This is a genomic window from Pseudomonas sp. IT-93MI4, from assembly GCF_949767635.1.
GTDB lineage: Bacteria > Pseudomonadota > Gammaproteobacteria > Pseudomonadales > Pseudomonadaceae > Aquipseudomonas > Aquipseudomonas putida_A.
The window spans coordinates 1-55,795 of sequence record NZ_CATKPP010000054.1; the positions used below are offsets into that span (position 1 = coordinate 1).

Consider the following 55,795-nt stretch of genomic DNA (forward strand, 5'->3'; position numbering starts at 1 on the left):
CGATTTAGCCAATCTGTTGCGTCGACCGGTTGAATCCACAGCCATAAGCGGACGTTCGCGTTCGGCTGCTGCCGGCGAAAAGCAGCCCGCCACATTAAACTGCTTTCGACTCGATGCAGTCACTCGAAGGACTTAAAGCCAAAGTCGTTCAGGCTTTTCCGGATGGTTCAACAGGGGCTTTACCCTCACCGACGTTTTCAGCAGAATCAATCCAAAGTGCACGCATCGATGCGAAGAAAATGAATGCGTAATTTGGGAATCGTTTATACCTTCTTCCCGAATGCGTTCAATGGGGTTCTGACTCAACAGCAAACACGGACTACATATGAATAAGGAAGGTCATCAGGCAGATTTAACCGAGAAAGCCGCACCGTATTTATATCGAATGTAGCGTTTTGAGTACCAGTCACCATCTGCCTCAGAACGCAGCGCACCTGAACAAATTGAGCGCCCATAATGAGCCAAGACTTCTACCTGCCTCGAACGCTTGCTTCCGATGAGAGGACATTCACAGAGCGGGAGCTGATGAGCGCTTCGGCCTATGTGGTCGTACTATCTGAGCCAGGGGGCGGAAAATCTTCCTTGCTCAAAAGCCTTGCTGATCAGCTGAACGTCGAATGTGTGACTGCCAACCTCTTCAGCTATATGGGTGCAGATTCGAAGAATGGCTCTTTGGTCATCGATGCATTTGACGAACTTGCGAAGATCGATCAGGTTGGTATTAACAGGCTTCTAGCCTATGCGAAAAAATCTGATCCAAAACATGTCATCATATCTAGTCGGTCGAGCGAGTGGGGTGCATCGTCAACGAAGGCTTTCGAAGATGCCTTAGGACGTACCCCGCTGGTGGTCAGATTAGAAGAGTTTAACGAAGCAGAACAACAAGCCATATTCTCCTATCACGTTGCAGGTGAGGACTTCGTTGCTTTTCGTGATGAAGTGTCAAGGTTTTATTTGGAGTCTCTTCTACCTAATCCACAGTTTCTTAAGCTCTTCGCTGACGCTTACATAGAAAGCGGTAGACAATTCAAAGACAAAAATTCGATATTCTCGATGGCCGTTGACCGGCTAGCAAGAGAAGTCAATACGAGTATTGCGAGCAAACACAACTCTTTTCCAATAGCAGAAAAGGTTGCTTTGGCGGAGGAGGTTTTCGCCAAATTACTTCTCTCCGGCTCAGATGGGGTTACTACTAGCGAGGCAAGCGAGACGCGAATATTTCCGATGCTTAACGCGGTACAAAGTAAAAATAACTTTAACATCGATATACTGTCGACGAGATTGTTTAGGCCAGGAGATCACCCCGATCTTCACCGCCCCGTCCATAAGGTTGTGACTGAGTATTGCGCAGCTTGCTATTTAGTAAGACGAATTGAAAACGCACAAGATACGCTGACGCTATCAAAGTGTTCGTCGATAATTGCACCAAACTCTACTGTACGAGATGAACTGCGTGGATTACTCGGATGGATGGCTGCACTGGGAGGTAGAGACGTACAGAATACTATTGTTCAGCTTGATCCGTACGCAGTACTTGCTAACGGAGATCCTTCTCAGCTTCATCCATCCACAAGGCGTGCTCTAATACATAAGCTCCGTGAAATTGAAATAAAAGATCCATATTTTCGAAGAGGCGATTATGGACGGAGTTTCAGCATGGCTGGGTTCTTCTCGAAGGATGTCGTCAATGAAATTAGACCAATTATATCAGCTGGAGCAGATGGACATCTTCGAGATCTTATAATGGAATTGCTAGTTTCTAGCAAAGAAGCATCAAATTTTGAGGCAGAACTTCGAGGCATTCTCCTATCAGCGGAAGAATCTCAAAGTTCTAGATTGCTAGCGAGCAGGTGCCTGCTTTCAATCCCATCCTTCGATCATAAAAAAAATCTTTCAGCCTTAATCTCTGAGGCTAGTCATAACTCATTGCACGTTGCCTCAGAAATCATTAAGTCCCTTTATATATCCCCATACAATCATGAGGTTGTGCTCGACTTTCTTAAGGGGTGTGCAAAACTCTATCCAGAGGGGTATGAACAGCATTATCCACAGATTGGTTCTCGCTACTTTGTCAAGCGTTTCATGGCGGATTTAAATTATAGAACAGCGGAGCGCCTTTTAGACGATCTGACGGTGGGATTAGAGTGCATCTGTGACAAAAAAAACTACCAGTGTAGTTGTAGAACTGGAATTAGCAAGATAATAGGCATGTTGTTGGACAATTATTTTAGTACTGCGCTCCCACCCTACAACCCGATTCAGATCTGGCAATGGGTGAAAAACTTAAACTATTTCTATCAGAAAAGTACTGAGCAGAGCGCTGCTGTTAAAGTGATGCGCGAGAATGTCGAATTGAGACAAGGCGTGCTCGCACTAGTATTTTCTCCCCTTACTGATCGAGAGGAGATAATTAACACAAGAATCCACAACTTTGATTTTCATTCGCACTCCGGGCTTGGCCTGTTTCAGGAAGACACACAGTACTTAGCTGATCTTGCGTTTGAAAATGATAACCCTGTTCTATGGGCTACTTGCATTCCTCTACACCACAAACATCGTATGAAGGATGAGCGAGGGCCTGATCTACTGAGGCAACGCCTGCGCAAGCAAGCCCTGACCAAACCTGCATTCATGCGCGCTTGGGCCAATTTTTCTCGTGCGGCATCTAAAATGGGAAGGCTTGATGGAATACCCAGAAATCTCAAGCGAAGAATCAAACGCAGTCAAAGGAAGCAGGCGTTAATTCATGAAAAAAATATTCTATACGTAAGGGAGAACAGAGATCTAATTGCGTCGGGCGCACATTGGGCATGTCTCGCGCGATTCGCAGAGCTCACATTGATGCAGCCAGAAAAAATAAATGAAGAGTTTGGTGATAAAGAAATAGCACATACAGCATTGAAGAACTGCCTCAGCTTTATAGGCCCATCAATCCCAGGGCTACGCGAACTGGCAGAATTAAGCTGCTCTTCCAGAATTTCCAGAAATATTCAGATATTGCACGCTGCCTGTGCTCTAATCATGGTGGAAAAAAATTCATTGGATGAGGTTGATCCGAACCTGCTTCGATCATTGAGAGCATGCGTCAATACTCATTACAGTACTATTGACGAGAACGCCAGGGCCGCTCTGACGCAAGAGATTGACAGAATTGTATTTGCAGAAGCAGGTGCATTAGAGGTTTTTTTGAGGCAATTTGTCGAGCCTCAATTGGAAATTTCATCTTGTACGAATCCGGACATTTGGTTGCTCTGTAGCGATGATGCATTCAGCGAACTGAAACCCAAGCTTTCGATCGATTGGCTCGTTAGATTCGAAAACTTGGATCTTAACACACTCGAAACTTTATTTGACATTGCCTCAGAATATGGCGAGCGCTCCCTGCTTGTCGATATCATTAGAGAGCGGACATCTGCTTTAGTGGAAAAAATCACCAAATTCCCAGATGACCCTGACATAATTTGTAAATGCAAGTTCTGGTTTGTTCGCGAATTTTACTTCATTGATTGCATAAATTATCCGCAATGGCACTGGCTGCAAGCAGATCCAAATGCAATCTTTAATCTGTGCAACCGGTCGAGTCGATTTGGCCATCGGAGCCATGGCTGGCCTAGTTTGACAGCCTTAAAAGCAAAAGCTGTGCTTGATGCATATGTCGAACGGTGGCCGAGTGTATATTTGCCAGACCAATGGGGGAGCGATAGTCCAAATAGCGAAAGAGCATACCGCTATATACAGGATTTGGTTTGGAGCTTTAATTCCTATGACCCAGATGACGCCATAGTCCCGCTAACGGAGCTAATTGCAGATGCTCGGTTCAGCGATCTGCACAGAGATCTTAACAGCATTTATAGTAGCCAACTTAGAAAACGCTCCCTTCAAGATTACGAGGCGCCCAGCCCAAAGCAGGTTTCGGACCTATTGGATTTAGATTCGATTGCAACAGTAGAAGGATTGCGTCAATGCATCATTGATGAGCTAGGTGATTTTCAAAGAGCTATCGATGGAGGCGAATTCAACTCAGGCGCTCGCTTCTTCGAAAACGGAAAGCACTTAGATGAAAACTCTTGTAGATCAATCATAGCGGAGCGGTTGAGTCTTAAGCTTTTGCCGAAAGGCATTATAATTACACCTGAGCATCATCTCAAAGATGACAAGCGAAGCGACTTCACCGCATCGAAGGTGATAGACGGAAAAAGACGACTACTGGTCACGGAGGTTAAAGGACAGTGGCATAGAGAACTATATACAGCCGCAAAATGTCAGTTGCATGAGCGCTATTCAATACATCCCGACGCCGAGTACCAAGGAGTTTTCCTGGTTCTGTGGTTTGGGCCAGACATACCTATAGCGGGTCTCAAAACCTATGATATAGGATCAGCGGAAGAACTAAAGCTAAGCATTCAGTCATCGCTGCCGTCTGAGATCTACGGACTGATTGACATATTTGTATTAGATTTATCTAACTCCAGATGACGGTCGATAATCACATGCCTAGCTATTTGAAGGTACAACATTGCTGCCAGTCAACCTAATGACATCTGCACATTTTGGCAAAAGGTTGCTAGCGCGAGAATCCAATCTAATTCTTAGCAACTCGAAAAGGTGTTCGCTCTGGGTTGAATACATCCTCTTAAAACTGGCTGCTAATTGCCGTCAGCAGTCGCGTGCCGATGTCCGCTTTTGGCCGGAAGGGGACATTCAGGAGTGCCAGACTCTGGTCGATGCAGGCCGTTCCTGGAGTGTTTTTTCCTGGATACACACGCCGCGACAACGTGAATTCTGTTCCGCAATTTTTTGAACAGCTACGAATTTATTGGCTCTCAAGGGTGCCAGAAACCTATTCCTGCGGAAAAATTAAATCCATAAGTAATTGATTTTATTATATAAAGATCCGGACTTAAAATCCCCCGCTCGTAAGGGCGTGCCGGTTCGATTCCGGCTTCGGGCACCATCTAAAATCAAGGGTTTGCGGGCGAAAGCTGAGGCAAACCCTTGTTTGTTTTCGGATTGCCATTTTTAACTGGCTCCTCGTCAATTCCTTGTGTTTCTGCGCGCAGAGACCGTTGGTCACTTCTCGATGCAACCAATCCTGCAAGCGTCTACGTTTGTGGCTTGGTCGAAGATATCAAAAGTCATTGAGTGAACATTTTAGCTTGACCCGGTGGCGTTGATATCAGGATGGATCTTGATCATGGCGCGGTGCATCGCTCAGGCGATGGGCATTCAGACGGCCTGTCTGTTACGCCAGACCCGCCATTTTTGACGTGTTAAGGAGAACACCGATGGCAATCAATCAAGTGCACGCAGCAACCGATAAAACCGCTCTCGTCGAAGCCGAGGTGTACCGTTGGTACAATCTCTTCTTTCCGTGGTCGCGCGGTATGTCTTCCCGGTCGGAGGGCGCCATCAAGCCTCTGTACGATGCGTTGGCGAATGACTTCCGTGTGGTACTCACCGATGGAGAGATCATGTGTCGGGCGGACTATTGGGAGCGACTTTGGGGCTTGTATGGCAAGCGTGCTGGAAGCCCTGAATCACACATCACCAACCTCTCGATCACAGCGCTTCCCGGGGACTGTTTCCTGGCCGTCTTCGACCTTGTCAAAGACGGCATTACCAAGAAGAAAGTCGATTCGGCGCTGATGTGCGTCGATCAGGCCTCGCCATCTGGAATTTCATGGGTTTATGTCCATGAAAGCGAGCACGAGAGGAGCCTGGCGTAAGTCACTTGAGTTCCACTCTCGCGGCTAAAAAGCCCGGATGTTTTTAACCTTGACGAAAAATCAGGCCCAGCCCCGCGCTGGGCTTTTTTGTATCTGCTGTTCGGCCAGAAAACAAAAAGCCCAGGCATACCCGGGCCAGTTGAGGGAACACATTCAGCGCGAATCAACCTCTTTTGCAGCCTGGGCGTTTGATCGTTCCTTGCGCCTGCGCAGCCAGCTGAAGAATGCATGTACCGGGTGTAAAAACGCAGCCAGTACGCACAGTAGCATGATGGTGAAAATGGCAATCAGCGGGAGGCTTTCGTGCGAGAACATGGTGGGGTACTCCTGTAGGCACTATGTTGGAACCTGCAGGCTAGACGCATTGAGCCATGCTTGCGATGAACGTATGTTCATCCTCGGGCGCTTGAACTGTGCTACGGAGGGCTCACCAAAATGATCGATTCCAGAGGTGCGCAAGTGCCGGCCTTCAGTTGAGGCCAGCGCCGTGCGTGGGGTGATTACGCAGGTGTGTTATTAGCTGCGCTTGGGCAACTTCCAGTTCGGACGGATGAAGTGGCAGGTGTAGCCATTCGGTATCCGCTCCAGGTAGTCCTGGTGCTCAGGTTCCGCTTCCCAGAACTGTCCCGCCGGTTCGATTTCGGTGACTACTCGGCCCGGCCAGAGACCGGAAGCGTCAACATCGGCGGCGGTATCCTCGGCGATGTCGCGTTGCTCTTCGCTGAGATAATAAATCGCCGAACGATAGCTGGGGCCAAGATCGTTGCCTTGACGGTTGGGCGTACTCGGATCGTGGATCTGGAAGAAGAACTCGAGGATCTGCCGGTAGCTGATCACCGCCGGGTCGAAAACGATCTCGATGGCTTCAGCGTGGTTGCCGTGGTTGCGGTAGGTGGCGTTCGGTACATCGCCGCCGCTGTAGCCGACTCGCGTCTGCAATACGCCGGGATAACGCCGCAGCAGGTCCTGCATGCCCCAGAAGCAGCCCCCGGCGAGAATCGCGGTTTCGGTTTGTCCGGTCATGATTTTTTGCCTCTCGGTGACGGTGGATACGGTTCTGGTTATGAGGGCGCGTTGGCTATTTGCAAGCTTGCCTCAGGGCTACGGGCTGCTCGAACCGGTGTTTTCAACAAAAAGCCCTGACGATAAGGCCAGGGCATTGATGGGTTCGAGCGGTGAATTCGTGGCAATTCACGTCGAGTGATGGACTAAAAAAACGACATCAATCGGTTATACGAACGCTTGCCCGAAAAAGCCCCTTGGCAGGCGCTGCGGCCCGGCCAGCGCGGTCAGGCGTTCGATCCACTCCGAACGCCAGTTCGACGCACCATGATCAGCTTTGGTGTGGCGCGCTGCGCGGCGTGCGGCATTGCGCTGGGTCTTGCGTGCTTCTTTATAGGCGTCGGTGTTGCGGCAGCTGCGGCATTTGACGCGATTGAGTTCCAGGCTTGAGGCAAGGTTGTCGCCCTTGTGACCACAAGCCAGATGTCCGTCTGTTTTGAAGTGGATAACCATGAACCGTCTCCTGGGTGACGTGTACAGGTTTTGACCGCCCACACCTCGGGGCGTTCGGTACACCGGCCAGACGGTACGCCGGTTGGCTGTCGTTTATCGCGGTGCAGTCATCTGAAACGTGGCAGTGGCCGTTCGACCGGTTGTAGCGACGACAGGGTGCTGCGGATCAGCGGTGTGTCTTTTTCGATGTCGTTCAGTCGGTCGCGGATGCGCAGGGCGGTCGGATGGCCGCCTTGATGGTCGACCCAGTCGGCGATTTCCTTGCAGGCCGCGGCAAGTCGCGCCTGACGAGAGTCGAGCAAGGTGAGGAGGGTGGTGATGGACTCTTTTTCGGACATGGAACACCTCCGTTCAGACAAACCGTTGAGAGGCAGCAAAAAGCCCGCGGGCTGCGAGCTCTGTGCCGTTGGGGCGCTGGTCCGTCAGCTGCTTTGAGTATAGACCCCGCCTGTCAATTGCATCAGCCGGCCGATTGTCGCGCCGGCAGCGGCGAGCTGGCCGCATTGAGCCGTTGGCATTCGCGTCGGGCATCTTCCTCAACATCGTAGCCATCGCCGATGAAGCCGCCGGTGCGGGTGTCGTTGATTCGAAACCAACTTCTGGCTTCAGCGTGTTCATGCTGACTTTCCCCGGCGCGGCGACCGTGAATGATGATCTTGTTGCAGCGTTTTACGACAAAGATGTCTTCCATGGCGTCACCACAGCAAATAGGTGTCAGATCAACTATAGAAGCCTTGGCCAATCGTGCAAAAAATAGCCAGTCAGTTCGTCGGTTGTAGCCGCCATTCTGTGGCATGCCAATTCAGACGATGCGTCGGTTTCAGCGCTTGTAGAAACTCAGGATCGTGGGAAACCGCGACAATTGCTCCGGGAAACGTCTGCAATGCCTGCTCGAAAGCCTGAACCGATGCCAGATCCAGATGATTGCTCGGCTCGTCGAGCAGCAGCAATTGCGCAGGGTTTTTGCCCCACAAGGCCACCGCCAGCGCGGCTTTCAAACGCTCTCCACCGCTCAGTGAAGCGCTCGCTCGAGTGACCCGCTGCGCGTCCAGTTGCAGATGCGCCAGATGGCTGCGCAATTCGCTCTCACTCAACGGACTCTGCAGCGCGAGCAGTTGCTCGATGACGCTGAGACGGTCATCCAGCAGCTTCAGATGCTGGTCCAGATAAGCCGCAGGAACATGGGTGATGCATTCGCCGCTGGCGGGATGCAGTTGACCTGCGAGCACCTTGAGCAACGTCGATTTGCCGCAGCCATTCGGACCAATGACGGCGACGCGCACGGGCCCGCTCAGCGTGACATTGAGCGGTTGCGCCGGCAACCATGGCACGCACGCATCAATCAGCGTACAGACTCTGCGCGCAGCAGGCACTGCGCTGCCGGGCAGGTTCATCAGCACCGCATCATCCGCGAGCACTTTGGCGTAGGCATCGCGCACCCGTGCATCAAGCTCCGATTTGCGCTGCTGATGACCATGACGCACCTGGCCCATGATCTGCCTCGCCGCACCTTTCAGGCCGGCGCGTTCGAAGCCCGAGACGTTGGCGGATTTCGCATTGCGCAGTGAGCGGGCGGCATGCCGCTGGATGGTGTCGTGCTCGTTTTGCAAGCGCTGCTGCTCGCGCCGGCGCTCTGTTCGGCTTTGATCCAGCGTCGCTTGCGCCGCCGCCTGATGGATCTGTCGTTGCTGCTGGTAAGCGGAAAAATTGCCGCCGTACACCGTGACACCCAGCGGCGTCAGCTCGACGATACGCTGCATGCGCTCAAGCAATTGCCGGTCGTGACTGACGACGATCAATCCGCCGCGCCAGCGTTCCAGTTCGCTCATCAACCAGTCGCGGCCGGGGCCGTCGAGATGGTTGGTCGGTTCATCCAGCACCAACAGATGCGCCGGATTCAGAAGCGCCCCGATCAACGCCAGCCGCGCTTGCTGGCCGCCGCTCAGCGGTTGGGTCAGATCGGTGGGAGCAATGTCCGGCAGACCGGCGTCATCCAGCGATTGGCGCAGACGTTCGGGCAGATCCCAGCGCTCGCCGAGGATGTCGAAATCTTCTGCTGCCGCCTCGCCAGACTGCAGCCGTTGCAATGCGCGAAGGGCGGCGGCGGTGCCGGTGGCGTCGGCCACGGTCTGCCGCGCATCGGCGGTGAATGTTTGCGCCACATAGGCCAATGGCACCGAGCAGGTGACGCTGCCGGCAGTTGGTTGCAAGTGCCCGGCGATCAGCTTGGCCAGCACGCTTTTACCGACGCCGTTGCGCCCGACGATGGCGGTGTGGGTGTGATCGAATTGCAGATTCAGGTCGTTGAAAATCGTCTCGCCATTAGCGAACTGAAAACTGGTTTGATTCAGGGAGACGAGGGCAGGCGTACGCGAGACGTGAGTCATCGGCACCTCCGAAAAATGTCGTGAAGACTGACAGGCGCTATTCAGCGCTTATCGCGATTACATTTTCAGAAGGCTTGATTGTTCACTGTCTGCGGTCGTCCTGAAGGGGAAAGGTGGCTAGCCTAGATCACCCATCCGCCGCGATCAAGACGCGTCCATCATTTGCTCGAGAAACATCGCCAGCGCCACTTCCTCGGAGCGCAAGCCCTTGCGCACCCTCGGGCGTGGCAGTTCGGCCAGCGCACCGAGCAGGAAGCGCTCGACCACGGCTGGATGGATGTAGCACTTGCGGCACACCGCCGGGGTGTTGCCCAGCTGTTTGGACACGCTCTTGACCATCTCCACCACATGCCGTTTCGCCTCGGCTTCCGACTCCCATTGCAGTTCGCGTAATACCGCCAAAGCCAGTGCGCTGCCGGCCCAGGTGCGGTAATCCTTGGCAGTGAAGTCGGCGCCGGTGAGGGTTTGCAGGTAGCTGTTGACGTCATGGGAACTGACGGTGTGCCGCTCGCCGTTTTCGTCCAGATACTGGAACAGATTCTGCCCGGGAATTTCCAGGCAGCGCTTGATGATGCGCGCCAGGCGACGATCCTTGACGGTGATCTGGTGTTCGATGCCGCTTTTGCCGCGAAACTGGAACAGGATCGCGCTGCCGTTGACCTCGACATGCCGGCTGCGCAGGGTGGTCAGGCCATAGGAGCGGTTGTCCCGCGCGTATTGGGTATTGCCGACACGAATCAATGTGGCGTCGAGCAGCGTGATGACCGTGGCCATGACTTTGTCGCGGCTGAAGCCGGGGGCGTCCAGCAGGGTTTCGAGCTGTTTGCGCAACTTCGGCAATGCCATGCCGAACTCACGCAAGCGCGAGTACTTGTCGGCATCGCGCACCTCGCGCCAGCGCGGGTGATAGCGATACTGCTTGCGGCCCCGGGCATCGCGTCCGGTGGCCTGCAAATGGCCACGCGGATCGGCGCAGATCCACACGTCGGTGTAGGCCGGCGGCACTGCCAGCGAATTAATCCGTTTGATCTCATCAGGGTCGGTGATGCGCTGCCCGGCCGGATCGAAATAGGTGAACTTGCCACGCAGCTTTTTACGGGTGAGGCCGGGTTGGGTATCGTCGACGTAATGCAGGTCGGGCGGTAAGACGTCGGCTAGTGCGGTGTCGGGCATGGCGGTGTCCTTGGCGAATCGCTCTGTTACAGCGATTGACCGCGCGCCATGGCCGTCGTGCCAACCAATTCAGGCCAGCACGGCGACGGCCTTGATCTGCGCCCACAAATGCTGGCCCGGGTGGATGCCGAGCTGATCCCGGGAAAACCGCGTGATCCGCGCCAGCAACGGTGTGCCGCCGGCATCGAGCCGAATCAGCACATGCGCGGCATTGTCCGCCGCCAGCTCGCTGACCACGATCACCGGCAAGCGATTGAGGATGCTGCTGGCCTCGCTGTTGTGCAGGGCCAGACTGATATCGCGGGCGTGCACCTTGCAGCGCAGGGCTTGACCGACCGCCATCGGCGCGTGAGTCACCCGGATGTTCATGGCAGTCGCCGGCAATTGCAGACTCAGCAACTGGTACTCGGCATCATAGGCGCTGACCTGGCCTTCGATGATCACTCCGGCGTCATCGCCCAACGCCATTGGCAGGTCAAGGCGCGCGAGGGTTTCGCCAATCGGGCCGCTGGCCAGGGCCTTGCCGTCGCTGAGCAGCACCAGATGATCGGCCAGGCGGGCCACCTCGTCCTGCGCGTGGCTGACGTAAAGCACCGGGATGTCCAGCTCGTCGTGCAGACGTTGCAGGTACGGCAGGATTTCGTTTTTGCGCTGGCTGTCGAGAGCGGCCAATGGCTCATCCATCAGCAACAGTTTCGGGCTGGTCAACAGCGCGCGGGCGATGCCGACACGTTGGCGTTCGCCGCCGGACAGATGCTGCGGATGACGCTCCAGCAAATGACCGATGCCCAGTAGTTCGGTGGCTTGCGCCATGTCGACCCGGCGCTGGGCCTTGGCAATGCGTTTAAGGCCAAATTGCAGGTTGGCCAGCACTGACAGGTGCGGAAACAAACTGGCTTCCTGGAACACGTAACCGATTGCACGTTTGTGCGGCGGGACAAAAATCCGCCGTTCGCTGTCCTGCCAGACTTCGTCGTTGATCTTGATAAAGCCCTGTTCAGCCCGCTCAAGCCCGGCGATACAGCGCAGGCAAGTGGTTTTGCCCGACCCGGAATGACCATACAGCGCAGTCACGCCACGCCCCGGCAAATGCAGATCGACATCCAGACTGAAACCCGGATAAGTGATTTTCAGACGTGCATCAATCATCGATCAGCTCCAACCCGCGCGGGTCTTGCGGCTGGAGTAGAGCGCCAGCAACACCAGAAACGAAAACACCAGCATCGCCCCGGCCAGCCAATGGGCCTGGGCATATTCCATCACCTCGACATGGTCGTAGATCTGCACCGAGACCACGCGGGTCTTGTCGGGAATGTTGCCGCCGATCATCAGCACCACGCCGAATTCACCAACGGTATGCGCGAAACCGAGGATCGCCGCCGTCACGAAACCGGGGCGGGCCAACGGCAGGATCACGCTGAAAAAAGTGTCCCAGGGATTGGCGCGCAGGGTCGCGGCCACTTCCAGTGGGCGGGTGCCGATGGCGGAGAACGCGTTCTGCAACGGTTGCACCACAAACGGCATGGAATAGATCACCGAACCCATCACCAGCCCGGTAAAACTGAAGGTCAGAGTGCCCAGACCCAGCCATTGCGTGAAGTGGCCGAGAAAGCCATTGGGCCCCATCGCCAGCAGCAGATAAAAGCCGATCACGGTCGGCGGCAGTACGAGGGGCAGGGCGACGATTGCGCCGATGGGGCCACGCAGCCAGGAACGGCTGCGCGACAACCACAGGGCAATCGGCGTGCCGACGACCAGCAGGATAGCGGTGGTCAGGGACGCCAGTTTCAGGGTCAGCCAGATCGCCGCGAAGTCGGCACTCGTCAGCGACATTTAGAGCTGGTAACCGTAGGACTTGATCACCGCAGCGGCTTTCGGCCCCTTGAGGTATTCAAACAGCGCTTTGGCGGCGGCGCTGTCCTTGCCTTTGTTGAGAATCACCGCGTCCTGTTTGATCGGGTCGTGCATGCTCGCTGGAACGATCCACGCCGAACCGCTGGTGACCTTGCCGTCCTTGTAGATCTGCGACAGTGCGACAAAACCCAGTTCGGCGTTACCGGTGGACACGAACTGGTAGGCCTGGGTGATGTTCTGGCCTTCGACGATCTTCGCCTTGGTCGCCTCAGTCAGATTGAGTTTTTCCAGCACTTGAGTAGCGGCCAGACCGTATGGCGCGGCTTTCGGATTGGCGATGGACAGGTGCTGGTATTCATTCTTCTTCAGGACTTCACCTTTGGCGTCGACATAACCATCTTTCGCCGACCACAGGGCCAGGGTGCCGATGGCGTAGGTGAAGCGCGAACCCTTGACGGTGTCGCCTTCTTTTTCCAGTTTTTCCGGCGTGGTGTCGTCCGCCGAGAGGAACACTTCGAACGGTGCGCCGTTTTTGATCTGGGTGTAGAACTGGCCGGTGGCACCGTAAGCGGCGACCAGTTTGTGCCCGGTGTCTTTTTCGAAATCGGCAGCAATTGCCTGGATCGGCGCGGTGAAGTTGGCGGCAACGGCCACCTGCACTTCATCAGCCTGAGCGGTACCGAAGGCGAATACCGCAAGCAGGGTGGCCAGGCAGGTTGGGGCAAAACGTGGGGCACGAATGGTCATGTAACAGCTCCGTTATGGGCGAGTGCAGAGGGCAGTTATTGTTGGAGGTGGACTGCACCGATGCGAAGGGTGGAACGCTATATAGCGAAATATATAGCGAAATGCCGCTAAACAGGAAGTGCTGGTGAACACAGGGTGAGGTGGTGCCATGTCTCACCCTGCGCCGGATCAGCGGCGGAGCAGTTTTGCCAGAGCGCCATCCGCCAGTTGCCGGGTCAGATCAGCGCTGTTCAGCTCTTCGCCCAATGGGAACGCCTGACCGGCCCAGAGGTTGCTGAACTGCGCTTCACTTTTGGCACGCAACGGTATCAGCGCCCCGCCGGCCAGCGGGAAGGCCGGAGCTTTCGGTGACATCGGGCCGATTTCGCGCATCACCCGATTGAGAATGCCGCGAGCCGGGCGGCCGGTGAACAGGTTGGTAATCGCGGTTTCGCTTTCCTTGGCGCTGCGCAGCGCCTGGTGATGCGAGGCGCTGACTTTCGCTTCCGGCGTGAACAGGTACGCGGTGCCAACCTGCACCGCCGATGCACCCAGCATCAACGCCGCCGCCACCCCTCGCGCATCGGCAATGGCGCCGGCAGCGATCACCGGCACCGTGACCGCATCGACAATCTGCGGCACCAGCGCAAAGGTGCCGACCTGACTGCTCAAGTCATCGCTGAGAAACATCCCGCGATGCCCGCCAGCCTCGTAACCCATGGCGATGATCGCGTCGCAACCGTTTTGCTCAAGCCACAGCGCTTCATCGACAGTGGTGGCGGACGAGAGGATTTTCGCGCCAGTGGCCTTGACCCGATCCAGCAGAGATTTTTCCGGCAGACCAAAGTGAAAGCTCACCACCTCAGGACGAAACTCTTCGAGCACGGCGCACGCTGCCGCATCGAATGGCGCGCGGTTGGAAACCGGTGTCGGTGCGTCGAAATCCACGCCCAATTCGCGGTAGTAAGGCTCCAGCAGGTTTTTCCAGTCTTGCGCGCGCTGTTCATCGGCGGCCGGTGGCTGGTGGCAGAAGAAATTGACGTTGAACGGTTTGCGGGTGTGCTCGCGAATGGTCTTCAGCTCTTCGCGCAACTGCTCGATGCTCAGCATTGCGGCAGGCATCGAACCCAAGCCGCCGGCGTTGCACACGGCGATCACCATTGCCGAAGTCGTGGCGCCGGCCATCGGGGCCTGAATGATCGGCAGCTCGATGCCGAGCAGGTCAAGAATGCGAGTGTCAGGCCATTGGCTCATGAAAGCGGTTCTCCGAACGATGAAACGGGGCAGGGACGGCAGAGCCGGTTTTTTAACAGCAAAACCGGACTCGGGGCCAGTCTGAATTTTCAATGCAGCCATCAGCGGCGATGAAAACCGCCACCCCCGCCGCCCCCAAATGAGCGGTTCATGACTTGCGAGGAATTGTGAAAGTTGTTGGTGCGCTGGTTGCCGAAGTTGCGCGCAACAGACTCGCGATTGAGGTTCTGCAGTTGCGCATTGTTGTTGACCGGCGCCGTGCGGGCCGGGCTGCCCTTGACCATCGATTGCCAGCCGTTGTCGGTTTTCTTGTAGACGTTGCCGTCGCGCCCGGCATAGACGTTGTCGCCAACCCGTGCGGCGCCGCCGTTGCGGCCTTTCACGCCGGCATACTGCGTGGTCTTGTCGGTGTTGGGGTTGTACACCGCGCCACGATTGGCGGTGACCTGGGTGCCGGTGCGAGCATTACCTGCGGTGACCCGGCCACCGGCGATGGCGCCGCCGTTCGGCCCGACCACTTCACCGCTGCGTCCAGCCGCGTAGTTGCCGGTGTAGGCGTTGTGCACCGCGCCGCGTTGGCCTGCCGCTGCAATGCCGGTGCGCGAGTTATAGGACGAACCAACCTGGCCGGCCCAGCGATGCCGGTCCAGGCGTTGTAGCCGGCGCCATAGCGGCTGACGGTCGCGCGATCCCCCCACTGCCGATAAATATTGCCGGTGGTGCCAGCCCAACCACCGGGCCCCCAGGCCACAGCTCCGCCGCGATAACCATAAGCGGCGCCACCCCAGGCCAGTGGCGCCGGATACAGGCGCGGCCCCCAGGCATAACCCCAGCCGTAATTGCCCCACCATGGATAAGCGCCCCAGCCCCAACCCATCGCCACGGTGTTGCCGCCCCAGCTCCAGCCGAAGCCGAAACCGAAGGTCCAGCCTGTCCACGGCGTATAGCGCATGGCGACGCCGAAACCGTAGGTCACCGGTGGCCCGTACCAGACGCTGCCGACCCACGGCGTGTACGGATAACCGGTGCCGTAGACCACCACGCCGGTGGCCGGATCCAGATTCGACCCTTGATAACCCGGGGTATAGCCGACCACCACGGTGTCACCGCTGGACTCATAGACTTTGACGTAGGTGAGGTAATGCATCGGCGAACTCGGCGGGATCGAATAGATCACCGCCGGCACCGAACTGGCGACGCTCCATGGTCCGTTCACCGAGGTGGCGCTGAACCAGATACCGTTTTCCACCGCATACCAGTTGTCGTTGTCGACACGAATAATCGGCGTCGCGCTGTTGACCACGTACTGCAGGGATGTGCCTTTGATTGCCTTCAACTGCGGCTCGCCGTCGAACTGCGGCGCGGTCATTTTCACAGCGCTCTTCTTGATCGCCGAGGTTTGCGGGATGGTCGCCGCGATCGCGGCTTCCTTGGCCTGCGGTGTGCCGGCGACCGAAGCCTTGACGTTCTCTTTCGGGCTGTCATCCGGGATGTTGGCGAAATCTGCCGGTAGTTTGTCCGCTGGGGTAAACGTCCATGGGCCGCGCATGTCGGCAGCGCGAAACCAGCGCCCGGAGATCAGCACGTAACTGTTCTGGTCACCGATTTCCTTGAAGATGTGCCCGGTGGTGTTGCTCACGTAGAGCAGGCTGGTGCCCTGAATCGGTAGCCACTGCGCTGCGCCGTCGGTGACGATCAGTTCAGTGGGCGTGGTGGCGATGAAAATTTTCGGCTGCGGCGGTCTGGCCAGATTTGGCACCTTGTCTTTCGGATCACTCTGCCCGGTCAGCAAATCGACCTGACGGCTCTGGATCGCCGCCTGTTTGGCCTTCTCCAGATCGGCTGGCGGCGAGGTCAGACGAGTGTATTCGCCGCTGAGGCTGTCAGCGACCATCCAGCCATCGAACACATGCAGGTAGTGCTTGCCCTCGGCGTCCTTGAGCAATAGCGGGCGGGTGTTGATCACCCGTTGCAGCGCGGTGCCATCGACCGCCCGGTACACGGCGTCGCCATCGATGTAGACGAGCAGTGCGGGAACGTCGGAACTGATGATTGTCGGCGGGGTGTTTTGCAGTGGCGCGCTGTCGGCTTTCTGCTCGGCCGACAGTACGCCGACGGAGGCTTCAAGTTGATCGAGGGAAATGGTTTTCTTGCGACTTTCGGCATCTTTCTGCAGCGCGCCGAGCCAGACGTCGGCCTGACTGGCATCGGCAGGGAAGTCGGCCTTGATGATCTTGTACTGATCCAGTGCGACCCAGCGCGTGGCTTTGTCGACCAGCGTGTGCGCGCTGAACAGGACGATGCCGAAGGTGGGTTTGCCGTCGGCGCCGGTGGCTTCGACGGCAGCCCGGGCATTGAGGGTGTAGCCATCCCAGCTGTCGAGTTGCGGCTGGTACACGGTCAGTTTGGCCTTGCCGCTGGTGATCACTTGCGGCCACGTCGGAGCGCTGGCGGCAGCGTCGGCAGCAGCAGGTTTGCTGGCGGTAGCCGGGGCCGCCCAAGTGTCGCCAACCGTCAGCAGGCACAGCATCAGTATCGCAAGCAACGAGCGCGGGTAAGACATTGTCAGCTCCATCGACAGGGCCGCTTTCAGCAGGATGGCAGCGAAAGCACGACCGTCGAAAAAGCATAGCCGCCCGCTTCACAATTACCGGGCGGATTCGCGAGTTGGCGCAAAGTCGGGTGGGGCAATGTGTTGCTTTGTGTTATTTCAGGGCACGAGGATTTGAATCCATTGATTGAGAGGCAGCCATGTTCAACGGCATTTTGATCGACAAAGACGACAGCGGTTACCGCGCCAGCCTGCAGCAGATCAGCGAAGCGCAGTTGCCTGAAGGCGACGTGACGGTGAAGGTCGCGTACAGCACGCTGAACTTCAAGGACGGACTGGCGATTACCGGCAGCAGCCCTGTGGTACGCAAGTTTCCGATGGTGCCGGGGATCGACTTGGCGGGCACGGTCGAGGTCAGTTCGCATCCCGATTACCAGGTCGGTGATCAGGTGCTGCTCAACGGCTGGGGCGTGGGCGAAAGTCACTGGGGCGGATTGGCGCAGAAGGCGCGGCTCAATGGCGACTGGCTGATTCCGTTGCCCAAAGCCTTTACCGCCGCGCAAGCCATGGCCATTGGTACCGCCGGCTACACGGCGATGCTGTGCATTCTGGCGCTGGAGCGCAACGGCGTGACCCCGGATCAGGGCGAAGTGCTGGTGACCGGCGCCAATGGCGGGGTGGGCAGTTTCGCCATCGCCTTGCTTAGCAAACTTGGTTATCGCGTTGTGGCGTCCACGGGCCGGGTGTCCGAGCATGAGTACCTGAAACAACTGGGCGCCAGTGAGATCATCGACCGCGCAACTTTGTCTGAGCCGGGCAAGCCCTTGGCTAAGGAACGCTGGGCCGCAGTGATCGATTCGGTCGGCAGTCACACCTTGGCCAACGCCTGTGCAGGCACCCGCGCCGAAGGTACGGTGGCAGCCTGCGGTCTGGCTCAGGGCATGGATTTCCCGGCATCGGTGGCACCGTTCATTCTGCGCGGAGTGACCCTGGCCGGAATTAACAGCGTGACCCAGCCCAAAGCGCGGCGGATCGAGGCCTGGGCGCGTCTGGCCAAGGATCTGGACTTCGCCCTGTTGCCAGTGATCAGTCACGAAATCGCCCTGAGCGAGGCCATCGACGCGGCGCCAAAACTGCTCGCCGGACAGCTTCGCGGCAGGGTTGTGGTCGACGTCAATCGCTGACAGAGTAGGCGTCATTGCGGCCCTGTGTGGCCGCACTTCTATACAGGGAGCCGCAATTTCGATGGATTTGAAACGACAGCAAATCGACGCCTTCACCGTTGCTGGCCTGCAGGTTCGCACCACCAACGCCGCAGAGCACCAACCCGAAACCGCGAAAATCGGCCCGATGTGGGGCCGGTTTTTCGGCGAGGAGTTGGCCGAATCCATTCCCGGCAAGTCAGCCCATTCGCCGATTTATGGCGTGTATTCGGCTTACGAGTCGGATGCTTCGGGTGCGTTTGACGTTACCGCTGGCGTTGCCGTGAATGCTTCAGTCAAAGACTTTGAGTCCGTGCGGATCGAAGCGGGCGAGTATCTGGTGTTCGAAGCGCAGGGGCCGTTGCCAGATGCGGTCATCTCGACCTGGGGAAAGATCTGGGACTTCTTTGCAGCCAATCCGCAGATTCAGCGCCGTTACGCTACCGACTTCGAGGCCTATACCGGCCCCGAGTCCGTGTCGGTCTACATCGGCGTGCGCTAAGACTGGGTTTCGCGTTCCAGCAACTGGCGCTTACGCTCTACGCCCCAGCGATACCCCGACAGATTGCCATCGCTGCGCACCACGCGATGGCAGGGGATTGCTACAGCCAGACGGTTGGCGCCGCAGGCTTGCGCCACGGCGCGCATGGAGGTCGGCGCGCCAATGCGCTGAGCGATTTCGGCGTAACTGGCGGTGCGACCCACTGGAATCTCCCGCAACGCCTGCCACACCCGTTCCTGAAACGCTGTGCCACGCACATCCAGTGGCAAGTCGAGGCCTAGCGCTGGCGCTTCGATGAAACCCACCACTTTGGCGATCAATTGCTCGAATCCGGCGTCGGCGCCAATCAGGTTTGCGTTGCGGAACTGATCCTGCAGATCGCACACCAGTTGATGCGGATCGTCGCCCAACAGAATCGCGCACACGCCGCGCTCACTCTGTGCCACCAGAATCGCCCCGAGCGAACATTGGCCAACGGCAAAATGAATGTCGTTGTTGCGACCGGCAGCGCGGTAGTCGCCGGGCTTCATGCCCAGTACCTTGTCGGCTGACTCATAAAAGCGGCTGTTGGAATTGAAACCCGCGTCGTACAGCGCATCGGTCACCGTGCCGCCATCCGCGAGCCGTTCACGCACCCGGCGCGAACGATGCGCCGCCGCGTAACCCTTTGGTGTCAGGCCGGTTGCGGCCTTGAACACCCGATGAAAATGGAAAGGACTGAGGCCGGCGGTTTCGGCGAGTTCATTGAGTGCGGGCACTGTTTCACTCGACTCGATCTGCCGACAGGCCATCGCCACGGTCGCGGCGTGCTGGCTGGCGACGTCAGTCTGATCTTTGCTTGTGCGTTTGCTTGGGCGGTAGCCCGCCGCTTCGGCAGCTTCGGCGCTGTCGAAAAATTCGACATTTTGCGGTTTGGGCAAACGTGAAAGGCTGCTGGGGCGGCAGTAGATGCCGGTGGTTTTCACCGCATAGACAAACTGCCCGTCGGCCTGTGGGTCCCGTGCAACGACGGCGGCCCAGCGTGGATCGGTTTCAACGTTGATGAGGGGTGAAAGCTTTTTCATGGCGAGTAGTCCGTTGACCTGTTTGATTCAGGTTAACCAGCGGCAATGTTGGTAACACTCCGGGCCTTGCGGTCAAACTTTTCAGATCACCCGGCGACACGCAAGGTCAGGTTGATCCGGCGTTCGCCCAACTGCGGATGCCGCCCGGGTTTGATCGGCAGCACGCCGTGAAAGCGCAAGCGATCAACCCCGCCCCAGATCACCATGTCGCCATGCAGCAGAGGAATGCGCTGGCTTTTGTCGCTACGGGCAAAACCACCGAACAGGAACATCGCCGGCAACCCCAATGACAGCGAAACGATGGGCGCCGCGTAGGCATTTTCGTCTTTGTCCTGATGCAAAGACATTTTCGCGCCGGGGACATATTGATTGATCAGGCAGGAGTCTGGATGAAAGTCGGCAAATTCAGCGCGCTGTGCTGCTTTGCGCGCCAGTTCTGACAACACTTCTGGCATCGCCGGCCAGGGCTGGCCACTCAGCGGGTCGACGGTGCTGTAGCGATAACCGCTATGGTCGGTGATCCAGCCCAGGGTTCCGCAACTGCTGGTGCCCACCGACATGCTGAAACCGCCCGGGGTCATCATGTGGCGCAACGGTGCTACGGCGAGAATGGCTTCCAGCGCTGGCAACAGTTGATCGATCACCGGCAGGGCGAAGCCGCGCAACACCCACGATTGTTCGCCGATCTGCTCGGCGCGGGGTTGTTGCTCGGGTTCGTGGTCGGCGAACAGGTCGAAGGTGGTCGGGTGCATGGTGTTCATGATGCGTCGTGGAAGATGATGCCCAGAGTATGCCGATTTCCGCTGTGCAGGCGACTGACGCCGTGACGCATGGTCACTCGATAATCGCCGCGAGTGCCGCTGACCGGACGCTGGTTGACTGCAAATATAACCGCGTCACCCTTGTGCAGAGCCACAACGTGCGGGCGCGACTGCATGCGTGGACGCTGCTCGGTCAGAACGAACTCGCCACCGGTAAAATCCTCTCCGGGCTGCGACAGAAGAATCGCCACTTGCAGTGGGAAAACCAGTTCTCCGTACAGATCCTGATGCAGGCAGTTGTAGTCCTGCGGGCCGTATTGCAACAGCAAGGGTGTCGGCCGCAGCTGGCCGGCAGCCTGACAGCGCTGCACAAACTCGGAATGGGTTGCGGGAAAGCGTACAGGCACATTCATGCGTTCGTACCAGCGGTTGGCAAGCGGCACCAGGCGCGGGTAAAACGCAGTGCGCAGACGTTCGATGGCTGTCGGCAGGGGATAGCTGAAGTACTTGTATTCCCCGCGACCGAAACCGTGGCGGGCCATGATGACCTGCGAACGAAACGGTTCGGTCTGCGAATACAGGGCGCTCAAGCGTTCACAGGTTTGCGCCGACAGCAACGAGCGGACGATGGCATAGCCATATTGATCCAGATGCTGTTCGAGGCTTGCACAATCGAGCGCATCCAGCCGAGACGGGGACATTGACATGCTGACTCCTGAACCCTTTGGTCGAGGCTGTCAGTCTGGGCAAATACCGGCGGCAGAACACTCCGCCGCTTGCGGTCGAATCCCGAGTGTTGCGTTACAGGGCTTTGCTCACGGCGATGTCGCTGATCACGTCTTCGGTGGTGCCATGGATGGCGTCCAGTGCGGCCTTGGCCTCTTCGACGGTGCCGTTTTCCAGTTGCGCGAACTCGAAACGGCGTTCACCGTTGAGCTTGTATTTGATGACGTATTTGGTCGTTTGGGCCACGGTCGTGCTTACCTTTGCGTTAGGGGCGACTCAGCTCAGTTTGGAGCTGGAGCGGCGGATGATCTTGATCGAGTGGGTCAGGGTCGGCTTGCGCGTGACGCTGATGGCGCGACGGTTGACGGTGTCGATGGTGATGTTCCAGAAACCGGTGCTCGGCGCGGTGATGCGTGCAGGAAACGTGTCGAAAGCGCCGCCGTGGTAGGTGTGGCGGCCGCCGTTCTTGAACGCGCGGAAGTTGGCGTCGTTCATCAAGCGGATGTTGCAGGTTTGCGAGCATTGGATGACGACGATGTCGTCTTCGTTGAGGTGCTCGCGCTGGTGAATGAATTTCATGGGCGCCTCCAGAAGGGCTTTTTCTACTAAATCAAAACGATAGCATGTGCGATTGGCGCAGTTTATCAGCCCGAACGGGTTATTATCCCGCCGTCGAGCGCTGCTTTGACAATTAAAAACAGTTATTCGCGATTCCATGCGGGTTTAATGGAGTAAGCCTCGGAGAAAAATGGCATTACTGCTGTCCGAGGGTCTTTATGGGAGGTATTTGTATGAAGTGGGGTGTGGTGTGTCTGCCGTTGATGTTGGTCGTGGGTGGTTGCGCGAGTGTTTCCGAAATCAACGAAACCTTGCCCACCATGAGCGTGATTTCCGGCAAGAAACCCCATGAGTATGCTCAGTGCCTGGCCGACAAGCTTGCCAACAGCCGCGGCGCGCTGCAGATGCAGCCGCACAAGGATGGCGTGCGAGTGATTGTTCCCGGGAAATTTTCCACTGGCGCGGCTGCGGTGTTTGATATCGAAGACCGTTCCGGCGGCAGCAGCATCAAGCTGCATGAGCGGATGTCCAATGTGCCGGTTCGTCCCCGTGACGTGCAAAACGCCGCCAATGCCTGTATTTCCGGCTGATAGAATAGCGTCCATCAGCACCGATGCCGTCACAGTCCTGCTGTGACGGCATTTTCATTTCTGGAGTCGCGCATGAAGCGAGAGCAAGTACGGGAACGGCATGCAGAGGGCCTTATCTCTGCCACGCATGTGATTCAGAACCCGGCGAACTCGGGCGAGTGGATCGTGTTTTTCAAGAAGAGCGCCGGTCGCAGCTATTTTCTGGTGGACGATAACGACGAAGTCGAATCCTTCGCCCGGCTCGACGACCTGATCGAGATCGTGCGCGGGCTCGGGATCAAGTTCGCCGAGATCCACATGTAGGGTCTATTTGCAGACCACCACCACACTGCGGTTCTTGTAGTTGCCGACGTCGACCCCCAGGGTTTTGTCACTCTCCTTGGGCGCCGGCGTGCCGTCGGTACCGACGATGCGATAGCCGGTGCCGGCGCAGGAGGCGTCAGCCTTCTCGTAGCAGGTGGCCCAGGAGTTGGCTTCCCCGGAGCAGTCGATGCTTAAGCCCTGTTCGCCGTTGTTCAGGTAGGTGGTTTCCGAGGTGGCACAGCCACCGAGGGCCAATACCGCGATCAGCGGCAGCATTTTGTTCATGTTCATAAGTGTGTCGTCTTCAGCGAGGGAGGGGCTAAACGCTCTGACAGCGCCAGCATGAAAAGGTTATAGCGATTGGCCACTTGTTTTCATCATGCTGCGAGCGGCCACAAAAAAGCCCTGCACAAGGGCAGGGCTCGGCGCGTGTCGCAACAGATCAGTCCTGATCTTTGCCACGGCGTTTGGACGACGCAGGGGTGTCGGTGAATACCGACGCTACATCAGTCGCCAGCTGCTCGCTGTCGAAAGGACCAGCGATGTGTTCGCCATTGGTCGTGGTCAGGTTCCACTTGCCGTCTTTCTTGTCGATCACATACCCGTTGATGATTTTTACCGCGGCCATCTATCTGTCTCGTTCGCTGGTTCAAAGGCGCCATGATACCGACAAATCCTCACATTGGGGGATGATGAGCGTATGGTGATGCAGCGCATTTGCGTGTTTGAGCTACTCTGTTTTCGCGGGTCGAAGTCGCCAACGGAACTATCGGCGAGAATATTTCTCTATGTTGGCATCGGTTAGCCAGTGCGGGGCATTGTAAGGTGCACGCCGCCTGATTAGACTGCGCCGAAACTCGTACACACAGCCCTTTCAAGGACTTATATGATCAAGAAATGCTTGTTCCCAGCAGCCGGTTACGGTACTCGCTTCCTGCCAGCGACTAAAGCCATGCCCAAAGAAATGCTGCCGGTGGTAAACAAGCCACTGATCCAGTACGGCGTTGAAGAAGCTCTGGACGCTGGCCTGACTGAAATCTCGATCGTGACCGGTCGTGGCAAGCGCGCTCTGGAAGACCACTTCGACATCAGCTATGAGCTGGAAAACCAGATCAAAGGCACCGACAAGGAGAAATACCTGGTCGGCATCCGCAAGCTGCTCGACGAGTGCTCGTTCTCCTACACCCGTCAGACTGAAATGAAAGGTCTGGGCCACGCGATCCTCACCGGTCGTCCGCTGATCGGTGACGAGCCGTTCGCCGTGGTGCTGGCGGACGACTTGTGCGTCAACCTCGAAGGCGACGGCGTACTGACCCAGATGGTCAAGCTGTACAAGCAGTTCCGCTGCTCGATCATCGCCATTCAGGAAGTCGATCCGCAGGAAACCAGCAAGTATGGCGTGATCGCCGGCGAGATGATCCGCGACGACATCTACCGCGTACACAGCATGGTCGAGAAGCCAAAGCCGGAAGACGCGCCGTCGAACCTGGCGATCATTGGTCGTTACATCCTGACCCCGGACATCTTCGATCTGATCGAGCAGACCGAGCCAGGCAAGGGTGGTGAAATCCAGATCACCGACGCCCTGATGAAGCAGGCCCAGAACGGCTGCGTCATGGCCTACAAGTTCAAGGGCAAGCGTTTTGACTGCGGTGGCGCTGAAGGCTACATCGAAGCCACCAACTTCTGCTTCGAGAACTTCTACAAGACCGGCAAGGCTTACTGATAGCGCCGGACCTGCATCGCGAAGGGTGTGAAAGCACTCAAGTGAACGCATCCACAAACGCCCCGACTTGTTCGGGGCGTTTGATTTTGTGCTGGAACAATCCTTGATCCTGGTGGTGCAATTTACTGGCGCCTTCTGAGCGCGCTGGCTGCTCTTTCAGGGAGGAGGGTACGTGCGAGCATGCTGGCTGCTCCGATTTCCCTCAGGCGGTACAGTAGAGCCCCATAAAGCGGGCTTCCTGAACGCCCAAAACGAAAAAAGCTCCGTATCTTGCGATACGGAGCTTTTTCTTTATGCGTTACACCGGTTGCGATCTCTCGAAACCGATGCCTTCCGAGCGGTTACTGCTGCACGACATTCGCTGCGGCAGGGTCGACCTTTTTTGGCTTCATCAGGCTGAAGTCGATCAAGGCGCGCTGCTCGCGTTCGTACGGGTTGCCGATCATCAGCGGACGCGGTTTGAAGCTGTCGCTGACCAGACTCTTGCTGCGGTCCAGTTCATCGAAACTTAAACCGGCCATGTCCGCCCAGGTGTGGATCAGGTGCGAGCTGCTGTACGGCCGGCCGAGGTCGGCGGCGAAGTTCCAGTCGTGGTTCTCGCGCCATTTCGGTGAAGCCCAGGCCATGAATGGAATGGTGTACATCGGCGCGGTCGGTTTGTTCTCGTTACGGCCGAGGGTGTTGTGGCCGGCGGAGTCGAACACGTCTTCACCGTGGTCGGAGAGGTACAGCAGGAAGCCGTTCGGATCGGACTTGGCGTAGTCCTTGATCAGGCTCGATACCACGAAATCGTTGTACAGCACGGCGTTGTCGTAGCTGTTGTAGGTCGGCACCTGATCGTCACGTACGCCGGCCGGCACGCCGGTACGGTCCTGGAACTTGTCGAAGGTCGGCGGATAACGGTACTGGTAGCTCATGTGAGTGCCGAGCAGGTGCACGACGATCAGCTTGCGCTGCGCCGGGTCGGTCAGCGCCTTGTTGAACGGCTCGATCACATCACCGTCGTACTGCGCGGCGTTCTGGTTGCGGTTGTTGTTCAGGTACACCTGCTCGTCGGCCTGCTCGGAGAAGGTCGTGAGCATGGTGTTGCGCTTGGTCATGGTCTGCTGGTTGGTGATCCAGAAGGTCTTGTAACCGGCCTGTTTCATCATGCTGACCAGCGACGGCGTGGACAGGTACAGATCAGGATTCTCTTCGTCGGCGAAGGTCAGGACCTGCTGCAGCGCTTCAATGGTGTAAGGGCGCGGGGTGATGACGTTGTCGAACACCGCGAGCTGATCCTTGAGCTTGTCCAGTTCCGGGGTGGTCTTGCGTCCATAGCCGTACAGGCTCATGCGCTGACGGTTGGTCGACTCGCCGATCACCAGCACCAGGGTCGACGGTTTATCTGCATCGGCCACCTTGAGGTTATGCAGCGGCGGCACCTTGCTCGCGCTGTGCAGCATGTCTTGCATGCCGGCCAGGGTGTCGAGGTAACGGTGGTAAGCCACCGCCATCTGCCAAGGCACGGCTGGCTCGATACGGTCTTCGAACTTCTCGAAACCGCCGGCGAAACTGCCGGTACGCTGGGTCTGTTTGATCAGCGGGTAGCCGACTACGGCGAAGACGATCGCGATCGCAGCCACGAACGCGCGGCCTCGGGGCATGTACACCGGGCGCAGGCGGGTCCACAGGAAATAGGCGAAAGCGGTATGGGCGAGGAATGCCGGGATCATCCACCAGGCGAAGTACTGGGTCATGTATTCGCCGGCTTCAGAGATGTTCGACTCGAACATGATGAAGATGACGCTTTGCGAGAATTCCTGCTGATAGATGAAGAAATAACCCAGGCTGGCCATCGAGCAGGCCCACAGGACGATACCGATCAGCGCGGCCAGCAGTTTGGTGCGTTTGGGAAACGCCAGCATCGGGGCGAGCCACAGCGCGCTCATCACGAAGGCCTGACGGAAACCGCTGAAGCCGGAGGTGCCGGTCAGCTGAATCAACAGTTGGGTGATGCCCGAGAAATACCAGAAGAAAGCGAACAGCCAGAGAACCCCGGCCCAGTCGAAACCTGTCGCAGTCGTTTTGCTGCGTTTGAACAATGCCATTCAGCACTCCAGCTCATCGTCACTAACCACCGTCGGAGCGCTACATCAAACCGACGAACGGAAGCCGCGCGCAAACGCACGGCCAGAATGGGCCGGAGTATCACCAAGGCAGTGTGAAAACTTCGTTAGTTGCTGATCAGGGGCAGGGGAGCATCATGTCGGGAACGACAGGCGCCGTTCCCGAAGCTGGCGGGGCAGGTCAGGCGTGCGGATGGCGCTGGACCACCGGCAGAGGTTTGGGCTGAGCGCCCTGGGTCAGCGAGCGCAGCTGCGCCAGCTCCTGCTTCAACTGGTCGCGCTCGTCTTTCAACTGGCGCAATTCATCGCGACGGATCGTGACGTACAGGGTTTGTGGCGGCATTGCTGTGTGTACTGTGCCCATTGCTCACCTCGCAAATGGCGTGTCTCAACTGCAAATCGTCCCCGCGTCGGGGCTACTGACTTGCTATCGGCGCCAATTTTGATTTCTTTTGCCCGTGAATGGAACTTTTTTATTTTTCATGGTCGGTGTGTCTTCGGCAGGATTCGGGGCGTTATCAGTCTGGATCGGGCACAATGCCCGGAAACTTCATCGCAACGCTCTGGACTAACCTCCATCAGTCGCGTTGGGCTATAACCAATGACACACATTTATTTGTAGTAAGGAGCATCAGCACATGCAACTCGGGATTATTGGACTGGGCCGCATGGGCGGCAATATTGCGCGACGTCTGATGCTCAACGGTCACACCACCGTTGTTTACGACCGCAATACCGCTTTCATCGATAACCTGGTCGCCGAGGGCTCCACCGGCGTTGCCGACCTGCCCGCTCTGGTGGCAGGCCTGGCCAAGCCACGTGCCGTATGGGTCATGCTGCCGGCCGGCGCGCCGACCGAAGACACCATCAACACTCTGAGCGACTTGCTGGAAGCCGGTGACACCATCATCGACGGCGGCAACACCAACTATAAGGATGACATTCGCCGGGCGAAAACCCTGGCCGAGAAGGGCCTGCACTACATCGACGTCGGTACCTCCGGCGGCGTCTGGGGCCTGGAGCGCGGCTACTGCATGATGATCGGCGGCGACGCCGAGACCGTGAACCGTCTGGACCCACTGTTCGCAGCGCTGGCGCCGGGCATGGGCAACATACCGCGCACCAAGGATCGCAAATCCGAGGATCACCGCGCCGAGCACGGATACATTCACGCCGGTCCTGCCGGTGCCGGGCACTTCGTGAAGATGATTCACAACGGCATCGAGTACGGCATGATGGCCGCCTTCGCAGAAGGCTTCGACATCCTCAAGACCAAGTCCAGCGAGCGTCTGCCGGAAGATCAGCGTTTCGACCTGAACGTGGCCGACATCGCCGAAGTCTGGCGCCGTGGCAGCGTGGTCTCGTCCTGGCTGCTCGACCTGACCGCCGACGCACTGGCCAGCGATCCGAAACTCGACGGCTTCTCCGGTTCGGTGGCTGACAGCGGCGAAGGTCAATGGACCATCGAAGCGGCCATGGAGCAGGCGGTGCCGGTTCCGGTGCTGTCCAACTCGCTGTTCTCGCGCTACCGCTCGCGCGGTCAGGGCACTTTTGGCGACAAGATTCTTTCGGCCCAGCGCTTCGGCTTCGGCGGCCACGTGGAGACACCGAAGAAATGACCCATACGATCCGCAGAAAATCCAAGGCAGAACCCGCACCACCGACCACGCTGTTTTTGTTCGGTGCCCACGGCGACCTGGTCAAGCGCTTGCTGATGCCGGCGCTGTACAACCTCAGTCGCGACGGCTTGCTGGACGAAAATCTGCGGATCGTCGGCGTTGATCACAACGCCATTACCGATGAAGCTTTCGCGCAAAAACTCGAAGACTTCATCCGTACCGAAGTGGCGGCGAAAGTCGGCAAGGGCGATCAGATGCTTGATCCGGCTTTGTGGGCCAAGCTCGCCAAAGGTATCAGCTACGTCCAGGGCGACTTCCTGGACGACAGCACTTATTCCGCGCTGGCGGCAAAAATTGCCGACAGCGGCACTGGCAATGCGGTGTTCTACCTGGCCACCGCGCCACGTTTTTTCAGTGAAGTGGTACGCCGACTCGGCTCGGCCAAACTGCTGGAGGAAACCCCGGAAGCGTTCAGAAGGGTGGTGATCGAAAAGCCGTTCGGCTCCGATCTGCAAACCGCCGAAGCGTTGAACGCCTGTCTGCTCAAGGTCATGTCGGAGAAACAGATCTATCGGATCGACCATTACCTGGGCAAGGAAACCGTGCAGAACATTCTGGTCAGCCGGTTCTCCAACAGCCTGTTCGAAGCATTCTGGAACAACCATTACATCGACCACGTGCAAATCACCGCGGCAGAAACCGTCGGCGTCGAAACCCGTGGCAGTTTTTACGAGCACACCGGTGCGCTGCGTGACATGGTGCCCAATCACCTGTTCCAGTTGCTGGCGATGGTCGCCATGGAACCGCCGGCCGCGTTCGGCGCTGACGCCGTGCGCGGCGAGAAGGCCAAAGTGGTCGGCGCGATCCGCCCGTGGAGCGTTGAAGAAGCGCGAGCCAATTCGGTACGCGGTCAATACCGCGCCGGTGAAGTCGATGGCAAAGCGTTGAATGGCTATCGCCAGGAAGCCAACGTGGCGCCTGACAGCAACACCGAAACCTACGTCGCGCTGAAAGTCATGATCGACAACTGGCGCTGGGTCGGCGTGCCGTTCTACCTGCGTACCGGCAAGCGCATGAGCGTGCGCGACACCGAGATCGTCATCTGCTTCAAACCGGCGCCGTACGCGCAGTTCCGTGACACCGAGGTCGACGAGTTGCAGCCGACCTATCTGCGTATTCAGATCCAGCCTAACGAAGGCATGTGGTTCGACCTGCTGGCCAAACGGCCGGGGCCGGCGTTGAACATGGCCAACATCGAGCTGGGTTTTGCCTACAAGGATTTCTTCGAGATGCAGCCGTCCACCGGCTACGAAACGCTGATCTACGACTGCCTGACCGGCGACCAGACGCTGTTCCAGCGCGCCGACAACATCGAGAACGGCTGGCGCGCGGTGCAGCCCTTCCTCGATGCCTGGCAACAGGATGCGAGCGTGCAGACCTACGCTGCCGGGGAAGACGGCCCACAAGCCGCCAATGATCTGCTGACTCGCGACGGTCGCGTCTGGCATGGTCTGGGATGAGTGAGTCGATCCGCTTTTTACTGAGTGACATGGACGGCACGCTGTTGCTGCCCGATCACAGCCTGAGCCAACGCACCATCGACGCCGTTCGTTCGCTGCGCGAGGCCGGCGTGTTGTTCAGCCTGGCCACCGGGCGCCCACCCAAAGCCATGTTGCAGCAGATCGAAGCCTTGGGTGTCGATCTGCCGACCGCCGCCTTCAATGGCGGCACCATCGTCAATCCGGATGGCAGTCTGTTGGTGGCGCATTACCTGCCGGTGCCGACCGCGCTGATTGCTCTGGCGTTGTTCGCTGACCAGCCGGATGTGGAGATCTGGGTGTTCAGCGGTGGCGACTGGTTGCTCAAGGATCCGCACGGGCCGATGGTGCCGCGCGAGCAGCACGGCCTCGGTTATCCGCCGGTGGTGGTCGAGAGTTTCGAGCCGTACCTGGAGCGCATCGACAAGATCGTCGCCACCAGTAACAACACCGATCTGCTGATCGAGCTTGAGGCGCGCCTGTTAGCCAAGGTCAGCGGCATGGCTCAGGTTTCGCGTTCGCAACCGGTGTACCTGGACGTGACGGCGCTGGAGGCCAACAAGGGCACCGCACTGGCAACCATTGCCGCGCACCTCGATATCCCGCTGGCGCAGACCGCCGCGATTGGCGATGGCGGCAACGACCCGGCGATGTTCCATTGCGCGGGATTGTCGATTGCCATGGGGCAGGCGGAAGAGGCGGTGAAGCGCCAGGCTGACGTGGTCACCGCGCCAAACACCGACGACGGCGTGGCGCAGGCGATCGAGAAGTACATCCTCGGTCGCTGAACTCACCCCAAAAACAAATGTAGGAGTGAGCCTGTTCGCGATTGCAATGTATCAGTCACCATTTCTTGGGCTGACACACCGCTATCGCGAGCAGGCTCACTCCTACAGTTTATTCGGCGTAATTACAGCCAGTAGCTGACGGCGTACCAGCCCAGCAGGCCCATCACTACGGTGTACGGCAGCGCCATCCACACCATCCGCCCGTACGACAGGCGCACCAGCGGTGCAATCGCCGAGGTCAGCAGGAACAGGAACGCCGCTTGGCCATTAGGTGTCGCCACGCTTGGCAGATTGGTACCGGTGTTGATCGCGATCGCCAGGGTCTCGAAATGCTCGCGGCTCATGTGCCCGGACAGGAAAGCCTGTTTCACTTCGGTGATGTAGATCGTGGCGACGAACACGTTATCGCTGATCGCCGAGAGCAGGCCGTTGGCGATGAACAGCATGCCCGGCTGTTGTTCCGCCGGCAGCGCCAGCACCCACTGGATCAACGGCGCGAACAGTTGCTGATCGTGAATCACCGCGACCACGGCAAAGAACACCACCAGCAATGCAGTGAACGGCATTGCGTCCTTGAACGCGCTGCCCAGACGATGCTCGTCGGTGATGCCGGTGAACGCAGTGATCAACACGATCACCATCAAACCGATCAGCCCGACCTCCGCGACGTGAAACGCCAGGCAGCCAATCAGGATCAATGCGGCAGCGCCTTGCACCAGCAGGGCGGCACGCTGACGCGGGGTGCGTTCGGCATTGTCTTCGGCGGCGTAATTGGCCAGCACGGCGCGGACGTTGTCCGGCAGCAGGGTGCCGTAGCCAAACCAGCGCAGTTTTTCCAGCAGCACGCAGGTCACTAGACCCGCCGCCAGCACCGGCAACGAAACCGGCGCGACTTTCTGGAAGAACTCTGCGAAGTGCCAGCCCATTTCATGACCGATCAGCAGGTTCTGCGGCTCGCCCACCAGGGTGCAGACCCCACCGAGTGCGGTGCCGACCGCGCCGTGCATCAGCAGGCTGCGCAGGAATGCGCGGAATTGCTCCAGATCTTCATGGTGCAGGGCCGGCAGATGGCAGTCGTCGCTGAATTCGCTGTCCTGACGCGGATCATTGCCCGAGGCCACGCGGTGGTAGACCGAATAGAAGCCGACCGCCGCGCTGATGATCACCGCGGTTACGGTCAAGGCATCGAGAAACGCCGACAAAAAAGCTGAGAGAAAGCAGAACATCAGCGCCAGCAGCGCCTTGGAGCGCACGCCCAGCAGCAACCGTGAGAACAGAAACAGCAGCAGATCCTTCATGAAGTAGATGCCCGCGACCATGAACATCAGCAGCAGGATCACCGGGAAGTTGTGCACCAGTTCATCGTACAGGGCCTGTGGTGAGGTCATCTTCAGCAGCAGGGCTTCGATCAGCAACAAGCCACCGGGCATCAGCGGATAGCACTTGAGAGCCATGGCCAAAGTGAAAATGAACTCGATCACCAGCAGCCAGCCGGCGGCGACCGGGCCGACAGTGAACAGCACCACGGCGTTGAGGATCAGGAACCCGACGATGCACGCCTTGTACCAGCGGGGCGAGTGCCCGAGAAAATTATGCGCGAACGCCTGGGCCAGTGAACCGGACATCGGTTGCTCCTTGTATTAAGAAGCGCGCAAGTTGCCGCATGTGTCTGGCAAGTTCAAGTCCGGGAAGTTATTGATTCAGATAGCGCGCGACCATGGCGCGGTAGTTGCCGTCGAGCGAGTAGCCGCCGACAAGAATTTTCCGGTCTGGCTGGATCGCGAGAGAATTGGCGGTATCCAGGCTGCGGCCCAGGCGCGTGCGCAACCAGCCGTGGCCGTTGCCGAAGCTTCGGTCGAGATGGCCATCAGCTTTATAGCGAGCAACGATGAAGTCGGCCTCGACGCCGCCGATCGTTGCACCCACCGCCATGATCCGACCATCCGCCATGCGTTGCGCTGCGCTCCACTGGCAGCCACTGGGGCCGATTTCCAGCAGATGCGGGTGGCCAGTGTCGTTGCGCCAGTCCGGGCGGCCGTTAGGATGCAGGCTCAGTGCCAGGCAGCGGATCGGATCGCGACTGCTGCCAAAACAGTGCAGATGTTCCTTTGACTCGATGACCTGACAGACCATCGCGCTTTTGCCGTTGGCTTTGAAAGCCAGGAAGCCATCCACCGCGAAGCGCTCATCAAGACGCCCGTCAGGCAGGTAGCGCGCCACCAGCCCCTCTTGGGGAAAATCAATTGAGCCGGCGACAAGGATCCGCCCGTCCTTCTGCAATACGAGGCTGCTGAGCCACGTGTTGAGCAGCAAATGTCGAATCATCACGAAACCGCGCCCATTGAAGCTTTCATCGAGCGTCCCGTCTGGTGTCAGGCGGATCAGCATTCCGGCATGGTCGGCGAGTTCGAAGTGGTGATTGGCGATCAGCAGAATATGCCCGTCGTCCTGCACGGCGATGTCACAGGCTTCAGCCCCCGGTACGCCGGGTGGCAGCCAGCAATCGCGGGAACCGATGGACAGGTCGCCGGGCAGGCGCACTACTTTGCGGCCATTTTCACCAAAGCTCGGGTCGGGGATACCCTCGGTGCTGAACAGGGCAAGGGCTGGCAGGGTGCGATGGGCGTTTTGATAATGCAGCCCGGCCAGCAGGATTCGTCCGTCGGGCAATACCTGGACCTTGCCACCGGTGGCCTCAAAACCGCGTTCGAACTCGCCAATCACGCTGCCATGCTGGCCGAAAGCGAGGTCGGCCGAACCGTCCGCGAGTAGGCGTGCCAGACCGAAACGACTGCCTTGCGCAGTGCCGACCTTGGCGGCGACCAGCACGCGCCCCTGTCGATCCAGTGCGACACCCTGAGTCATGCTGGAAACACTGCCGGCGAAATACACTTGGGCAACGCCAGTGTTGGCAAATTGTTTGTCGAGTTGCCCGGAACTGTTGAGTAGTGCCGGGCGCGCAAAGGCGTTCTCGGGTGACATGCATGCCTCTCCTTGCAAGTTGACCAGGCCCGAATGGGCGGTAACTGCATGAGCGGAACATTCAATCCCTGAATACACGCAAGTTCAACTGACAGAACTAACAGGTGGAGGGTCGCACTGTGCCATAACAGTGTCTTTTTGAACCAAACGAAAGCCTGCCAAGCAGTGGCGCCTGGCAGCTTGAAGAAAGTTGTACAGAAGCATTGAAGATAAACAGCAGCGGATAACTAACAAAGAACAGAGCGGATGACGTGAAAGTCATCCGCATCAGCCTCTGATCAATGTGGCATCGACCACGATTGCAGCAGGTAACCTTCTTTGCTCAATTCGGCGCGGGCCTGTTGCAACAGCAGTTCCAGTTGCGCCGGATCGGAGTAGGCGCTGCTTGGAATCTGCTGGCGACCGATGTGCGAGTTGGTACGGTCGATGACGGTCAGGTTCAGTTCGCCATTGCCGTCTTGTGGGGCCCAGGCCACGCACTGAAAGGGTTTGAACGCGTGGTTGGCAATCAAAAGAGCTTCGTTGATACGGAGCGGGGCGGTCATTGGGGTCTTCTCTCTGTCGTGCCCAATCAAGTGATGTGCCGTCGGTTGGGCTTACCGTTCGGCTGGTTACTTGTACTGATGCACGCAACCCCGTGGCAGGTCACACACGAAACAGAGAAATTTCATCTTAATTGCTCAGGATCAACATTCCGAACGATTTTGAAAGCCTGGTGAAAGATAGCAACTCGATAGCTGACTAATAAACTTGCTTCTTATAACTCGTTAGCTTGTACACCTATAAGCAATCGATACAAGGCCCTGTCAATTTCTTGCTAATGTTACAGTCGGGTCTGCCAAATGACTGTTTTTACAATAATTTCCTTAAATTTGGCGCCAAGGAACAGTCATGATCGAAGCGCCTGCGTTACGACGTTTATTGGTGGTCGACCCGTGCGACGACTGTCACCGGTTATTACCTGGTTTGCGCTCGGTGGGCTGGGATGTCGACAGTTGTAGCCTGGAAAATGCCGCCGATCGGACATGCGATGTCGGACTGCTGCGACTGCAACCTTTTCACCTTGAACGTCCCGAAGCGGTCAAGGAACTGATCAGCCGCAGCGGCACCGAGTGGATCGCGGTGTTGAACCAGGAAGTCCTGCGGTTGCAGAACGTGGGTGACTTCGTTTGCGAATGGTTTTTCGATTTCCACACCTTGCCGTTCGATGTCTCACGGGTTCAGGTGACCCTGGGCCGCGCGTTCGGCATGGCGCGTTTGCGCGGGCAAGGCACGATTCACGTCGACCAGCCGGAACATGAGCTGCTCGGCGACAGCAAACCGATCCGCGAGCTGCGCAAGTTATTGAGCAAACTGGCGCCGACTGAATCGCCGGTACTGATCCGCGGTGAAAGCGGCACCGGTAAAGAACTGGTGGCGCGCACGCTGCATCGCCAGTCCCAGCGCCACAGCAAGCCGTTCGTGGCGATCAATTGCGGGGCGATTCCCGAACATTTGATTCAGTCCGAACTGTTCGGCCACGAAAAAGGCGCTTTCACCGGTGCGCATCAGCGCAAGGTCGGGCGCATCGAGGCCGCGAATGGTGGCACGCTTTTTCTCGATGAAATCGGCGATCTGCCGCTGGAATTGCAGGCCAATCTACTGCGTTTTCTGCAGGAGAAACACATCGAGCGCGTGGGTGGCAGCCAGCCGATCCCGGTGGATGTTCGCGTGCTGGCGGCCACCCACGTCGACCTCGAAGCGGCGATCGAGAAAAAGCGTTTTCGCGAAGACCTGTATTACCGCCTCAATGTGCTGCAAGTGGTGACCGCGCCATTGCGCGAGCGCCACGGTGATCTGTCGATGCTGGCCAACCATTTCTCGCATTTTTACAGCCACGAAACCGGCCGCCGCCCGCGCAGCTTCAGTGAGGATGCGTTGATCGCCATGGGCAAGCACGACTGGCCAGGCAACGTTCGAGAACTGGCCAACCGCGTGCGACGGGGTCTGGTTCTGGCGGAAGGCCGACAGATCGAAGCCCGGGATCTGGGATTGCTCAGCCAGCACACGATTTCGACGCCGATGGGTACGCTGGAAGACTACAAGACGCGCGCTGAACGCCAGGCGCTGTGCGATGTGTTGAACCGTCACAGCGACAACCTGAGTGTCGCGGCGAAGGTGCTGGGAGTGTCGCGGCCGACGTTTTATCGGCTGCTGCACAAGCATCAGATTCGCTAGAGAACAAAGCTCAAAAGATCGCAGCCTGCGGCAGCTTCTACAGGGATTACCTCTGTAGGAGCTGCCGCAGGCTGCGATCTTGTGCTTTAGAAGTAGTACGGGAATTTCAGGCTGAAGGAGAAGTCCGGGGCATCGTCGGTCATGCCGATCGACAGGTTGGGCACGATGGTCAGGTTATCCGTGGCGGCAATGGTCATGCCGACGTTGAAGTAACCGGCGTTGGCGTCACTGGAGACCACCGATTGCCAATCACCGCCATCCTGTTTCAGCTTGCTCTTGCGTTGCACCAGGTCAGACACCGAGAACGACATACTCATCTTTTCGTTCAGAGCGAACGCAATACCGGCGCCGATCTGGAAGCTGTCGCCAATCTTTACCTTGCCCGGGTTTTTCTGGTTGACGGTCGAACTGATGTCGTCGAACGACTCCTCCAGGTTGTGGGTGTAGGACAAGCTGCCGAACAGCACTGCCGGGTCGAACGTCTTGACCAGCGAAACCCCGGGTGTGATCGACCAGACACCGTTACCGGTTGGCAGCGTGTCAGGCACGAACAGGTTGGAGTTGGCGTCGGTCTGGCGCAGTTTGATGCCGAACGGATCCTTGCCGGTTGGCGCCTTGACCCGCAGGGTGACCACGGCGTCCGGGGTGTTGACCGACTCGTCGAGGAACTTGTAGGCAATACCGAAGTTGACGTCGCCGAGGGTTGGATCACGCGAAACATCCTGTTCCGTCGTGACGTTGGACGCACCACCGTTGCCGCCACCGGACTGGTAGGTCGATTCGCGGTAAACCACCGGCACGTTCACGTCGAACTGCCAACGGTTGTCGAAGTTGTAGCGCCCGGTCAGGTCCAGCGTCCAGGTGTCAGCCTTGATCCGGTCGAGGTTGATGTTGCCGAGAAAGATCGAGTCCAGCGCGAGGAAGCCGTTGAGGATCAGTTGCCGGGTGTCGTAACGCGAGTAGGTCACACCGGTTTCAAAGCTGAATTTGCCGCCGCCGAAGAAGCCGCTGGCCTCGTCGTAGAGGTTGGACACACTCTGGGCCGGTTGCGAGTCGTCGGCCAGCGACTGGCCGTAAGAAGCGCCACTCCCCCCGGCCGCGCCCCCCGACGCTGCTGCGGCACCGGTACCAGGCGCTCCGGTACTGGTAGCGACTTTTGGATTGCCTTTCATGTCAGACGGCGACTTGGCCAAGCGTTTGGGTTGCGGGGCTGCCGGTTGGTCCTCGACCTGACGGACCCGTTGTTCGAGCACCGCCAGGGCCTTTTGTTGTACTTCGTATCGTTGCTTCAGCTCCAGAAGTTCCTGTTTCAGGGTCTCCACATCTGCGTCGGGTGCTGCTTGCAGCATCGCCGCAGGTAGAAGAGTACTCAGACATACAGCGGCACGCAGTGATACTGATCGATACATGAATAAGCCGTCCCTTTAAGCCCAATGATCGAGACTCAGCGTAGTTCAATATCCGATATTGCGTAGTGCCCTGAGTTGAGTCAGGTTGCAGTCCAGTGCGCCGGGGCTGATGCCGTTATTGTTAAGCACAACATTGAGTTGGGTCATGTTGTTGACCACGTTGGCGCTGCCCAGCAGGCGAGTGTTCTGCAGCAGGCCACCCTGAGCGACCTGTTGCAGGGCGGTGCCCTGATTTCCCGAAGCCTGAATCGCCATTTGCACACCACCGCTGCTGGCCGAAACGGCGACACTGCCGGCGGCATTGCTGGCCCCGATGGTCTGCCCGGCCATCAGCGCCTGGCCTTGTGCGGGTGCCAGCGGAGGAGGGGTGTTGGCTTCTTTTACATTGATGGCCACATTGTTGCTGGCGGTGTTGCCGTCGCCGGCGGCGCGTACGCTTTGGGTCACGCCCTGGCTGCTGTTGAGTGCCGCGCCACCAATGACATTGCCAGTGCCCGGAGTCGGGGTGCTGCCGTTGCCCTGTTCCTTGATGGTCGAGACATAGAATTCCGGTTTGATCGTGGCGGCCTGGATTTGCATCGACGTCGCAGCGCCGATCAGATCACCGCTGGCGTTGCGCCAGGTACTGCTCATGACAATGCCGAAGCTGATGATCCGCCCCGGCATGACGTAACGACCACGAAGCTGGGACAGCTCCTGATCCTGAACTTCGATGGGTTTGAATCCTGCATTGGCATAGCCTGACGCGCTCGCTGCCAGGCAGGCGGCGGCCAGCCAGTATGAGGTTTTCATCTGCTGCTCCCGGGACATCCAGCCCCATTCTTTATAATCGGCGATTAAAAGAAGTCGCTCTGTATGAACCCGAAGTCCATCAATTCGGCATCTCTGACAGGGTTGAAGTTATCCAGCTTGTTCTTCGCGGTCAGCGGGGTCGGCGGCATGCGCAATGCATTGGTTTTGTCATAACCGGGGCCGACGATGGCGAAGACGATGCCGTTCCAACCTTTGACAAAGTCATCATGGGCGTAGCGTTTATGGCCTAAGACGGGATCTCCGATATAAACCCAATCCTTGTCCGAACGCTGCAGCACCACGAAATGCTTGTAGCCGCGAATTTCCATCAGTACCACCACCGGGATGGTTACGTCGTCGAGTTTATCCGGTGGAATCTTGTAGCCCCTGGCGCGCATGCCGATGCTTTCTATGTAGCGTTTCATGTCCAGCATGGAGAAACCTTGAGTACGCACAAGGTCCTGGTCAGCGTTGACCAGCATGCCTTTGATGATGTGCTCTTCATCGACGTCGAGCCAATAAGCTTGGCGCAGTACCGTGGCCAGTGCGGCGGCGCCGCAGCTGAAATCGGTTTTTTGTTCGACGATGTCGGCAAACTTGCGTTCACGAATGCTTTGCACGTTCTTGTAGACGAGTACGCCGCCGGGCAGGGCAGCGACGGGCATCTGGGCAGCCTGGGTCAGGCCGGACAGGCAAAGCAGGGCGATAAAGGCAGTCTTACGCATGATCGATACGCCTTTGCGGACTGAGGAAAAGCCCCGTTTCCGGGGCTTTCGTTTCGATCGCGATTACATGCAGGCTTTGCAACCTGCAGCGATGGACAGCGAGTTGCTTTGTTGGTTGCCAACACCGGCGGCGTTGTTGTAACCAGCGTTACCGGAGAAGTTGTTACCAACGTTCGAGATGTTCGCGTTGTTGGTCACAGGGTTTTTCCAGCCATCAGGGGTCAGCACTTGTTGAGTGGTGACGCCAGCCAGGCCGAAGACACCGACAGCTTCGAAGGTGGCTTTCTGATCTTTGCTGCCGCCGTTACCGCCATGGCCGCGATCGTTGTCGCCATAGCCGCCACCGCCGTGGCCTTTATCACCTTCGATGGTAGCCTTGCCAACGGCAGCGAACGCGCCGACGGCGGCCACGGTGCCGGTGAGGGTATCTTTTTTGTAGGTTTGAGTGCCGTTATTGGACACAGTCAGGCCAGTGGAGCTTTGGTTCGCAGCAGCAGCAGCGTTAGCTACACGACCACCCGATACAGCAATAGCCAGGTTGTTTTTCTGTTGGTTGAAGTTGCCGGCACTGTTGTTCACGCCAATGTTGCCGGAACCGCCGTTACCCACGTTGTTGAGGTTGGCGTTGTTGGTTGTCGAGTAGTTGGCAACCGCGTTGTTGTTGTTGACCTGAGTGGCGCTGGAGACCGATACCGCGCTGCCGAAGATAAAGCTTTCGTCGGCAGTCGCCAGTGCAGCAGCGTTGTCTTGCTGGTTGCCATCGCCGGCGGTGTTGTTCATGCCGACGTTGCCGTTGGTGCCATTGGCCGAGTTATTGACGTTGGCATCGTTTTTGGTGCCTTGGTTGCCCACCAGGTTGCCATCGCTGTTCTGCGTGTCGAGTACGGCAGCCCCGGCGCCGGCTCCGATTTGCAGAAGTTGTTCCAGGGTAGGGCCTTTGGGTTCATGGTTGCCATGGCCATTGCCGTGCCCGTTACCATGATCATTGCCGCCTGCCTGAGCCGCCATTGCCATTACTGCTGCAAGTGCGAAAACCAGTGGTTTGAGAGCCATTGTAGGTTTCATGGTGTTTCTCCATCGTGCTTATTAGTTGGTTAAGTGTTGGTACTTTCTAATTGCACTGCTTTTGTTGTTTGGGTCAGTCAGCGACCCGGATGCTCAGGGTGTTAGCCATACGGTTCCCCACCCCGGCACTCTGGTTCACCTGAATCACCCCTCGGCTGCCGGTGAAGGCCTGATCACTTGTCGTGACCTGGCGACTGCCGGGTGAGGTGCCAGTTGCTCCTGAGCTCGGTAAAAGCGCCACGTTCTGTTGCGACAGGGCGCTGTCGTCAACGCTTTGCGGGGCAGCACTGATGCTGACGCGCGTCACGTTGGCCATCTGGTTGTTGGCCCCGGCGCCCTGGTTCACGCCCAGGATTCCGTTGCCATTACTGAAAGAGTTGCCGCCAATGGTGGCGCTGGCGTTCGTTGAAGGGTTGGCCGGTGTATCGATGTGCTGCCGGACGTTGGTGGTAGCACTGGCCGAGGTGCCAATGGCGATGGCTTTGGTATTGGTTTGTTGCATCTGGTCGCCAGCAGCCTGGTTGACGTTGTAGTTGCCGCGGTACTGGACGCCGGTGTCCTGAATGTTCGCGTTATTGACCGAGTCGGGGGCGGCCATCGCCTGGACGCAGCCGAAAAGGGCAAGTAAAAGAAGGGAACGATTCATCTCATTGCCCTCCGGCCATGCGGGTCAGCGGAGCAAGACCGGAACTCATCGCACGGTTGACGGTGTTGGAAATCGAGCCGCCCGCGCCACCGCCGTGACCGCCGCCCATGCCGGGCAGGCCGTTGGGATTGGTCAGGGTGTTCATGCCAGGCATGTTGGCGGTGGGCGTGGTGATATTGCCGCGAATCGAAGCGCCACTGGCTACACTGGCAAATTCACCGTCATTGAGTTCGGTGCTGGTCATCGCCTGATTGATGCGAGCCGAAGGGTTGGCATTGACCGTGGTTGGGTAGGGGTCTTTGCCACCGCTGCGCCCGATAGGAATGGGCTGAACGTCGCGGTTGAGAACGATCACGCCATTGCCTTCGGCCTGAACGTTGAAACTGATGAATGTGCTGGCGGCTGATCCAATCAGCAGAAGGCAGGTCAGGCCTTTATTGATATTCCCCACGGCGGCAATTCCTTCTTCAGTGGGCTGGCTCTTGTCAGCGTTGGGAAGGAGAGAGCGAAAGCTGTGCCGCTTTTGAGTTGTCTATTGTTTTCAACGGGTTGGCGCTGCGGCACGCAATCTTGATACATAACCTGTTTCAGCGCTGAAACAGTCACGCCGACAGCGGCGGGGGCAGGGGCGGTGCAAAGCTCTGGAACAAGGGTTTGCCGGGGACTGTTTCACCGGCGTAACAGATACCCTTTCAGAATGATGAAGGCCATTTAAATGGCTGCTTTGCGCGGGGTCGGGTGTTTCAGGAATGGACACTTGGGCTCCGAAAGGAGCTGTTTGCCAGGTCAATCAGCCATCAAACGCGCCACGGCTTCGAAAGCCTGAGACCGCCGCTCATCCCAATCGCCCTGAATGATCTGCAGCGGTTGCCGTTGTTGTTCCAGCCAGTCGCGCGTGGCCTGAAAGAACGCCATGCGTTCGCTGAGTTGCGGCTGGCAGCGTTGGTCGTCGTCGGTCCAGTCGATCTGCTCCGGCGACAACAGCAGATGCAGGTCGTAATGCCGGGCCAGCAGCTCGGGTTCCAGCCACGCCGGGCAGTCGCCAAACAGGGTCTGGCTCCAGAGGATGTTGCTCAGCAAATGGGTATCGAGAATCAGCAATTGCGGTTGCTGCGCCCGCGCCTGATCTTCCCATTGCAGCTGCCCACGGGCGATGTTGGGGATGTCGTTGAGGCAGGTATCGCGTGGATTCTGCTCGATGAACCAGCGCACGTATTCGTCCACCCGCAGGCCGCCGAAGCGCGCCTGAAGGCCAGCGGCCAGCCAGCTCTTGCCGGTGGATTCCGGGCCGGTGAGGACAACTACCTTCATCGCTGCAACGCCGGATCGGCGCGCCATTCGCGCCAGCCTTGCACAGCAATCAGGGTGAACAGGGCATACAGCGCGGCGGTGAGGTACAGACCCTTGTACAGGAACAGACCGACGAAAATCACATCCAGCACGAACCACAGCGCCCAGCATTGCAGGCGTTTCTGCGCCATCCACAATTGCGCAACCAGGCTGAACGCCGTCAGCGCGGCATCGAGCCACGGCTGCGCCGCGTCGGTCCAGTGCGCCATGGCCGCGCCGAGTAGCAGGCTGCCCAGTGCCCCGATACTCAGACCGAGCAGGATCGAGCGCCGATCCAGACGCGTGACTTCACGGCCGTCTTGCATCGTCCCGGCGCGGGTCCATTGCCACCAGCCGTAGACTTGCAGCGCGGCGTAAATCACTTGCAGCAACATGTCCGAGTACAGCTTCACGTCATAGAAAATCCAGCTGTACAGCAACACCATGACCAGGCCGATCGGCCAGCACCACGGATTCTGTTTGACCGTCAGCCAGACGGCGATCACACCGAGGGCGGCGGCAAACAGTTCAAGCCCGGACATGGGGGTTCCTTGGGGGAGTGCAAGAAGGGGCGCAATTGTACCCAAAAACCTTGAATGACGAATAACCCTGTGGGAGCGAGCCTGCTCGCGAAAGCGGTATGTCAGCAACGCAGATGTTGACTGACATTAAGCCTTCGCGAGCAGGCTCGCTCCCACAAGGGTGAGGGGTCAGACGCGGAACTGGCGCAGCAACTGGTTCAACTGCTCGCTCAACTGTCCAAGCTTTATGCTCGCCACACTCGACTGCTCCGCCGCCAGCGCCGTACTGTGCGACAGACCGGCGGCCTGCGTGACGTTCTGGTTGATGTCCTCGACCACATGCGCCTGTTGCAGTGTGGCGCTGGCAATCGAGGCATTCAGGCCGTTGAGATTGCGCAGGGCCTGGCCGATCGCGTTAAGGCTGGCACCGGCGAGGCCGGCCTGTTCGATGGTCAGTTGCGAGGCCTTGCTGCTGTCGCCAATGACTTTCACCGCCGCTTCGGAATGATTCTGCAGGCGTTCGATCATGCTCTGGATTTCCGCCGTCGACTTTTGCGTGCGCTGCGCCAGCAACCGTACTTCATCAGCCACCACCGCAAAGCCCCGGCCCTGTTCCCCGGCGCGGGCCGCTTCGATGGCCGCGTTGAGCGCCAGCAGGTTGGTTTGCTCGGCAATCGAACGGATCACCTCCAGCACACTGCCGATCTGCGTGCTTTCGGCCGCCAGGGTGCGAATCACTTCGACCGCTTGGTCAATGGTTCCGGATAACTTGTCGATCTGTTGCAGACTGCCGTCGATGTTGATCTGGCCCTGCTGTGCCTGAGCTTCGGCATCGCGCATTTCAGCGGCAGCATGTTCGGCGTTCTTCGCCACATCCTGCACGCCGTAGGTCACTTCGTTGATTGCGGTTGCGACCAGTTCCATCTGCTGCGATTGCTGTTGGCTGCGCTGCTGGGCCTGAGTCGCATCGTTGCCCAGTTCACTGGACGACTGACCCAGCGCACTGGCCGAAACCTGCAGGTCACCGATGACCCGGCGCAACTTGGCGGTGAAGGCGTTGAAGTGATGCGCCAGTTGCGTGACTTCGTCCTGACCGTGGGTGTCGAGGCTACGGGTCAGGTCGCTCTCGCCGCTGGCGATGTTGGCCATGGCGTTCACGGTTTCCTGCAACGGACGGACGATGCTGCGGGCAATCAAAATCACCAGCAGGGCCATGATCACGGCGATCACCAAACCAATCACCGAAGCCTTGATCAACTGCCCCCGGAACTCGCTCTGCACATCATCGACGTAAACGCCCGAACCGAGCACCCAGCCCCACGGTTCGAACAGTTTTACATAGGAAGTTTTCGCCACCGGTTCACTGGCGCCGGGCTTGGGCCAGCGGTAATCGACCATGCCCGCGCCTTTGCTTTTGGCGATCGCAACCATCTCGTTGAACACCGCGAAACCATCCGGATCACGGATCGCCGAGAGGTTCTGGCCTTCGAGTTTGGGGTTGGTCGGGTGCATGACCATCACGGGGGTGAGGTCGTTGATCCAGAAGTAATCGCTCTGGTCGTAGCGTAGGCCACGAATGGCGGTCAACGCCTGTTTCTGCGCGGCGTCGCGGGTCAGGGTGCCGGCGGTTTCCAGGTCGTGGTAGTAACTCAGCAGGCCACTGGCGGTCTGCACCACATGCTGGGTTTTCTGCGCCTTGGCGTGGTACAGGTCATCGTGGATCTGCTTGAGCATCAACACGCCCAAGGTCAACAACATGACCACCGCCACAATCAAAATGAGCCACAAGCGTCGGCTGATCGACACACTGCGCAAGCTGTTCATAACGCTGTCACTCCGATTTCTTTTTCTTGTAATAAATCAACGCCAGCATCCAACCACGTTTGGGTGGTCAGGCATACGCGACCCAAGTCGAATAACGCCGCAGCACTATTAAGGCTTGTCTGTTAGGATTTCGGCCCCGCGCGTGAAAACCTGAATCCAAATTGATATTTCACGGAATTTTGACCGTTTCGTGTGGATGCTGTGTGCGCGGAATCGGTACAGCAACAAACAGCTACGCTGATCGCAGTGAACGTAAAAAAATACTATCGGGGCATGCCGTTGTGCATCGCTCTTTGGGGGACTGATGGATCTTTGGACCGCCTTGCAGGCACTGATTCTTGGAGTTGTAGAGGGGCTGACGGAGTTTTTGCCCATTTCCAGTACCGGACACCAGATCATTGTTGCCGACTTGCTCGACTTCGGCGGCGAACGGGCCATGGCGTTCAACATCATTATTCAGCTCGGCGCGATCCTCGCGGTGGTCTGGGAGTTTCGTCGCAAGATTCTCGACGTGGTGATCGGCTTGCCGACCCAGCCGAGTGCGCGGCGTTTTACCGCCAACCTGCTGATCGCGTTTCTGCCGGCGGTGGTGCTGGGGGTGATTTTTGCCGACCTGATTCACCAATACCTGTTCAATCCGATCACTGTCGCGACCGCGCTGGTGGTGGGCGGTGTGATCATGCTGTGGGCCGAGCGTCGCCAGCATGAGGTGCACGCCGAAACCGTGGACGAGATCACCTGGAAGGACGCGCTGAAAGTCGGTTTCGCCCAGTGTCTGGCGATGATCCCCGGTACCTCGCGTTCGGGCTCGACGATCATCGGCGGCCTGCTGTTTGGCCTGTCGCGCAAGACTGCGACCGAGTTCTCGTTCTTCCTGGCCATGCCGACCATGGTCGGTGCGGCGGTGTACTCCGGTTACAAGTATCGCCATCTGTTTGTGCCGGCGGACTTCCCGGTGTTCGCCATCGGTTTCATCACCGCGTTCATCTTCGCCATGATCGCCGTGCGCGGTCTGCTCAAGTTCATCGCCAGCCACAGCTATGCGGCATTCGCCTGGTACCGGATTGTTTTCGGTCTGGTGATTCTGGCGACCTGGCAGTTCGGCTGGGTCGACTGGTCGGCGGCCAAGCCATGAGTGATTCCCGCGCGCGCCGCCCGGACGGACGCCCGTCCGGTGGCGGCATTCAGCATCTGAAACTGAAACTGGCGGTGCTGCTGATCGTCTGCGCGCTGCCGCTGTTCGGCTCGCTGTCGATGTGGCTGCGCGGCATCTCGCTGGTGCCGTTGACCGCTTATGGCGCGGTCAGCGTGCTGGCGTTTTTCATGTACTGGGCAGACAAGCGCAAGGCCCGCGCCGATGCGTGGCGCACACCGGAGAACATCCTGCACGCGCTGGAACTGGCTGGCGGCTGGCCCGGCGCGCTGATCGCCCAACAGGTATTCCGGCACAAGACGCGCAAGGTGTCGTTTCAGATTCTGTTCTGGGTGATTGTGGCGCTGCATCAGGTGTTCTGGATCGACCAGTTGTTTCTCGGTTCGAACCTGCTTTCACATATTTAAGCTTCACACATGACCCATGTGGGAGCGGGCTTGCTCCGGGCGGCGTTCCGACGAAAGCGGTGTGCCAATGGACGAATATGTTGTCTGACACACCGCTTTCGCGAGCAAGCCCGCTCCCACCAAAATCAAAAAGCTAGAGCAGTAATCCGATTTGGGTTTTCTTCGGCAACTTGCTCACCACCAACTGATGCGACCGTGTCAGCAACCCGCGTAATTCCTCCGCGCCCAGCGGGTAGGGCGGGTGCATGATGATCCACTGCGCCCGCGCCAGATAAGGCGCAGGGTGAATACCCGGGCGGTCGCAATGGCCGAGAAACAGGTCCTTGTCGACCTTGAACGCCAGTGAATCGCCGCGCAGCCCTTGCAGGGCAAACATCTTGTTGCCGGCAATCGAGAACACCCGCACGCCGCCCCATTTGTAATCCTCCCGCGCGCCCGGCAAGGCCAGGCAGAAGGCGGCGAAATCCGCTTCGTTCATCTTTCCCTGTTTCATAACAACCGCTCCCCGCACGCATTGAACGATTCGACCAGATGATCGATCCATGCCCGCACCGCCGGCATCACCCCGCGTCGATGCGGATACACCGCCTGCAACCAGCCGCCGGGCAACGACCACTCGGGCAGCAATTGCACCAGCGCGCCGCTCTCAAGGTCGGCTTCGCAATACATCATCGGCAGCAGGGTAAAACCCTGGCCGGCGAGCACACAGGCCTTGCGCACGATGAAGTCATCGATGCCCAGCCGCGCCTCCATGTTCAGTTCGACGCTGTTGCCTTGCTCGTCCAGCAAGCGCACATGCACCATGCGATCGGCCTCCAGCGCGCCGAGCACCGGCAGGTTCTTCAAGTCCTGCGGATGAGTGATGGTTTTGCCCTCGACAAAAGCCGGGCTGGCCACCACGACCATTTGTGCCTGGCGCAGACGCCGGGTGACCAGCAAGGGATCTTCATCGCCCAACTCGCGTACACGCAGGGCCACGTCGAAGCCTTCGGCCACCAGATCCACCCGGCGATTGAGCAGCACGACCTCCAGTTGCACCTGAGGGAATTTGCCGAGGAATTCGCTGATCACCCACGGCAACATTTCCCGCGCCAGACCGGTAGGACAGGATACGCGCAGGCGGCCACGTGGCTCGCTGGACATGCTGGCGACCGCTTCGTCGGCCATCTCCGCTTCCAGCAACATCGCCTGACAGTGACGCAAGTAGCGCTCGCCAACCGCGGTCAGGTTCAACTGGCGCGTGGTGCGTTGCAGCAGACGGGCGCCGAGGCGCTCTTCGAGTTCGGCGATGCGTCGTGACAGGCGGGACTTGGGAATGCCTAGCAAACGCCCGGCTGCGGCGAAGCCACCGGCCTCGACCACCTTGGCGAAATAGTAGAGATCATTGAGATCCTGCATGAAAAGTCCACCGTTCTATCAGTGGGACGAACTATCGCATTGTCGGCGGCTAATCAGCTATTGGTTTCTTCCGTAGGATTGTCTCCATTCCGTCGCCGCCGGCGATTCTTTACAGGAGATTCCACATGAAACTGCTGCACATCGATTCGAGCATTCTGGGCGACAACTCCGCTTCCCGTCAGTTGAGCAGCCAAGTCGTCAAAGCCTGGCAAGCCGCCGAGCCAACCGCCGTGGTCACCTACCGTGACCTGGCCGCCGACGCCATCAGTCACTTCTCGTCGACCACCCTGGTGGCTGCCGGTACCACCGCTGAACTGCGCGACGCCGCACAACAGCACGAAGCCGAACTGAGCGCCTCGACCCTGGCTGAATTCATCGCTGCCGACGCCATCGTCATTGCCGCGCCGATGTACAACTTCACCGTGCCGACCCAGCTCAAGGCCTGGATCGACCGCGTCGCCGTTGCCGGCCAGACTTTCCGTTACACCGAAGCCGGCCCTGAAGGCCTGTGCGGTGGCAAGAAAGTGGTGATCGTCTCCACCTCCGGCGGCATCCATGCCGGTCAGGCGAGCGGCATTGCTCACGAGGAATATCTGAAGCTGGTACTGGGCTTCCTCGGCATCTCCGACATCGAAATCGTCCGTGCCGAAGGTCTGGCCTACGGTGATGAAGTGCGCAACAACGCGATGAGTGCTGCTCAGGCGAAGATCAGCGAGCAATTGTTTGCCGCCGCGTAAGCATTGCGTAAAGACCAGCTGCCGTTCAGGTAGCCCCTCAAAAAACTCTGTATTCTGGTTCTGCAAGGGCCAGATGCGGAGTTTTTTGTTTCTGACTGTTGCATAATCTGGCCCGGGTTATGCAGTCAAACGATCAACGTCTGAGTGCACCGTTGCGCCGGATCTCCGAACCTCAGGGTTTGGGGCGTGTCGGAACACAAAGGATCTTTCGATTGAGTAACACAGGGTGGGCCATCCCATGATGCGTCTTTGTGCAACGTTACTGATTTGCCTGCTCGGCAGCCTCGGTTCAGTGCATGCCGCGCCTGGGCGACACCCTGTCTGGAGTGTCGGTTACCACGAAATGACATTCCTCGATCCGCTGGATCTGCAACCGATGCGCGCCATCGCCTTCTATCCTTCCAGCGACCGTGAACATAGCAGCCTGCTTGAGGGTTACACCGTCGAGGCCGGCGCTGACACCAAGGTGGCCATCGGTCGTTTTCCGATGCTGATGCTGTCTCACGGCAACACCGGAACGCCGCTGGCGCTGCATGACCTCGCCACCTCGCTGGCACGCAAGGGCTTTGTGGTGGTCGCGGTGATTCATCCCGGCGACAACTCCAAAGACCACAGCCGCCTCGGCACCCTGAGCAATCTGTATGGGCGGCCGATCCAGATTTCCGAAGCGATCACCGCGACCCTCGGCGACCCGATGCTCTCGCCGTTCGTCAACGCTGATCAGGTCGGGGTCATTGGTTATTCGGCCGGTGGCGAAACCGCGTTGATTCTCTCCGGCGCGCAGCCGGATCTGGATCGTCTGCGCCGCTACTGCCAGGAACGCCCTGACGACCATGATGCCTGCAACACCCAGGGTGAACTGATCGTCGACCGCGACGATTTGCAGCCAGTGGCCGATTCGCGCGTGCATGCCTTGCTGCTGATGGCGCCGCTGAGCCTGAAATTCGGCCGTAGCACCCTGGCGGATGTGCATGTGCCGGTGCTGCTGTACAGCGGCGATGGCGACAAACTGGTGGCCTTCGACAAAAACGCCGCGGCTCTGGCGCGCAAACTGCCGACCGCGCCGGACTTCAAGTTATTGGCCGGGGCAGGGCACTTCGTATTCATGGCGCCGTGCAACGAAGAGCAGATCCGCGCCATGCCGGCGTTGTGCACCGACGCCGACGGCGTGGATCGCGAAGACATTCACCGCAACCTGATCTCCGAGGCCGGGCAGTTCTTCTCGCGCACGCTGGGCAAGCCGAGCCGGGCGGGGATGCAGACCGCGGATCAATAAACGACTCAATTCCCCCTGTGGGAGCGGGCTTGCTCGCGAATGCGATAGATCAGTCACTCTATATTTTGACTGACCCACCGCCTTCGCGAGCAAGCCCGCTCCCACAGTGATTTGTACGAAATTTCAGGATGTCGAGTGGCGCTTGAGTAGCAAGGTCAACCCCAGCCCGATCACCGACAACAGCGCCGCAATGAAGAAAATCCACGCATACCCCAGATTCAACGCCACCGCACCCATCAACGGCCCGGCAATCGCCAGCGCCAGATCAAAGAACACCGCATAAGCCCCCAACCCCGAGCCACGGCTGGAGCTGGGCACCTGCTTGATCGCCTCGACCCCCAGCGCCGGATACACCAGCGACAAGCCAAACCCGGCCAGTCCCGCGCCAATCAGGGCGAATGCGGTAGAGGGCGCCAGCCACAGCAACACCAGGCCGACGGTCTCGATGGTCATGCAGGCGATCGCCGAATTGAAACCGCCAAAGCGGCTGATCGCCGAAATGAACAGCAGCCGCGACAGGATGAAACATACGCCGAACACCGTCAGGCAATACGCCGCGCCGCTCCAGCCACGGTTGAGGTAATAAAGGGTGATGAAGGTGGTCAGCGTGCCGTAACCGATCGACGCCAGAGTCAAACTGGCCCCATACGGTGCAATCCGCCCGAACACCGCCCAAAAAGGCAGCCGTTCACCGCGTACCACCGGCACCGAGGGTTTATTGCGGATCAACACCAGGGCGCCCGCGGCCAATATCGACAAGGCGATACCCAGGCTGGCAAAGCCGTAGTCGGCGACCATCACCACGCCCAGCGGTGCGCCAATCGCTATTGCGCCATAGGAGGCAATGCCGTTCCAGCCGATCGACCTCGCCGTGTGTTCGACACCGACCTGGCCCATGCACCAACTGATGGTACCGACGCCGATCAAGCCCTGTGCGACGCCGAGCAGCAGTCGACCGATGATCAGAATGATCAGGCTCGGCAACGGAAAGCCCTGCAACAGCGTTGAGATCAGCGTCAGCAGCCCGCTGAGCACAATCCCCGACAAGCCAAAAACAATCGCCCGTTTGGTACCCAGCGTATCCGACATGCGTCCGGCCATCGGCCGACTGAGCAGGGTGGCCAGATACTGCGAGCCGATGACCAGCCCCGCAATAATGGCGCTGAAACCCAGCTGCTCATGCACATAACCGGGCAGCACCGCGATCGGCAGGCCGATGCACAGGAAGGCGACAAAGGTGTAGAACACGATGGAGACGATCTGCAGGGTGATCGCCAGGGAGCTTTGCGGAGGCGGTTGCTGCGCAGACATGTGGACTCGTTCGCGGGCGGCGGTGGGAGAGTGGGCATCATGGCTGGGCGCTGGAATAAAAGGAAGCAGGCTAACTATTTTTCCTGGAGGCGGTGGTGTTTTCGAGGGCCTCTTCGCGAGCAGGCTCGCTCCCACATTTGGAATGCGTTTCCTGTGGGAGCGAGCCTGCTCGCGAAGGGCTTTGCAGCACAAAATCACTATCCCTTGAAATGCAAAAAGCCCCGTCACAAGGACGGGGCTTTTATCTTGCAGCTAGCAGCTCAATACTCGAAGCTGCTCTTAGAACACCACACCCTGACTACGCAGGTAGTCATCGTAAGTGCCGCTGAAGTCAGTCACGCCGTTGGCGCTCAGCTCGATGATGCGCGTCGCCAGGGACGATACGAACTCACGGTCGTGGCTGACGAAGATCAGCGTGCCCGGGTAGTTTTCCAGCGCCAGGTTCAGCGCCTCGATCGATTCCATGTCCAAGTGGTTGGTCGGTTCGTCCATGATCAGCACGTTCGGCTTTTGCAGGATCAGCTTGCCGAACAGCATGCGACCTTGCTCACCACCGGAAATCACTTTGACCGACTTGAGGATCTCGTCGTTGGAGAACAGCATGCGGCCCAGAGTGCCGCGAATCATCTGCTCGCCCTGAGTCCACTGACCCATCCAGTCGAACAGCGTCACGTCGTCTTCAAAGTCGTGCGCATGGTCCTGAGCGTAGTAGCCCAGTTCCGCGGCGTCGGTCCACTTGACGCTACCGGCATCCGGGGTCAGTTCGTTGACCAGGGTACGCAGCAGGGTGGTTTTGCCGATACCGTTCGGGCCGATGATCGCTACGCGCTCGCCCGCTTCAACCTGGAAGCTGAAGTCTTTGAACAGTGGCTTGCCGTCGAAGCCTTTGGCCATTTTTTCGACCATGACCGCCTGACGGTGCAGCTTTTTGTTCTGCTCGAAGCGGATGAACGGGCTGACGCGGCTGGACGGCTTGACCTCGGCCAGCTGGATCTTGTCGATCGCCTTGGCGCGGGAAGTGGCCTGTTTGGCTTTCGAGGCGTTGGCCGAGAAGCGGCTGACGAACGATTGCAGCTCGGAAATCTGCGCTTTCTTCTTGGCGTTGTCCGACAGCAGTTGTTCGCGGGACTGGGTCGCCACGGTCATGTACTCGTCGTAGTTGCCCGGGAACAGGCGCAGCTCGCCGTAATCCAGGTCAGCCATGTGCGTGCACACGCTGTTCAGGAAGTGACGGTCGTGAGAGATGATGATCATCAGGCTGTTACGCTGGGTCAGAACGTTTTCCAGCCAGCGAATGGTGTTGATGTCCAGGTGGTTGGTCGGTTCGTCGAGCAACAGCACTTCCGGATCGGAGAACAGCGCCTGCGCCAGCAATACGCGCAGTTTCCAGCCTGGCGAGACTTCGCTCATCGGGCCGAAATGCTGTTCCAGCGGAATACCCAGACCCAGCAGCAGTTCACCGGCGCGGGATTCGGCGGTGTAGCCGTCCATCTCGGCGAACTCGGTTTCCAGCTCGGCCACAGCCATGCCGTCTTCTTCGCTCATTTCCGCCAGCGAGTAGATGCGATCGCGCTCGGCCTTGACCTTCCACAGCTCTTCGTGACCCATGATCACAGTATCGATCACGGTGAACTCTTCGTAGGCGAACTGGTCCTGGCGCAATTTACCCAGACGCACGTTCGGCTCAAGCATGACCTGACCGCCGGACGGATCGAGGTCGCCGCCGAGGATTTTCATGAAGGTCGACTTGCCGCAACCGTTGGCGCCGATCAGGCCGTAGCGGTTACCCGCGCCGAATTTGACCGAAACGTTTTCGAAGAGCGGCTTGGCGCCGAACTGCATCGTGATGTTAGCTGTAGAAATCAAAGGTTTTTCCTGCGAAGCATTCTGAGTAGCGAGGGTGCGGCTGGAGCGCTTGGCCCGAGTCAAAGTGCGCTGAAGCGGGACAGTCCCGTCATCAACCAAGGGGGGCGCGTAAAGTTTGGCGGCGATTGTACTGGTCTGGCTCTTTAAACGATAGGGCGATGACGTCGCGCCTGCTGTTTGGCAGATTCAGCGGACAGTTTTTCACAGATCAGGTTCACTATTGGTTACAAAGTATGGCTAAAATGCCATCCGATTACCCAATAGCCGCTAACGGCATGGGCTCAAGGAAGTGCCACCGGGATAGTATTTGTATTCATGCCACTGCATCAGACCCTGGGCCTCCGGCCGGCAGGCGCGCAGTTTGTTCACTTTTGACGTGTGACGATTTCCGTGAAACTCATCATTGCCGCTATTTATGTCATTTCGATTGCATACGTTCACCTTCGTGGACGTGTGCGTCACAAACTGGGCCGTCAACTGAGCGATCACTCGACGTTTCTGGCCCCGATCAACTGCTTCCTTTACCTGTTTTCGAAGAAGCCGAACAAACCGTATCTCGATCCGTCCGAGTTTCCGGACCTGAGCCCGTTGCAGGCGCATTGGGAAGAAATTCGCCAGGAAGGGCAGAACCTGCTGCGCGCCGGTGAGATCAAGCGCTCGAATCAGTACGATGACGTCGGTTTCAATTCGTTCTTCAAAAGTGGATGGAAGCGTTTCTACTTGAAATGGTACGGCGAGAGCCATCCGTCGGCGATGAAGCTGTGCCCGCGCACCACTGAGCTGGTGCAGAGCATCGGCTCGATCAAGGCGGCGATGTTCGCCGAGCTGCCACCGGGGTCGAAACTGGTTCGCCACCGTGACCCGTATGCCGGTTCGTACCGCTACCACCTGGGTCTCGACACGCCGAACGACGCCGGTTGCTACATCAATGTCGACGGCGAGAGCTACCACTGGCGCGACGGCGAAGCGGTGATGTTTGATGAGACTTACATCCACTACGCCGAAAACACCACCGACAAGAACCGCATCATCCTGTTCTGCGACATCGAGCGCCCGATGAAATATCGCTGGGCGGCGGCGTTCAACAGCTGGTTCAGCCGTACCGTGATGTCCGCGGCGGGTGCGCCGAATGACGCCGGTGACCGCACCGGTGGGATCAATCGCCTGTTTACCAAAATCTACAAGGTTCGCCTGCGTGGTAAAGAGCTGAAAAAGCGTAATCGTGCGCGTTACTACATGGAGAAGTGGGCGATTTTCGGCGGTTTGCTGGCGATCTTCATTTTGATCTGACCGGTGTATCGCGCCTGTTTATGCCATCGCCAGCAGGCTGGCTCCTACAGTGGAATGTGAGTTCAGGAAAGAACGCATTTCAACTGTGGGAGCGATGAGTCTCTCAAAGCCAACCTGTCAGCTTGCTGACAGGAACCGGTTCTGACTATTCCCCAGAAGCCTTTTTGGTCTTCCTCGCCGGCGCAGCCTTACTGGCAGGCTTGGCTTTCGACTTGGCCTTGGCCGGCGCTTTGCCACCCAGGCTGCGCTTGAGCAACTCGGTCAAATCGATAACATCCGCAGTTTTGCGTTCTTCCTCGCCGCCCACGGTCTCGACATCCTCGATCTTGCCTTCATGAGCCTTTTTCTCGACCAGGGCCATGATCTTGTCTTCAAACTCGTCCTTGTAGTCCTCCGGGCTCCAGTCGCCGCTCATGTCCTGCACCAGACGTTTAGCCATGTCCAACTCGCCCTTGGCCAGTTGCGGTTTGGTCACTTCGCTGCCCAGCTCCAGCTCATCAAGGCCGCGGACTTCCTGCGGCCAGCGCAGTTTGACCAGCACCAGCGCCGATTCCAGCGGCATCAGTGCTGCCAGATATTGCCGAGTGTGCAGGACGACACGGGCGAGGGCGACCTTGTTGGTTTTGCTCAATGTTTCACGCAGCAACGCGTAGACCTTGCCGCCGCGCTTGTCAGGTGCGAGATAGTAGGGTGTGTCGATGTTCTGCAGCGGGATCTGCTCGGCATCGACGAAGGAGAAAATGTCGATGGTCTGCGTCGACACCGGGTGCGCCGAGCGGATCTCTTCCTCGCTGAGCACCACGTAGCGACCTTTTTCATAGGCCACACCTTTGACGATGTGCTCCTTGGTGACTTCCTTGCCGGTGACCTTGTTCACCCGTTTGTAGCCCACCGGATCCATGCTGCGGCTATCGAGCCAGTCAAAGTCCACGCCGTGCGAAGAGGTTGCCGACACCAGCGCGACAGGGATGTGTACCAGTCCGAAACTGATCGCGCCTTTCCAGATTGCCCGAGCCATGGTGAGTTCTCCAAGTGATGATCAGGTGACCTGTGGCGCAGTGCGAAAGTTTCCGGCATTTGCGTGGCGCGCGGCGTTGCCGGTCAAGCCGTGTTACATCTTGTTTAAGGGCTACGGGTTAACAAATCCGAACCCGGGGCGTAGCGTGGACTCGAAGGCTCTATCACCTGTGCATCGAGAGGCCACCCCATGAACCGAATACTGCCAGGCATTATCGTTCTGCTCCTTGGGGCCGGTCTGGCGCATGCCGGCGTCGCGGCACCGTCCGCGCCGCTATTGCTGGCGCAAAGTCCCACCGGCACCAACAACAATCCCTACAACAGCCCGATCCGCCGGGCCAATCCCAACAGCATGCAGGGCACGCAGCCCAGCGCGCCGGCGATTCGCGGGCCGAATACCGTGCCGGCGCCCAGTACGCCCACCGTTGGTAACGGCGGGATTGGCAATGGTCAGCAGCAACGCTCGGTGCCGAGTACGCCGCCCAAATTCATCCCCAACCCACCGCCACGCGATGGAGACAGCAACCGTTGAACGGCGGGACTGCGTCCCTGTCAGCCTTTGAAATGAACAAAAGGAATCGTGCATGTTGCGTAAAACCCTTCTAGCCACGCTGTGCGCCGGCGCGCTGATCAGCGCTCCAGCTTTCGCCGCTGCCCCCCAAGAGCTGCAAAGCGAGCAGGGCACCCTTGAAGTCACCACGATTACTCAAGGCCTCCAGCACCCTTGGGCGCTGGCGTTTCTGCCGGATCGTCAGGGCATGCTGGTGACCGAGCGCCCGGGAGCCCTGCGGCTGATTACAGCCGACGGCAAGCGTTCCGAGCCCATCAGTGGCGTGCCGAAGGTCTGGGCCAAGGGCCAGGGCGGTTTGCTCGACGTGGTGCTGTCGCCGGACTTCAAACAGGATCGTCTGGTCTATCTGTCCTACGCCGAGGGCGGTGGTGCCGGGGACAAGGCCGGTACGGCGGTGGGGCGTGGGCGGCTGTCGGATGACCTGAAGACGATCAGCGATTTCAAGGTGATCTTCCGTCAGGAGCCGAAACTCTCGACCGGCAACCACTTCGGCTCACGACTGGTGTTCGACCGCGACGGTTATCTGTTCATCACCCTGGGCGAAAACAACGACCGACCGACCGCGCAGGATCTCGACAAGCTGCAGGG

The 55,795-nt window shown here is 58.4% G+C and carries 57 protein-coding genes (1 of these 57 cut by a window edge); 18 read left to right on the forward strand and 39 right to left on the reverse strand.

Annotated features, from left to right (window positions below):
• Positions 1–456: 456 nt before the first annotated feature.
• Both ACM6I7_RS19135 and ACM6I7_RS19140 read left to right on the forward strand, forming a co-directional pair.
• Complete coding sequence (locus ACM6I7_RS19135; protein ID WP_414889049.1) at positions 457–4,476, forward strand: NACHT domain-containing protein; 4,020 nt, start codon at positions 457–459, stop codon at positions 4,474–4,476.
• Positions 4,477–5,285: 809 nt separating this feature from the next.
• Positions 5,286–5,726, forward strand: coding sequence for a hypothetical protein (locus ACM6I7_RS19140; protein WP_414889050.1), 441 nt, complete (start codon positions 5,286–5,288; stop codon positions 5,724–5,726).
• Between the two features lie 153 nt (positions 5,727–5,879).
• Here the strand turns inward: ACM6I7_RS19140 and ACM6I7_RS19145 are convergent, their stop codons facing one another.
• From ACM6I7_RS19145 to ACM6I7_RS19205, 13 genes are all read right to left on the reverse strand, one after another.
• A complete protein-coding gene (locus tag ACM6I7_RS19145) occupies positions 5,880–6,041 on the reverse strand; it encodes a hypothetical protein (RefSeq protein WP_166495875.1) in 162 nt (53 codons plus the stop codon).
• 201 nt (positions 6,042–6,242) lie between these two features.
• The gene (msrA, locus tag ACM6I7_RS19150) at positions 6,243–6,749 is read right to left on the reverse strand and encodes a peptide-methionine (S)-S-oxide reductase MsrA (protein ID WP_414889051.1); all 507 of its coding nucleotides are present in this window, start codon (positions 6,747–6,749) and stop codon (positions 6,243–6,245) included.
• Positions 6,750–6,956: 207 nt separating this feature from the next.
• The gene (locus ACM6I7_RS19155; RefSeq protein ID WP_027612677.1) at positions 6,957–7,241 is read right to left on the reverse strand and encodes a hypothetical protein; all 285 of its coding nucleotides are present in this window, start codon (positions 7,239–7,241) and stop codon (positions 6,957–6,959) included.
• Between the two features lie 107 nt (positions 7,242–7,348).
• A complete protein-coding gene (locus ACM6I7_RS19160) occupies positions 7,349–7,579 on the reverse strand; it encodes a hypothetical protein (protein ID WP_007964939.1) in 231 nt (76 codons plus the stop codon).
• 122 nt (positions 7,580–7,701) lie between these two features.
• The gene (locus tag ACM6I7_RS19165) at positions 7,702–7,932 is read right to left on the reverse strand and encodes a hypothetical protein (RefSeq protein ID WP_414889052.1); all 231 of its coding nucleotides are present in this window, start codon (positions 7,930–7,932) and stop codon (positions 7,702–7,704) included.
• A 70-nt stretch (positions 7,933–8,002) separates the two neighbouring features.
• Positions 8,003–9,628, reverse strand: coding sequence for an ABC-F family ATP-binding cassette domain-containing protein (locus tag ACM6I7_RS19170; RefSeq protein ID WP_414889053.1), 1,626 nt, complete (start codon positions 9,626–9,628; stop codon positions 8,003–8,005).
• 144 nt (positions 9,629–9,772) lie between these two features.
• Positions 9,773–10,801, reverse strand: a complete 1,029-nt coding sequence (locus ACM6I7_RS19175) for a DNA topoisomerase IB (RefSeq protein ID WP_414889054.1) — start codon at positions 10,799–10,801, stop codon at positions 9,773–9,775.
• A 69-nt stretch (positions 10,802–10,870) separates the two neighbouring features.
• Positions 10,871–11,950 (reverse strand): molybdenum ABC transporter ATP-binding protein, encoded by a 1,080-nt coding sequence (modC, locus tag ACM6I7_RS19180; protein WP_414889056.1) that lies wholly within the window; start codon positions 11,948–11,950, stop codon positions 10,871–10,873.
• Between the two features lie 3 nt (positions 11,951–11,953).
• Positions 11,954–12,634 (reverse strand): molybdate ABC transporter permease subunit, encoded by a 681-nt coding sequence (gene modB, locus ACM6I7_RS19185; protein WP_414889057.1) that lies wholly within the window; start codon positions 12,632–12,634, stop codon positions 11,954–11,956.
• On the reverse strand, positions 12,635–13,402 hold the full coding sequence (gene modA, locus ACM6I7_RS19190) for a molybdate ABC transporter substrate-binding protein (protein ID WP_414889058.1): 768 nt from the start codon (positions 13,400–13,402) through the stop codon (positions 12,635–12,637).
• Between the two features lie 168 nt (positions 13,403–13,570).
• Complete coding sequence (locus tag ACM6I7_RS19195; protein WP_115989691.1) at positions 13,571–14,635, reverse strand: nitronate monooxygenase; 1,065 nt, start codon at positions 14,633–14,635, stop codon at positions 13,571–13,573.
• 101 nt (positions 14,636–14,736) lie between these two features.
• Positions 14,737–15,060 (reverse strand): hypothetical protein, encoded by a 324-nt coding sequence (locus tag ACM6I7_RS19200; protein WP_414889059.1) that lies wholly within the window; start codon positions 15,058–15,060, stop codon positions 14,737–14,739.
• Positions 15,015–17,198, reverse strand: coding sequence for an autotransporter (locus tag ACM6I7_RS19205; RefSeq protein ID WP_414889060.1), 2,184 nt, complete (start codon positions 17,196–17,198; stop codon positions 15,015–15,017). Before ACM6I7_RS19205 ends, ACM6I7_RS19200 begins: the two co-directional genes overlap by 46 nt.
• A 188-nt stretch (positions 17,199–17,386) precedes the next feature.
• On the opposite strand from ACM6I7_RS19205, the gene ACM6I7_RS19210 reads away from it, so the two are divergent.
• Both ACM6I7_RS19210 and ACM6I7_RS19215 read left to right on the forward strand, forming a co-directional pair.
• On the forward strand, positions 17,387–18,370 hold the full coding sequence (locus ACM6I7_RS19210) for an MDR family oxidoreductase (RefSeq protein WP_414889061.1): 984 nt from the start codon (positions 17,387–17,389) through the stop codon (positions 18,368–18,370).
• Between the two features lie 61 nt (positions 18,371–18,431).
• Positions 18,432–18,890 (forward strand): GyrI-like domain-containing protein, encoded by a 459-nt coding sequence (locus tag ACM6I7_RS19215; RefSeq protein WP_139053887.1) that lies wholly within the window; start codon positions 18,432–18,434, stop codon positions 18,888–18,890.
• Here the strand turns inward: ACM6I7_RS19215 and ada are convergent.
• From ada to ACM6I7_RS19240, 5 genes are all read right to left on the reverse strand, one after another.
• Positions 18,887–19,954, reverse strand: a complete 1,068-nt coding sequence (gene ada, locus ACM6I7_RS19220; RefSeq protein ID WP_414889062.1) for a bifunctional DNA-binding transcriptional regulator/O6-methylguanine-DNA methyltransferase Ada — start codon at positions 19,952–19,954, stop codon at positions 18,887–18,889. The genes ACM6I7_RS19215 and ada overlap by 4 nt on opposite strands.
• 86 nt (positions 19,955–20,040) lie before the next feature.
• Positions 20,041–20,706, reverse strand: coding sequence for a DNA oxidative demethylase AlkB (gene alkB / locus ACM6I7_RS19225; RefSeq protein ID WP_414889207.1), 666 nt, complete (start codon positions 20,704–20,706; stop codon positions 20,041–20,043).
• Positions 20,707–20,711: 5 nt separating this feature from the next.
• Positions 20,712–21,422, reverse strand: coding sequence for a 2OG-Fe(II) oxygenase (locus tag ACM6I7_RS19230; protein ID WP_414889063.1), 711 nt, complete (start codon positions 21,420–21,422; stop codon positions 20,712–20,714).
• A gap of 94 nt (positions 21,423–21,516) precedes the next feature.
• Positions 21,517–21,687 (reverse strand): hypothetical protein, encoded by a 171-nt coding sequence (locus tag ACM6I7_RS19235; protein ID WP_096796544.1) that lies wholly within the window; start codon positions 21,685–21,687, stop codon positions 21,517–21,519.
• 30 nt (positions 21,688–21,717) lie between these two features.
• A complete protein-coding gene (locus tag ACM6I7_RS19240) occupies positions 21,718–22,020 on the reverse strand; it encodes a DUF1883 domain-containing protein (RefSeq protein ID WP_024164475.1) in 303 nt (100 codons plus the stop codon).
• Positions 22,021–22,232: 212 nt separating this feature from the next.
• Here ACM6I7_RS19240 and ACM6I7_RS19245 point away from each other — a divergent pair, with 212 nt between their 5' ends.
• Positions 22,233–22,589 carry a hypothetical protein gene (locus tag ACM6I7_RS19245; protein ID WP_027612690.1) on the forward strand — a complete coding sequence of 119 codons (357 nt, stop codon included), beginning with the start codon at positions 22,233–22,235 and terminating at the stop codon, positions 22,587–22,589.
• A 72-nt stretch (positions 22,590–22,661) separates the two neighbouring features.
• Positions 22,662–22,892, forward strand: a complete 231-nt coding sequence (locus ACM6I7_RS19250) for a hypothetical protein (protein WP_027612691.1) — start codon at positions 22,662–22,664, stop codon at positions 22,890–22,892.
• A 3-nt stretch (positions 22,893–22,895) separates the two neighbouring features.
• Here the strand turns inward: ACM6I7_RS19250 and ACM6I7_RS19255 are convergent, their stop codons facing one another.
• Positions 22,896–23,183: a hypothetical protein gene (locus ACM6I7_RS19255; RefSeq protein WP_115989694.1), complete on the reverse strand. Its 288-nt coding sequence runs from the start codon at positions 23,181–23,183 to the stop codon at positions 22,896–22,898.
• A 151-nt stretch (positions 23,184–23,334) separates the two neighbouring features.
• Positions 23,335–23,520, reverse strand: a complete 186-nt coding sequence (locus ACM6I7_RS19260) for a hypothetical protein (RefSeq protein WP_007964653.1) — start codon at positions 23,518–23,520, stop codon at positions 23,335–23,337.
• Positions 23,521–23,778: 258 nt separating this feature from the next.
• Here ACM6I7_RS19260 and galU point away from each other — a divergent pair, with 258 nt between their 5' ends.
• Positions 23,779–24,618 carry a UTP--glucose-1-phosphate uridylyltransferase GalU gene (gene galU, locus ACM6I7_RS19265; protein WP_007912230.1) on the forward strand — a complete coding sequence of 280 codons (840 nt, stop codon included), beginning with the start codon at positions 23,779–23,781 and terminating at the stop codon, positions 24,616–24,618.
• Between the two features lie 341 nt (positions 24,619–24,959).
• Here the strand turns inward: galU and ACM6I7_RS19270 are convergent, their stop codons facing one another.
• Both ACM6I7_RS19270 and ACM6I7_RS19275 read right to left on the reverse strand, forming a co-directional pair.
• Entirely contained in the window at positions 24,960–26,708 is a 1,749-nt protein-coding gene (locus ACM6I7_RS19270) for a phosphoethanolamine transferase CptA (RefSeq protein ID WP_414889065.1), read from the reverse strand.
• 199 nt (positions 26,709–26,907) lie between these two features.
• Positions 26,908–27,090, reverse strand: a complete 183-nt coding sequence (locus ACM6I7_RS19275) for a DUF6026 family protein (protein WP_007964649.1) — start codon at positions 27,088–27,090, stop codon at positions 26,908–26,910.
• A gap of 274 nt (positions 27,091–27,364) precedes the next feature.
• On the opposite strand from ACM6I7_RS19275, the gene gnd reads away from it, so the two are divergent.
• From gnd to ACM6I7_RS19290, 3 genes are read left to right on the forward strand one after another with little or no spacing between them, the layout of a single operon-like run.
• Positions 27,365–28,345 carry a phosphogluconate dehydrogenase (NAD(+)-dependent, decarboxylating) gene (gene gnd / locus ACM6I7_RS19280; RefSeq protein WP_007964647.1) on the forward strand — a complete coding sequence of 327 codons (981 nt, stop codon included), beginning with the start codon at positions 27,365–27,367 and terminating at the stop codon, positions 28,343–28,345.
• Positions 28,342–29,865 (forward strand): glucose-6-phosphate dehydrogenase, encoded by a 1,524-nt coding sequence (gene zwf / locus ACM6I7_RS19285; protein ID WP_027612694.1) that lies wholly within the window; start codon positions 28,342–28,344, stop codon positions 29,863–29,865. Before gnd ends, zwf begins: the two co-directional genes overlap by 4 nt.
• Entirely contained in the window at positions 29,862–30,671 is an 810-nt protein-coding gene (locus ACM6I7_RS19290; protein WP_096796547.1) for an HAD family hydrolase, read from the forward strand. Before zwf ends, ACM6I7_RS19290 begins: the two co-directional genes overlap by 4 nt.
• A gap of 122 nt (positions 30,672–30,793) precedes the next feature.
• Here ACM6I7_RS19290 and nhaB read toward each other — a convergent pair whose 3' ends face one another.
• The 3 genes from nhaB to ACM6I7_RS19305 form a co-directional block, all read right to left on the reverse strand.
• The gene (gene nhaB, locus ACM6I7_RS19295; RefSeq protein ID WP_414889066.1) at positions 30,794–32,296 is read right to left on the reverse strand and encodes a sodium/proton antiporter NhaB; all 1,503 of its coding nucleotides are present in this window, start codon (positions 32,294–32,296) and stop codon (positions 30,794–30,796) included.
• Between the two features lie 67 nt (positions 32,297–32,363).
• Positions 32,364–33,653 carry a hypothetical protein gene (locus tag ACM6I7_RS19300; RefSeq protein ID WP_414889067.1) on the reverse strand — a complete coding sequence of 430 codons (1,290 nt, stop codon included), beginning with the start codon at positions 33,651–33,653 and terminating at the stop codon, positions 32,364–32,366.
• Positions 33,654–33,931: 278 nt separating this feature from the next.
• On the reverse strand, positions 33,932–34,198 hold the full coding sequence (locus tag ACM6I7_RS19305; RefSeq protein WP_003225374.1) for a hypothetical protein: 267 nt from the start codon (positions 34,196–34,198) through the stop codon (positions 33,932–33,934).
• A 346-nt stretch (positions 34,199–34,544) separates the two neighbouring features.
• On the opposite strand from ACM6I7_RS19305, the gene ACM6I7_RS19310 reads away from it, so the two are divergent.
• Positions 34,545–35,870, forward strand: coding sequence for a sigma-54 dependent transcriptional regulator (locus ACM6I7_RS19310; RefSeq protein ID WP_027612698.1), 1,326 nt, complete (start codon positions 34,545–34,547; stop codon positions 35,868–35,870).
• An 86-nt stretch (positions 35,871–35,956) separates the two neighbouring features.
• Here the strand turns inward: ACM6I7_RS19310 and ACM6I7_RS19315 are convergent, their stop codons facing one another.
• The 9 genes from ACM6I7_RS19315 to ACM6I7_RS19355 form a co-directional block, all read right to left on the reverse strand.
• On the reverse strand, positions 35,957–37,279 hold the full coding sequence (locus tag ACM6I7_RS19315) for a transporter (protein ID WP_096796550.1): 1,323 nt from the start codon (positions 37,277–37,279) through the stop codon (positions 35,957–35,959).
• A gap of 45 nt (positions 37,280–37,324) precedes the next feature.
• Positions 37,325–38,071 (reverse strand): hypothetical protein, encoded by a 747-nt coding sequence (locus ACM6I7_RS19320; RefSeq protein ID WP_103367205.1) that lies wholly within the window; start codon positions 38,069–38,071, stop codon positions 37,325–37,327.
• A gap of 44 nt (positions 38,072–38,115) precedes the next feature.
• Positions 38,116–38,796 carry a C39 family peptidase gene (locus tag ACM6I7_RS19325; RefSeq protein WP_027612701.1) on the reverse strand — a complete coding sequence of 227 codons (681 nt, stop codon included), beginning with the start codon at positions 38,794–38,796 and terminating at the stop codon, positions 38,116–38,118.
• Positions 38,797–38,859: 63 nt separating this feature from the next.
• Complete coding sequence (locus ACM6I7_RS19330; protein WP_007964628.1) at positions 38,860–39,861, reverse strand: hypothetical protein; 1,002 nt, start codon at positions 39,859–39,861, stop codon at positions 38,860–38,862.
• Positions 39,862–39,934: 73 nt separating this feature from the next.
• The gene (locus ACM6I7_RS19335) at positions 39,935–40,507 is read right to left on the reverse strand and encodes an adhesin (protein ID WP_414889068.1); all 573 of its coding nucleotides are present in this window, start codon (positions 40,505–40,507) and stop codon (positions 39,935–39,937) included.
• Between the two features lies 1 nt (position 40,508).
• Positions 40,509–40,958 carry a hypothetical protein gene (locus ACM6I7_RS19340; RefSeq protein ID WP_027612703.1) on the reverse strand — a complete coding sequence of 150 codons (450 nt, stop codon included), beginning with the start codon at positions 40,956–40,958 and terminating at the stop codon, positions 40,509–40,511.
• 335 nt (positions 40,959–41,293) lie between these two features.
• Complete coding sequence (locus ACM6I7_RS19345; RefSeq protein WP_414889069.1) at positions 41,294–41,818, reverse strand: AAA family ATPase; 525 nt, start codon at positions 41,816–41,818, stop codon at positions 41,294–41,296.
• A complete protein-coding gene (gene pnuC / locus ACM6I7_RS19350) occupies positions 41,815–42,378 on the reverse strand; it encodes a nicotinamide riboside transporter PnuC (protein WP_027612705.1) in 564 nt (187 codons plus the stop codon). The genes ACM6I7_RS19345 and pnuC overlap by 4 nt, the downstream gene beginning before the upstream one ends.
• A gap of 168 nt (positions 42,379–42,546) precedes the next feature.
• Positions 42,547–44,181 (reverse strand): methyl-accepting chemotaxis protein, encoded by a 1,635-nt coding sequence (locus ACM6I7_RS19355; RefSeq protein WP_414889070.1) that lies wholly within the window; start codon positions 44,179–44,181, stop codon positions 42,547–42,549.
• Between the two features lie 304 nt (positions 44,182–44,485).
• Here ACM6I7_RS19355 and ACM6I7_RS19360 point away from each other — a divergent pair, with 304 nt between their 5' ends.
• On the forward strand, positions 44,486–45,316 hold the full coding sequence (locus tag ACM6I7_RS19360) for an undecaprenyl-diphosphate phosphatase (protein ID WP_027612707.1): 831 nt from the start codon (positions 44,486–44,488) through the stop codon (positions 45,314–45,316).
• Positions 45,313–45,741, forward strand: coding sequence for a DUF1294 domain-containing protein (locus tag ACM6I7_RS19365; RefSeq protein WP_183780036.1), 429 nt, complete (start codon positions 45,313–45,315; stop codon positions 45,739–45,741). The genes ACM6I7_RS19360 and ACM6I7_RS19365 overlap by 4 nt, the downstream gene beginning before the upstream one ends.
• Positions 45,742–45,874: 133 nt before the next feature.
• Here the strand turns inward: ACM6I7_RS19365 and ACM6I7_RS19370 are convergent, their stop codons facing one another.
• Both ACM6I7_RS19370 and ACM6I7_RS19375 read right to left on the reverse strand, forming a co-directional pair.
• Positions 45,875–46,234 carry an MmcQ/YjbR family DNA-binding protein gene (locus tag ACM6I7_RS19370; protein WP_414889071.1) on the reverse strand — a complete coding sequence of 120 codons (360 nt, stop codon included), beginning with the start codon at positions 46,232–46,234 and terminating at the stop codon, positions 45,875–45,877.
• A complete protein-coding gene (locus tag ACM6I7_RS19375; protein ID WP_007964611.1) occupies positions 46,231–47,139 on the reverse strand; it encodes a LysR substrate-binding domain-containing protein in 909 nt (302 codons plus the stop codon). The genes ACM6I7_RS19370 and ACM6I7_RS19375 overlap by 4 nt, the downstream gene beginning before the upstream one ends.
• Positions 47,140–47,264: 125 nt before the next feature.
• Here ACM6I7_RS19375 and ACM6I7_RS19380 point away from each other — a divergent pair, with 125 nt between their 5' ends.
• Together ACM6I7_RS19380 and ACM6I7_RS19385 are read left to right on the forward strand one after the other, a co-directional pair.
• Entirely contained in the window at positions 47,265–47,876 is a 612-nt protein-coding gene (locus ACM6I7_RS19380; protein WP_183780030.1) for an FMN-dependent NADH-azoreductase, read from the forward strand.
• 238 nt (positions 47,877–48,114) lie between these two features.
• A complete protein-coding gene (locus ACM6I7_RS19385) occupies positions 48,115–49,152 on the forward strand; it encodes an alpha/beta hydrolase family protein (protein ID WP_027612711.1) in 1,038 nt (345 codons plus the stop codon).
• Positions 49,153–49,275: 123 nt separating this feature from the next.
• On the opposite strand, the gene ACM6I7_RS19390 is transcribed toward ACM6I7_RS19385, so the two are convergent.
• Positions 49,276–50,463 (reverse strand): MFS transporter, encoded by a 1,188-nt coding sequence (locus tag ACM6I7_RS19390; RefSeq protein ID WP_414889072.1) that lies wholly within the window; start codon positions 50,461–50,463, stop codon positions 49,276–49,278.
• A 279-nt stretch (positions 50,464–50,742) separates the two neighbouring features.
• Complete coding sequence (locus tag ACM6I7_RS19395; RefSeq protein WP_027612713.1) at positions 50,743–52,329, reverse strand: ABC-F family ATPase; 1,587 nt, start codon at positions 52,327–52,329, stop codon at positions 50,743–50,745.
• Between the two features lie 390 nt (positions 52,330–52,719).
• Here ACM6I7_RS19395 and lpxO point away from each other — a divergent pair, with 390 nt between their 5' ends.
• A complete protein-coding gene (lpxO, locus tag ACM6I7_RS19400; protein WP_098968420.1) occupies positions 52,720–53,619 on the forward strand; it encodes a lipid A hydroxylase LpxO in 900 nt (299 codons plus the stop codon).
• Between the two features lie 145 nt (positions 53,620–53,764).
• Here the strand turns inward: lpxO and ACM6I7_RS19405 are convergent, their stop codons facing one another.
• A complete protein-coding gene (locus ACM6I7_RS19405) occupies positions 53,765–54,637 on the reverse strand; it encodes a Ku protein (protein ID WP_414889073.1) in 873 nt (290 codons plus the stop codon).
• 189 nt (positions 54,638–54,826) lie between these two features.
• Here ACM6I7_RS19405 and ACM6I7_RS19410 point away from each other — a divergent pair, with 189 nt between their 5' ends.
• Both ACM6I7_RS19410 and ACM6I7_RS19415 read left to right on the forward strand, forming a co-directional pair.
• Positions 54,827–55,168: a hypothetical protein gene (locus ACM6I7_RS19410; protein WP_414889074.1), complete on the forward strand. Its 342-nt coding sequence runs from the start codon at positions 54,827–54,829 to the stop codon at positions 55,166–55,168.
• A gap of 52 nt (positions 55,169–55,220) precedes the next feature.
• A protein-coding gene (locus ACM6I7_RS19415; RefSeq protein ID WP_097087366.1) for a PQQ-dependent sugar dehydrogenase crosses the window boundary here: on the forward strand, positions 55,221–55,795 show its 5' portion. It continues 571 nt past the right edge of the window; the window shows 575 of its 1,146 coding nt (coding positions 1–575); its start codon is at positions 55,221–55,223; the stop codon falls past the right edge of the window.

Excerpts from the sequence above, each read along its gene's own strand:
- ACM6I7_RS19135 (WP_414889049.1), top strand. The coding sequence starts at position 457 with ATGAGCCAAGACTTCTACCTGCCTCGAACGCTTGCTTCCGATGAGAGG.
- ACM6I7_RS19140 (WP_414889050.1), top strand. The coding sequence starts at position 5,286 with ATGGCAATCAATCAAGTGCACGCAGCAACCGATAAAACCGCTCTCGTC.
- ACM6I7_RS19145 (WP_166495875.1), bottom strand. The coding sequence starts at position 6,041 with ATGTTCTCGCACGAAAGCCTCCCGCTGATTGCCATTTTCACCATCATG.
- msrA (WP_414889051.1), bottom strand. The coding sequence starts at position 6,749 with ATGACCGGACAAACCGAAACCGCGATTCTCGCCGGGGGCTGCTTCTGG.
- ACM6I7_RS19155 (WP_027612677.1), bottom strand. The coding sequence starts at position 7,241 with ATGGTTATCCACTTCAAAACAGACGGACATCTGGCTTGTGGTCACAAG.
- ACM6I7_RS19160 (WP_007964939.1), bottom strand. The coding sequence starts at position 7,579 with ATGTCCGAAAAAGAGTCCATCACCACCCTCCTCACCTTGCTCGACTCT.
- ACM6I7_RS19165 (WP_414889052.1), bottom strand. The coding sequence starts at position 7,932 with ATGGAAGACATCTTTGTCGTAAAACGCTGCAACAAGATCATCATTCAC.
- ACM6I7_RS19170 (WP_414889053.1), bottom strand. The coding sequence starts at position 9,628 with ATGACTCACGTCTCGCGTACGCCTGCCCTCGTCTCCCTGAATCAAACC.
- ACM6I7_RS19175 (WP_414889054.1), bottom strand. The coding sequence starts at position 10,801 with ATGCCCGACACCGCACTAGCCGACGTCTTACCGCCCGACCTGCATTAC.
- modC (WP_414889056.1), bottom strand. The coding sequence starts at position 11,950 with ATGATTGATGCACGTCTGAAAATCACTTATCCGGGTTTCAGTCTGGAT.
- modB (WP_414889057.1), bottom strand. The coding sequence starts at position 12,634 with ATGTCGCTGACGAGTGCCGACTTCGCGGCGATCTGGCTGACCCTGAAA.
- modA (WP_414889058.1), bottom strand. The coding sequence starts at position 13,402 with ATGACCATTCGTGCCCCACGTTTTGCCCCAACCTGCCTGGCCACCCTG.
- ACM6I7_RS19195 (WP_115989691.1), bottom strand. The coding sequence starts at position 14,635 with ATGAGCCAATGGCCTGACACTCGCATTCTTGACCTGCTCGGCATCGAG.
- ACM6I7_RS19205 (WP_414889060.1), bottom strand. The coding sequence starts at position 17,198 with ATGTCTTACCCGCGCTCGTTGCTTGCGATACTGATGCTGTGCCTGCTG.
- ACM6I7_RS19210 (WP_414889061.1), top strand. The coding sequence starts at position 17,387 with ATGTTCAACGGCATTTTGATCGACAAAGACGACAGCGGTTACCGCGCC.
- ACM6I7_RS19215 (WP_139053887.1), top strand. The coding sequence starts at position 18,432 with ATGGATTTGAAACGACAGCAAATCGACGCCTTCACCGTTGCTGGCCTG.
- ada (WP_414889062.1), bottom strand. The coding sequence starts at position 19,954 with ATGAAAAAGCTTTCACCCCTCATCAACGTTGAAACCGATCCACGCTGG.
- alkB (WP_414889207.1), bottom strand. The coding sequence starts at position 20,706 with ATGCACCCGACCACCTTCGACCTGTTCGCCGACCACGAACCCGAGCAA.
- ACM6I7_RS19230 (WP_414889063.1), bottom strand. The coding sequence starts at position 21,422 with ATGTCAATGTCCCCGTCTCGGCTGGATGCGCTCGATTGTGCAAGCCTC.
- ACM6I7_RS19240 (WP_024164475.1), bottom strand. The coding sequence starts at position 22,020 with ATGAAATTCATTCACCAGCGCGAGCACCTCAACGAAGACGACATCGTC.
- ACM6I7_RS19245 (WP_027612690.1), top strand. The coding sequence starts at position 22,233 with ATGAAGTGGGGTGTGGTGTGTCTGCCGTTGATGTTGGTCGTGGGTGGT.
- ACM6I7_RS19250 (WP_027612691.1), top strand. The coding sequence starts at position 22,662 with ATGAAGCGAGAGCAAGTACGGGAACGGCATGCAGAGGGCCTTATCTCT.
- ACM6I7_RS19255 (WP_115989694.1), bottom strand. The coding sequence starts at position 23,183 with ATGAACATGAACAAAATGCTGCCGCTGATCGCGGTATTGGCCCTCGGT.
- ACM6I7_RS19260 (WP_007964653.1), bottom strand. The coding sequence starts at position 23,520 with ATGGCCGCGGTAAAAATCATCAACGGGTATGTGATCGACAAGAAAGAC.
- galU (WP_007912230.1), top strand. The coding sequence starts at position 23,779 with ATGATCAAGAAATGCTTGTTCCCAGCAGCCGGTTACGGTACTCGCTTC.
- ACM6I7_RS19270 (WP_414889065.1), bottom strand. The coding sequence starts at position 26,708 with ATGGCATTGTTCAAACGCAGCAAAACGACTGCGACAGGTTTCGACTGG.
- ACM6I7_RS19275 (WP_007964649.1), bottom strand. The coding sequence starts at position 27,090 with ATGGGCACAGTACACACAGCAATGCCGCCACAAACCCTGTACGTCACG.
- gnd (WP_007964647.1), top strand. The coding sequence starts at position 27,365 with ATGCAACTCGGGATTATTGGACTGGGCCGCATGGGCGGCAATATTGCG.
- zwf (WP_027612694.1), top strand. The coding sequence starts at position 28,342 with ATGACCCATACGATCCGCAGAAAATCCAAGGCAGAACCCGCACCACCG.
- ACM6I7_RS19290 (WP_096796547.1), top strand. The coding sequence starts at position 29,862 with ATGAGTGAGTCGATCCGCTTTTTACTGAGTGACATGGACGGCACGCTG.
- nhaB (WP_414889066.1), bottom strand. The coding sequence starts at position 32,296 with ATGTCCGGTTCACTGGCCCAGGCGTTCGCGCATAATTTTCTCGGGCAC.
- ACM6I7_RS19300 (WP_414889067.1), bottom strand. The coding sequence starts at position 33,653 with ATGTCACCCGAGAACGCCTTTGCGCGCCCGGCACTACTCAACAGTTCC.
- ACM6I7_RS19305 (WP_003225374.1), bottom strand. The coding sequence starts at position 34,198 with ATGACCGCCCCGCTCCGTATCAACGAAGCTCTTTTGATTGCCAACCAC.
- ACM6I7_RS19310 (WP_027612698.1), top strand. The coding sequence starts at position 34,545 with ATGATCGAAGCGCCTGCGTTACGACGTTTATTGGTGGTCGACCCGTGC.
- ACM6I7_RS19315 (WP_096796550.1), bottom strand. The coding sequence starts at position 37,279 with ATGTATCGATCAGTATCACTGCGTGCCGCTGTATGTCTGAGTACTCTT.
- ACM6I7_RS19320 (WP_103367205.1), bottom strand. The coding sequence starts at position 38,071 with ATGAAAACCTCATACTGGCTGGCCGCCGCCTGCCTGGCAGCGAGCGCG.
- ACM6I7_RS19325 (WP_027612701.1), bottom strand. The coding sequence starts at position 38,796 with ATGCGTAAGACTGCCTTTATCGCCCTGCTTTGCCTGTCCGGCCTGACC.
- ACM6I7_RS19330 (WP_007964628.1), bottom strand. The coding sequence starts at position 39,861 with ATGAAACCTACAATGGCTCTCAAACCACTGGTTTTCGCACTTGCAGCA.
- ACM6I7_RS19335 (WP_414889068.1), bottom strand. The coding sequence starts at position 40,507 with ATGAATCGTTCCCTTCTTTTACTTGCCCTTTTCGGCTGCGTCCAGGCG.
- ACM6I7_RS19345 (WP_414889069.1), bottom strand. The coding sequence starts at position 41,818 with ATGAAGGTAGTTGTCCTCACCGGCCCGGAATCCACCGGCAAGAGCTGG.
- pnuC (WP_027612705.1), bottom strand. The coding sequence starts at position 42,378 with ATGTCCGGGCTTGAACTGTTTGCCGCCGCCCTCGGTGTGATCGCCGTC.
- ACM6I7_RS19355 (WP_414889070.1), bottom strand. The coding sequence starts at position 44,181 with ATGAACAGCTTGCGCAGTGTGTCGATCAGCCGACGCTTGTGGCTCATT.
- ACM6I7_RS19360 (WP_027612707.1), top strand. The coding sequence starts at position 44,486 with ATGGATCTTTGGACCGCCTTGCAGGCACTGATTCTTGGAGTTGTAGAG.
- ACM6I7_RS19365 (WP_183780036.1), top strand. The coding sequence starts at position 45,313 with ATGAGTGATTCCCGCGCGCGCCGCCCGGACGGACGCCCGTCCGGTGGC.
- ACM6I7_RS19370 (WP_414889071.1), bottom strand. The coding sequence starts at position 46,234 with ATGAAACAGGGAAAGATGAACGAAGCGGATTTCGCCGCCTTCTGCCTG.
- ACM6I7_RS19375 (WP_007964611.1), bottom strand. The coding sequence starts at position 47,139 with ATGCAGGATCTCAATGATCTCTACTATTTCGCCAAGGTGGTCGAGGCC.
- ACM6I7_RS19380 (WP_183780030.1), top strand. The coding sequence starts at position 47,265 with ATGAAACTGCTGCACATCGATTCGAGCATTCTGGGCGACAACTCCGCT.
- ACM6I7_RS19385 (WP_027612711.1), top strand. The coding sequence starts at position 48,115 with ATGATGCGTCTTTGTGCAACGTTACTGATTTGCCTGCTCGGCAGCCTC.
- ACM6I7_RS19390 (WP_414889072.1), bottom strand. The coding sequence starts at position 50,463 with ATGTCTGCGCAGCAACCGCCTCCGCAAAGCTCCCTGGCGATCACCCTG.
- ACM6I7_RS19405 (WP_414889073.1), bottom strand. The coding sequence starts at position 54,637 with ATGGCTCGGGCAATCTGGAAAGGCGCGATCAGTTTCGGACTGGTACAC.
- ACM6I7_RS19410 (WP_414889074.1), top strand. The coding sequence starts at position 54,827 with ATGAACCGAATACTGCCAGGCATTATCGTTCTGCTCCTTGGGGCCGGT.